The sequence below is a fragment of the Chitinophagales bacterium genome, assembly GCA_017303415.1.
GTDB lineage: Bacteria > Bacteroidota > Bacteroidia > Chitinophagales > Chitinophagaceae > SpSt-398.
Window position 1 is genome coordinate 980,414 of sequence record JAFLBJ010000001.1, and the last position, 57,671, is coordinate 1,038,084.

At 46.7% G+C, this 57,671-nt stretch carries 45 protein-coding genes (2 of these 45 running past the window's edge); 20 read left to right on the forward strand and 25 right to left on the reverse strand.

Annotated features, from left to right (window positions below; all coding sequences use genetic code 11):
* The 9 genes from J0M30_04360 to J0M30_04400 all read right to left on the reverse strand — a co-directional run.
* On the reverse strand, positions 1-25 hold the start of the coding sequence (locus J0M30_04360) for a hypothetical protein (protein ID MBN8666713.1). 269 nt of this gene lie to the left of the window's left edge; the window shows 25 of its 294 coding nt (coding positions 1-25); its start codon is at positions 23-25; its stop codon lies beyond the left edge, outside the window.
* Between the two features lie 98 nt (positions 26-123).
* A complete protein-coding gene (locus J0M30_04365) occupies positions 124-2,028 on the reverse strand; it encodes an acetate--CoA ligase (protein MBN8666714.1) in 1,905 nt (634 codons plus the stop codon).
* A 127-nt stretch (positions 2,029-2,155) separates the two neighbouring features.
* Positions 2,156-2,530: a response regulator gene (locus tag J0M30_04370; protein MBN8666715.1), complete on the reverse strand. Its 375-nt coding sequence runs from the start codon at positions 2,528-2,530 to the stop codon at positions 2,156-2,158.
* 13 nt (positions 2,531-2,543) lie between these two features.
* Positions 2,544-5,252, reverse strand: a complete 2,709-nt coding sequence (locus J0M30_04375) for a GHKL domain-containing protein (GenBank protein MBN8666716.1) — start codon at positions 5,250-5,252, stop codon at positions 2,544-2,546.
* The gene (locus J0M30_04380) at positions 5,249-5,464 is read right to left on the reverse strand and encodes a hypothetical protein (GenBank protein MBN8666717.1); all 216 of its coding nucleotides are present in this window, start codon (positions 5,462-5,464) and stop codon (positions 5,249-5,251) included. Before J0M30_04380 ends, J0M30_04375 begins: the two co-directional genes overlap by 4 nt.
* 79 nt (positions 5,465-5,543) lie before the next feature.
* On the reverse strand, positions 5,544-5,801 hold the full coding sequence (locus tag J0M30_04385) for a hypothetical protein (protein ID MBN8666718.1): 258 nt from the start codon (positions 5,799-5,801) through the stop codon (positions 5,544-5,546).
* Between the two features lie 24 nt (positions 5,802-5,825).
* A complete protein-coding gene (locus tag J0M30_04390; protein MBN8666719.1) occupies positions 5,826-7,400 on the reverse strand; it encodes an MHS family MFS transporter in 1,575 nt (524 codons plus the stop codon).
* A gap of 15 nt (positions 7,401-7,415) precedes the next feature.
* Complete coding sequence (locus J0M30_04395; protein MBN8666720.1) at positions 7,416-8,807, reverse strand: hypothetical protein; 1,392 nt, start codon at positions 8,805-8,807, stop codon at positions 7,416-7,418.
* An 88-nt stretch (positions 8,808-8,895) separates the two neighbouring features.
* The gene (locus tag J0M30_04400; protein ID MBN8666721.1) at positions 8,896-9,324 is read right to left on the reverse strand and encodes an IS1 family transposase; all 429 of its coding nucleotides are present in this window, start codon (positions 9,322-9,324) and stop codon (positions 8,896-8,898) included.
* Between the two features lie 127 nt (positions 9,325-9,451).
* Here J0M30_04400 and acs point away from each other — a divergent pair, with 127 nt between their 5' ends.
* Entirely contained in the window at positions 9,452-11,377 is a 1,926-nt protein-coding gene (gene acs / locus J0M30_04405) for an acetate--CoA ligase (GenBank protein ID MBN8666722.1), read from the forward strand.
* A gap of 107 nt (positions 11,378-11,484) precedes the next feature.
* Positions 11,485-12,456 carry an alpha/beta hydrolase gene (locus tag J0M30_04410; GenBank protein MBN8666723.1) on the forward strand — a complete coding sequence of 324 codons (972 nt, stop codon included), beginning with the start codon at positions 11,485-11,487 and terminating at the stop codon, positions 12,454-12,456.
* 134 nt (positions 12,457-12,590) lie between these two features.
* Here the strand turns inward: J0M30_04410 and J0M30_04415 are convergent, their stop codons facing one another.
* The 5 genes from J0M30_04415 to J0M30_04435 form a co-directional block, all read right to left on the reverse strand.
* Positions 12,591-13,160, reverse strand: coding sequence for a L,D-transpeptidase (locus tag J0M30_04415; protein MBN8666724.1), 570 nt, complete (start codon positions 13,158-13,160; stop codon positions 12,591-12,593).
* Positions 13,161-13,327: 167 nt separating this feature from the next.
* Entirely contained in the window at positions 13,328-14,155 is an 828-nt protein-coding gene (locus tag J0M30_04420) for an outer membrane beta-barrel protein (GenBank protein MBN8666725.1), read from the reverse strand.
* A gap of 34 nt (positions 14,156-14,189) precedes the next feature.
* Complete coding sequence (locus J0M30_04425) at positions 14,190-15,299, reverse strand: hypothetical protein (protein MBN8666726.1); 1,110 nt, start codon at positions 15,297-15,299, stop codon at positions 14,190-14,192.
* Positions 15,300-15,316: 17 nt separating this feature from the next.
* Positions 15,317-15,802, reverse strand: a complete 486-nt coding sequence (locus tag J0M30_04430) for an RNA polymerase sigma factor (GenBank protein MBN8666727.1) — start codon at positions 15,800-15,802, stop codon at positions 15,317-15,319.
* A 112-nt stretch (positions 15,803-15,914) separates the two neighbouring features.
* Positions 15,915-16,133 (reverse strand): hypothetical protein, encoded by a 219-nt coding sequence (locus J0M30_04435; protein MBN8666728.1) that lies wholly within the window; start codon positions 16,131-16,133, stop codon positions 15,915-15,917.
* 297 nt (positions 16,134-16,430) lie between these two features.
* On the opposite strand from J0M30_04435, the gene kbl reads away from it, so the two are divergent.
* The 7 genes from kbl to J0M30_04470 all read left to right on the forward strand — a co-directional run bounded on the left by kbl (position 16,431) and on the right by J0M30_04470 (position 25,858).
* Positions 16,431-17,618, forward strand: a complete 1,188-nt coding sequence (gene kbl, locus J0M30_04440) for a glycine C-acetyltransferase (GenBank protein MBN8666729.1) — start codon at positions 16,431-16,433, stop codon at positions 17,616-17,618.
* A gap of 300 nt (positions 17,619-17,918) precedes the next feature.
* Positions 17,919-18,746: a class D beta-lactamase gene (locus tag J0M30_04445; protein MBN8666730.1), complete on the forward strand. Its 828-nt coding sequence runs from the start codon at positions 17,919-17,921 to the stop codon at positions 18,744-18,746.
* A 183-nt stretch (positions 18,747-18,929) separates the two neighbouring features.
* The gene (locus J0M30_04450) at positions 18,930-20,528 is read left to right on the forward strand and encodes a VWA domain-containing protein (protein ID MBN8666731.1); all 1,599 of its coding nucleotides are present in this window, start codon (positions 18,930-18,932) and stop codon (positions 20,526-20,528) included.
* Positions 20,529-20,585: 57 nt separating this feature from the next.
* Positions 20,586-22,589, forward strand: a complete 2,004-nt coding sequence (gene ispG / locus J0M30_04455; GenBank protein ID MBN8666732.1) for a (E)-4-hydroxy-3-methylbut-2-enyl-diphosphate synthase — start codon at positions 20,586-20,588, stop codon at positions 22,587-22,589.
* A 1-nt stretch (position 22,590) separates the two neighbouring features.
* The gene (locus J0M30_04460) at positions 22,591-23,268 is read left to right on the forward strand and encodes a lysoplasmalogenase (protein ID MBN8666733.1); all 678 of its coding nucleotides are present in this window, start codon (positions 22,591-22,593) and stop codon (positions 23,266-23,268) included.
* A 6-nt stretch (positions 23,269-23,274) separates the two neighbouring features.
* On the forward strand, positions 23,275-24,876 hold the full coding sequence (nadB, locus tag J0M30_04465; GenBank protein ID MBN8666734.1) for an L-aspartate oxidase: 1,602 nt from the start codon (positions 23,275-23,277) through the stop codon (positions 24,874-24,876).
* 139 nt (positions 24,877-25,015) lie between these two features.
* Positions 25,016-25,858 (forward strand): lysophospholipid acyltransferase family protein, encoded by an 843-nt coding sequence (locus J0M30_04470; GenBank protein ID MBN8666735.1) that lies wholly within the window; start codon positions 25,016-25,018, stop codon positions 25,856-25,858.
* 168 nt (positions 25,859-26,026) lie between these two features.
* Here the strand turns inward: J0M30_04470 and J0M30_04475 are convergent, their stop codons facing one another.
* The 4 genes from J0M30_04475 to J0M30_04490 form a co-directional block, all read right to left on the reverse strand.
* The gene (locus J0M30_04475; protein MBN8666736.1) at positions 26,027-28,552 is read right to left on the reverse strand and encodes a carbohydrate binding family 9 domain-containing protein; all 2,526 of its coding nucleotides are present in this window, start codon (positions 28,550-28,552) and stop codon (positions 26,027-26,029) included.
* Between the two features lie 186 nt (positions 28,553-28,738).
* Positions 28,739-29,077: a helix-turn-helix transcriptional regulator gene (locus tag J0M30_04480; protein MBN8666737.1), complete on the reverse strand. Its 339-nt coding sequence runs from the start codon at positions 29,075-29,077 to the stop codon at positions 28,739-28,741.
* 94 nt (positions 29,078-29,171) lie between these two features.
* Entirely contained in the window at positions 29,172-29,858 is a 687-nt protein-coding gene (tsaB, locus tag J0M30_04485; protein ID MBN8666738.1) for a tRNA (adenosine(37)-N6)-threonylcarbamoyltransferase complex dimerization subunit type 1 TsaB, read from the reverse strand.
* Entirely contained in the window at positions 29,851-30,480 is a 630-nt protein-coding gene (locus tag J0M30_04490; GenBank protein ID MBN8666739.1) for a hypothetical protein, read from the reverse strand. Before J0M30_04490 ends, tsaB begins: the two co-directional genes overlap by 8 nt.
* 56 nt (positions 30,481-30,536) lie before the next feature.
* Between J0M30_04490 and J0M30_04495 the strand changes: the two genes are divergently transcribed.
* The 4 genes from J0M30_04495 to J0M30_04510 all read left to right on the forward strand — a co-directional run bounded on the left by J0M30_04495 (position 30,537) and on the right by J0M30_04510 (position 33,147).
* Entirely contained in the window at positions 30,537-30,917 is a 381-nt protein-coding gene (locus J0M30_04495) for a RidA family protein (GenBank protein MBN8666740.1), read from the forward strand.
* Position 30,918: 1 nt separating this feature from the next.
* The gene (locus J0M30_04500; protein MBN8666741.1) at positions 30,919-31,992 is read left to right on the forward strand and encodes a metallophosphoesterase; all 1,074 of its coding nucleotides are present in this window, start codon (positions 30,919-30,921) and stop codon (positions 31,990-31,992) included.
* Positions 31,993-32,203: 211 nt separating this feature from the next.
* On the forward strand, positions 32,204-32,797 hold the full coding sequence (locus J0M30_04505) for a sigma-70 family RNA polymerase sigma factor (GenBank protein MBN8666742.1): 594 nt from the start codon (positions 32,204-32,206) through the stop codon (positions 32,795-32,797).
* A gap of 11 nt (positions 32,798-32,808) precedes the next feature.
* Positions 32,809-33,147, forward strand: coding sequence for a hypothetical protein (locus J0M30_04510; protein MBN8666743.1), 339 nt, complete (start codon positions 32,809-32,811; stop codon positions 33,145-33,147).
* Positions 33,148-33,275: 128 nt separating this feature from the next.
* Here the strand turns inward: J0M30_04510 and J0M30_04515 are convergent, their stop codons facing one another.
* The 3 genes from J0M30_04515 to J0M30_04525 form a co-directional block, all read right to left on the reverse strand.
* Positions 33,276-35,219, reverse strand: coding sequence for a M1 family metallopeptidase (locus J0M30_04515; protein MBN8666744.1), 1,944 nt, complete (start codon positions 35,217-35,219; stop codon positions 33,276-33,278).
* A 95-nt stretch (positions 35,220-35,314) separates the two neighbouring features.
* On the reverse strand, positions 35,315-36,049 hold the full coding sequence (locus J0M30_04520; GenBank protein MBN8666745.1) for an NTP transferase domain-containing protein: 735 nt from the start codon (positions 36,047-36,049) through the stop codon (positions 35,315-35,317).
* A 165-nt stretch (positions 36,050-36,214) separates the two neighbouring features.
* Positions 36,215-37,660 (reverse strand): phosphotransferase, encoded by a 1,446-nt coding sequence (locus J0M30_04525; protein MBN8666746.1) that lies wholly within the window; start codon positions 37,658-37,660, stop codon positions 36,215-36,217.
* Positions 37,661-37,807: 147 nt separating this feature from the next.
* Between J0M30_04525 and J0M30_04530 the strand changes: the two genes are divergently transcribed.
* Both J0M30_04530 and J0M30_04535 read left to right on the forward strand, forming a co-directional pair.
* Complete coding sequence (locus tag J0M30_04530; protein MBN8666747.1) at positions 37,808-41,245, forward strand: methylmalonyl-CoA mutase family protein; 3,438 nt, start codon at positions 37,808-37,810, stop codon at positions 41,243-41,245.
* Between the two features lie 331 nt (positions 41,246-41,576).
* A complete protein-coding gene (locus J0M30_04535) occupies positions 41,577-41,819 on the forward strand; it encodes a hypothetical protein (protein ID MBN8666748.1) in 243 nt (80 codons plus the stop codon).
* Positions 41,820-41,834: 15 nt separating this feature from the next.
* On the opposite strand, the gene J0M30_04540 is transcribed toward J0M30_04535, so the two are convergent.
* The 3 genes from J0M30_04540 to J0M30_04550 all read right to left on the reverse strand — a co-directional run bounded on the left by J0M30_04540 (position 41,835) and on the right by J0M30_04550 (position 46,744).
* Complete coding sequence (locus tag J0M30_04540) at positions 41,835-42,419, reverse strand: WG repeat-containing protein (GenBank protein MBN8666749.1); 585 nt, start codon at positions 42,417-42,419, stop codon at positions 41,835-41,837.
* 173 nt (positions 42,420-42,592) lie between these two features.
* On the reverse strand, positions 42,593-44,137 hold the full coding sequence (locus J0M30_04545) for a hypothetical protein (protein ID MBN8666750.1): 1,545 nt from the start codon (positions 44,135-44,137) through the stop codon (positions 42,593-42,595).
* A 354-nt stretch (positions 44,138-44,491) separates the two neighbouring features.
* Complete coding sequence (locus J0M30_04550) at positions 44,492-46,744, reverse strand: glycoside hydrolase family 3 C-terminal domain-containing protein (protein MBN8666751.1); 2,253 nt, start codon at positions 46,742-46,744, stop codon at positions 44,492-44,494.
* 125 nt (positions 46,745-46,869) lie between these two features.
* Here J0M30_04550 and J0M30_04555 point away from each other — a divergent pair, with 125 nt between their 5' ends.
* On the forward strand, positions 46,870-49,461 hold the full coding sequence (locus J0M30_04555) for a glucosidase (protein MBN8666752.1): 2,592 nt from the start codon (positions 46,870-46,872) through the stop codon (positions 49,459-49,461).
* Between the two features lie 70 nt (positions 49,462-49,531).
* Positions 49,532-50,323 carry an N-acetylmuramoyl-L-alanine amidase gene (locus J0M30_04560; protein ID MBN8666753.1) on the forward strand — a complete coding sequence of 264 codons (792 nt, stop codon included), beginning with the start codon at positions 49,532-49,534 and terminating at the stop codon, positions 50,321-50,323.
* Between the two features lie 10 nt (positions 50,324-50,333).
* Here J0M30_04560 and J0M30_04565 read toward each other — a convergent pair whose 3' ends face one another.
* Positions 50,334-51,875: a sulfatase gene (locus J0M30_04565; protein MBN8666754.1), complete on the reverse strand. Its 1,542-nt coding sequence runs from the start codon at positions 51,873-51,875 to the stop codon at positions 50,334-50,336.
* Between the two features lie 204 nt (positions 51,876-52,079).
* On the opposite strand from J0M30_04565, the gene J0M30_04570 reads away from it, so the two are divergent.
* From J0M30_04570 to J0M30_04580, 3 genes are all read left to right on the forward strand, one after another.
* Entirely contained in the window at positions 52,080-52,637 is a 558-nt protein-coding gene (locus J0M30_04570) for an RNA polymerase sigma-70 factor (GenBank protein MBN8666755.1), read from the forward strand.
* 113 nt (positions 52,638-52,750) lie between these two features.
* On the forward strand, positions 52,751-53,944 hold the full coding sequence (locus J0M30_04575; protein ID MBN8666756.1) for a FecR domain-containing protein: 1,194 nt from the start codon (positions 52,751-52,753) through the stop codon (positions 53,942-53,944).
* A gap of 167 nt (positions 53,945-54,111) precedes the next feature.
* On the forward strand, positions 54,112-57,671 hold the 5' portion of the coding sequence (locus J0M30_04580; protein MBN8666757.1) for a SusC/RagA family TonB-linked outer membrane protein. 73 nt of this gene lie beyond the right edge of the window; the window shows 3,560 of its 3,633 coding nt (coding positions 1-3,560); the start codon lies at positions 54,112-54,114; its stop codon lies beyond the right edge, outside the window.

Here is a 57,671-nt window from a genome sequence, read left to right on the forward strand (position 1 = left end):
GCAGGAAAATGGCGATTTTTTTCATGGTTACGGAGTATAACGCCGGGCATGTAAAAAAGTTTAAGAAAAAGGTGAATTTAACCTCCGGTTTGGAGGCAGTTTTTACCAGAAAAAGACCGGATATTATCCAATTTGAAATGCCATGCCGATCCCTCTTTCCTCCAGTCTCGCAGCAATTTCCGGAAGGATGGCGGGGTCATCAATGGTGGAGGGCACCGAGTAGGCTTGCCCATCGGCAATATGACGTATGGTTTTGCGCAATATCTTCCCGCTTCGTGTTTTGGGCAGGCGTTTTACAATGGCCGCATTACGGAAGTAAGCCACTGCACCAATTTTTTCACGGATCAAGGCGACCAGCTCCTCTTCCAGTTCTGGCTCAGCGATTGTTTTGCCATCTTTTAGTACCACCAGGGCAACTGGTCTTTGCCCGCGGAGTTCATCGGCAATACCCATAACGGCACATTCGGCAATGGCAGGGTGGGTAGCCACCAATTCTTCCATTTCACCGGTACTCAACCGGTGGCCGCTTACATTGATCACATCATCCACCCTTCCCATAATATAACAATAGCCATCTTCATCCATATAACCTCCATCACCGGTTTGATAATAGCCGGGGAAGTGCTGGAGATAACCGGCAATGAATCGGTCATCGTTGTTCCATAGCGTGGGCAGGCAACCGGGTGGCAAAGGGAGTTTGACCGCAATGAAACCTTCTTTCCCTTTTTCGAGTTCCTCCCCATCATCGGAAATAATATGCACCTCATATCCGCAAACGGGTAGTCCGGCAGAACCTGCTTTTGCCGGTATAGATTCCACACCCATCATGATCCCTACCATGGGCCAGCCTGTTTCGGTTTGCCACCAATGGTCAATAACCGGTTTCTGCAACAGGTCCTTTATCCAATGGTAGGTGGCGGGATCGCAGCGCTCGCCAGCCAGAAACAAATGGCGCAGTGACGAGATATCATACTTTTTTAGTTCATCTCCTTCATGGTCTTCTTTCCGTATGGCCCGTATCGCGGTAGGTGCTGTAAAAAGTACATTTACTCCATGTTGCTCTATAACGCGCCAAAATGCACCGGCATCCGGAGTACGAATGGGTTTGCCTTCGTACAATACACTGGTGCATCCCTGTAATAGCGGGCCATATACTATATAACTATGCCCGACCACCCAGCCAACATCACTCGCGGCCCAGTACACATCACCCGGTTTTGTATTGTAAAAATGATCCATGCTGAATTTTAACGCGGTGGCATAACCGCCATGGTCCCGAATAATGCCCTTTGGTTTACCGGTGGTGCCTGAAGTATAGAGAATATAGAGAGGGTCAGTAGACAAAACGGGAACCGGATCGGCTTCCTTATCCCCGATCAGTGTATTAAAATCGATCTCAAAGGGCGCTTCCAATACGTCCTCACTGCCCGGTCGCTCATAAACAATTTTATATAAAGGTTTATGATTGGCTTCAACAATGGCCCTATCCACCAGGGGCTTATAGTGTATGTATTTATCAAATTCGATCCCATAACTGGCCGTGATAATGGCTTTAGGATGTGCATCATCGATACGCATGGCGAGTTCATGGGGTGCAAATCCGCCAAATACCACCGAGTGGATCGCGCCGATTCGGGCGCAGGCCAACATCGCGACTACTGCTTCGGGTATCATCGGCATATAGATAATGACCGTATCTCCCCTTCCAATACCCAGGGACTGTAACCCTGCGGCAAATTTTGCCACATAGGTTTTTAATGCGGTGTAGGTATACGTTTGAATGGTATGGGCTACCGGGGAATCATATACAAGAGCCAACTGATCTCCCCGGCCCTGATGGATCTGATCGTCGAGACAAAGCTGCGCCATGTTGATCTCTCCATCGCAGAACCAACGATAAAACCCTTTTTCATTTTGAGAAAGAATTTTTTCGGGATGTTTATACCAATGCAATTGAGCGGCCTGGCGTTGCCAGAATTCCTCTTTGTGCTCAATGCTGTCTTTATAAAGGGAGCGGTATTTTTCCATGGTGCAAATCGTTACCTACAAGGTACAGCAGGCAGCTTGCAGATGGAGGGGAAGTATACCAAATAACCAGAAAATTGGCCTCGAGAGGGTAGAATAGCAGACCCTGGATTATGCTTTCCGGTGGTGATTATTCATTCACCAGGTCCTGCATTTGTTTCAGCAACTGTCTTGTGCTAAATGGCTTGGTTATGTAGAGGGAGGCGCCGAGGTCGTATCCCTTTTGGATATCTGATTCTTTAGATTTGGCGCTCATGAAAACCACTTTGGCATCTTTGAGTTTTTTGTGGCTCTTGATATGTTTACAGATCGCATATCCATCCACATCGGGCATCATGATATCAAGCAGGACGATCTGTGGAACTTGTTTTTCAACCAAATCGAGGGCTTCGGTGCCATTGCGGGCAACCATGACGTCAAAGCCATTTTTTTTCAATAAAAATTCAAGCGACATCAGGATGTAGGGATCATCATCTACGACCAGTATTTTTTTTGAATCACTCACGGTTCAAACAATATTATTGATGGATCGGGAGTGTAAAGATAAAGCGGGAACCCTTTCCTTCTTCACTTTCCACACCAATTTTGCCATTATGCATCTCCACGATCTTCTTACAGATGGCCAGTCCAAGTCCCGAGCCCTGTGGTTTTTTCAGGGTCTGGTTTCGGGCCTGGAAGAACTTGTCAAAAATGAGTTCGTGTAGTTCCGGGGGTATGCCTTTCCCGTTATCTTCCACCCATACCTGCCATTCGTCGTGGTTGCTATGAACGGATATTTTGATCTCTCCCTTACCTTCCTCTACAAATTTGATGGCATTGGAAAGCAGGTTATACATCACTTGTTGGATCAGGTCGGCATCACACCGCAGGAGGATCATGGAATCGGGGATCTGTTTACGTATGACCACTCCTTTTTCTGAAGCAAGGGGGCTGATGGCACGGATACTGTCTTCGATCAAAACATTCAACATGACATTTGACAGATCGAGTTTTTGGCGTCCACTTTCATAACGCTCCAGGTTGAGCACCTGGGTGATCAGGTGGCTGAGTCGTTCTGTTTCGCGGATGATGCCGGAAAGAAAATGCTGTCTTTCCCCGTCCTCCATGTCCGAGTGATCATGCAGTATCTCGGCCATGGCCCTGATAGAGGTGAGGGGTGTACGGAGTTCATGGGTGACGGTATAAAGGAATTCATCCTTCATCATGTCCATATCCTTCAATTGCTCATTTACCTGTGTGAGCTGGTCTGTTGCTTTTTGAAGCTCCGAGGATTTACGACGCAATTCCTTGTTCAGTTCCATCATCTGTTGTGACTCACGCAGGATATGCAACACTTCGCTGATCTTGAGTTCTTCTTCCTTGGTAACACTGCTTACCATGATACGGGCGGACGCAGAGCCGATCACTCCACTGAGTACCTTTTCGGCAAATGCGACCAGTCTTGGATCTGCCTTTTTTGACTCCATCGATATTTTATGCCTTTGGGCATAGTTGACCAGTATCTTGTCGGCCCGTTCTTCGCCCAAAAAATTTCGCAACAGTGAATTCAGGTCCGGCAGATAGGCTGTTCCCTTCCAGATCACACTATTGTCTGATTCGGCTGAATGGCGAAATATATCGACAAAAATTTCTCCCTGATAGATCTCCCGTGCAGATTTTTCGCTGTTGAGCGATACGGAAACAAAGACAACCAAATTGAACAACATACTCCAGAAAAAGCAATGCGTAACAATGTCCATTCCTTCCATACCAAAAAGGGAATGGGGTTTGAGCCAGGAGAGTCCGAATAATCCATTTTCAAGAATATCCTTGCTGATGATCCCCGCGTTGGCCATGGAAGGTATGACGGCGGTAAAGAACCAAATGGCAAATCCGGTAAGGATACCTGCCATGGCTCCTTTTTGGGACGCATGCTTCCAGTAGATTCCTCCAATGATGCTTGGTGCCAGTTGTGCTACCGCAGCAAAAGAAATCATACCGATGGAGACCAGGGTGAAATGTTGCGCCACCAACTTGTCGTACAAATAGGCAAGGGCGATGATCAGCAGAATACTAAATCGGCGGATGTTCAGGATGGTCCCTGTCATTTGCCGGTCACCCCTAGTTTTAAAATTTTTGGTACTCAACAGCAAGGGCGTGGCAATATTATTACTCACCATGGTACTAATAGCGATCGTTTCAACGATGATCATGCTGGTGGCTGCTGAAAAACCTCCAATGAAAATGAGAATACTTAACAGACCCGCGCCTTGCTGAAGAGGTAAGGCTAAAACATAGGTATCTGCATTTACCCCGGCGCCAAGCAACAACTTTCCACCGAAGGCGATGGGAAGAACAAAGATATTTATGAGTAATAGGTACAAGGGGAAAAGCCAGATAGCTTTCCGGACATGGCTCTCCTGCACATTTTCCACTACACCCAATTGAAACTGCCGTGGAAGAAGCAGGATGGCGAGCATGGACAGCAATATATACCCCGACCATTGGGTATAGGAAGTATTTCCTTCCATTTTAAAAAGATGGGATAGGGAAAGGTCATTCCCGGCCTTGGAAAAGATATCGCCAAAACCATTGAATACGCCATAGGTTACAAAAATTCCTGCGGCCAGGAAGGCCACCAGCTTGATGACCGATTCAAAGGCGATAGCGGCTACCAATCCTTCGTGTTTCTCGGAAGCATCTATGGAACGGGTGCCAAATAAAATGATGAAAAAACTCAAAGCCAGCGAGAGGTAAAGGGCTTTATCCTGCAGGATATTTCCAAGTCCCTGTGAATCGGTGGTAGTGCCTGAAAGCACATCCATACTGAGCGAGATCGCTTTTAGTTGCAGGGCGATATAAGGAATAATACCGGCCACACAGAGCAATGTAACCGCTACCGCAAGGGAGAAATTCTTTCCGTACCGGGTAGAGATCAGGTCAGCAATGCTGTTGATGCGCTGGGTTTTGCAAATTCGGATGACCTTACGCAGAACAGGCCAGAAGAGGGCCGCCATAATGGTAGGGCCAATATACACTGAGAGAAAGATCAATCCCTGTTTGGAGGCCTGTCCCACACTTCCATAATAGGTCCAGGCAGTACAGTACACTGCCAGGGAAAGTGCGTATACATAGGGATTGTTTATCAGACTTTTTCCACCACGTTGCCGCCGCTCGGCATAATACGCGATCCCAAATAGCAGGCAAAGATAGCCAAGGGCGCTAATGATGACGATCCAGTTGTTCATGCTTCTTTGCGGGGTTTATTACCTCTGCGCTCCGCATTTCGGTAGAGCAGGATGATGCCAAAGATCCAGGCTCCAAAAATATAAATAAAGGATGCCGGTATACCGCGAAAAGTGATGGGTTTATCGGCGAGGCTGATGAGGGGATAGGAAAAGAGTGCCGTCAATAAAATGGCAAGAAAGACAAACCGCTGTCGTTTGAGACGGTCGGGCATAGCGCGATTTTAACCAAAAGATAAGTATAAAAATGAAATAACCGCCATGATCTCATGGCGGTTATTTCAAAGCCCGGTATTAGTCTTCTTTTATATGCAGGTGATGTTCTTTGTCTTCATAAATGTCATACTCTCCTTTGATGGCATAGTAGCCAAACACGAGCAGACCTCCCACAATGATGGGGGTGAGGATAAAGGCATAAATGATGGCCGGGATCCTGTCCTCGGGTTTGGGGCTTTCAAATTTGGGAATGGCCTGCGATACGATCAGGTAATAACCTGCGATCAATGCCAGGGCGATCCAAATAAGTCCCATATATTTTCTGATCTGATTCATAAATTTCGTTTGTAAGGTGAAAAATTAGTCTTCGATGCGGTTATCTTCTCCGTTAATATACAACACACCGATGACCAAACAGACGGCAGCAATGATGATCGGATACCAGAGCCCTTCCAGGAAGGGTTTATCATACGGTAGTTTTTCCCCCAGTTTCGCTGCAGTTTCATTGGCCTGTGTAGCCTTGGTGGCCAGGAAAGTAGCCACGGCAGGCAGCAGGCCTCCAAAGATACCATTGCCGATATGATACGGCAACGACATGGACGTATAGCGGATACGCGTGGGGAACATTTCCACCAGGAAGGCGGCAATGGGACCATAGACCATGGTTACAAAAAGCACCTGTACAAAAACCCAGAACACGAGTTTCCAGAAGGAGCTTTTATCCAGGATTGCTGTTTTGGTGACTTTGACATCCTTGGCCGGATCGGCCTTGCTGATATCAGCATGCAGGGTTTCTTTTTTTACTTCAGTCAATACAGTTCCATCGGTATACACCCTGGATATCGTGGTGGTTCGCACGGAGTCGCCCGGATGTTTGGCATCAGCATCAGTTTTTATCACTGTTTTTGCCTGATCTGCGATCTCTGTTTTGACCTTTACACTTCCGGCATCATACATTGATGAATATATATAGCGATAACTTACGATCGCGATAAACATACCGATCATCATGATCCATTTTCGCCCGATACGGTCGGACAAGGCGCCAAATACCACAAAGAAAGGAGTACCAAAAAGCAGGGCCCACATGATCAGTTTACTGGCCTGGGATACATCCACACTCAAGGTGTTCTGAATAAAGCTGAGTGCATAGAACTGTCCGGTATACCATACAACACCCTGGCCCATGGTAGCGCCAAAGAGGGCGAGCAATACAAATTTGAAATTCAGGCGGTGTCCAAAGCTTTCTTTGAGCGGGTTTACCGAAACTTTTCCTTCTGCTTTTACTTTGGCAAAGAGAGGTGATTCTTTCATCCGCATCCGGATAATGATGGAAATGGCCACCATGATGATGGAGATCCAGAATGGAACACGCCAGCCCCAGTCATTGAATTTGGATTCATTCATGGATCCTTTGACCGTAATGATCACCAGGAGGGAAACAAAGAGACCAACGGTAGCGGTGGTTTGAATCCACGAGGTCCAAAAACCTCTTCGTTCAGCCGGCGAATGTTCGGCTACATAAGTAGCAGCCCCACCATACTCACCACCCAGGGCAAGACCTTGGAGAAGGCGAAGGACCAACACCAGGATGGGGGCAAGATAGCCTATGGATTCATAGCTGGGGATACAACCAATAAGAAATGTAGAAAGCCCCATGATGACAAGCGTCAGGAGAAAGGTGTATTTGCGACCAATAAGGTCACCCAGCCGGCCAAAGAACAAAGCGCCAAATGGACGAACCACAAACCCCGCAGCAAAAGTGGCCAGGGTGGACAAAAGCGCCAGGGTTGGATTGCCCGAAGGAAAGAACTTGGTGGCGATGATGGTGGCCAAGCTTCCGAAAATATAGAAGTCGTACCACTCGATCAAAGTCCCCACCGAAGAAGCGGCAATGATACCGGCCAGCCCCTTTTTTTCTGTTTGGAAACTCATAATAGTTGATTTTGTTTAGAGGAAAATATGTGTTTGAAGGGTGAGTTGTCCTTTGGTGCCACTACGCATCGGATTTCCGCTTGATGTTTCATACACCGGTCTTGTACTGTACTGCAAAGTGACCTTGGCATTATGCCCACTGACCAGGTAATTCAGGCCCAGGTCCATTTGCCCGGAAGCCTTCCCGATACGTTCAAAATTTTTATAGGTAAATGTAGCATATGGCATGAAAGCTGTCCCGTTTTTTAATTTAGGAAGCAGGTAACCTACCTGAGTGTACCAGATATTTCCGGTTCCTAAAGTGGGTTGCATATTGCCCCCGCCCGACCAGCTTGATTTTGGGTTACTGCTCACCGTTTGGGTGTTTGCATGGAGGTTCAGGATGCCGATATTACGCAGGTAGTTAGGGCCATAGTCGGAGTGATAGAATACACTATACACATTTAGCGCAGTACCCTTATTCTTATTCAGGGGCATATCCAGAAAAACATCCAGACCCAGGTTGGTTTGGGCATGCTCTTTAACCGGAGCCGTAGAAGAAGGCTTGGTAGCCGTAACGCCTTTTTGATGATACCATCCGGCGCCGATATTAAATACCTTTTTACTTCCCAGGTATGAGCCTACAAAGAAGGGGAGTACATTGCTCTCTTTATCACGCAACATAATGTTGAAATAACCTCCCGTGCTCCAGTGTTCATTGAGAATATGTGTAGCATTGGTGCTGGTAACCGTATTGGGTGCCACACCAAAGGCAAAAGGCTTATTCAGATGAACCCGGTAATCAAACCTGCCGAGCTGCCCTTTGGCATACATACCAAGCTGACGAGCAAACTGATCGGTGGTTTCTATATTGTACCAATTGAAAATTGGCGCATCCATGGTCATGAAGTTGAGCGTGCTTTGGCTGCTCAACCGCGATACCCCATTCCAATAATGGAGTCCGGCGCCTACATGCAATTTCACCGGTTTAAGGGCAAACTCGGTCCACGCATCATGGATATACAATTGAGGACGCTTTCCACCCTGTCCTGAGGCGCTGGCCCCGGTACCAAGGGCACCCGAACCACCCCCATTCAAGAAACTCTGGTTGTTCATGCCCCAATGACTGATGATCATAAAACGGGGAGAAACCTGCGCCTGAATAAGAAAACGTGAACGGCGAATGGCCATGTCATTCGAATTCTTCTGGAAATTTCCATTTACATCCAGGGTGCCTGGATTGTTTTCGACGTGGGTGATCCACATCTGGTGCCAGGTAATGAAGCGGATGAATTTCTGACCCTTTTCATCCAATTTAATGACCATGGGTTTATAGCTGTGGTCAACTCCGGGGGTGGCATTACCCTGGGCGCCCGCTTTTATTAAAGCGCAGACAGCTACGGCAAGTGCAATCGTTTTTTTTGGCATAGCAAGTAAGTTTAAATGCATGCCGAATATCAAACATTGCTCAGGCAGTTGCCAAACGCCGGGTATATTCGTGCTAATTGTTATAGTTTTATCCTCCATTTTTTCGGAAGCGCTCCCATTTTATCACCATGAATTTGTCGCCCAGTTCGGTGATCATACACCCTGCACTCTTCATCGACTCCTTATCCCTGAAAAAATCAAGCAGCTCCCCGTGTGTCAATACTTTGTAAGTAGGCCGGTATTCATAATTTGCCGGGGCTTTCACATTGTATTTTTTCACCCAGTTCATTACCGATACGTGGCTGATGCCCAGAATACGCTCGATCTCCCGAAACGTGACCCCCTCAATGTATAGTTGAAGTGCTTTGATAACATAGTAGGGGTCTATATTCTTCCCCTCCTTCAAAACAGTAAAGGAATAGGCGCAATGCTTGCAACGATAACGTTGCCTTCCTTTGACGATACCGCTTTTAATGAGTTCCTCCCCGCGGCATTTTGGGCAAGCAATCTCTTTCATGCAATCGTGTTTGAAAGCAATATAATTCTTTAGCTATATCATTTTAGCATAAATATACCATTTTAGCAAAATAAGGTTTCCCCCCGGTTGGTTTCTTCTTTACTTTTATTGCCTCAAACCGATTGTCATGTCATACCCCTTTCAGATCAAGTCAGCCGAAGAGTATCATGCCGCCTACAAAAAGAGTGTAGAAGACCCCGAAGGCTTTTGGGCCGGGGTAGCGGATAGTTTTTATTGGAGAAAAAAATGGGATAAAGTACTCAACTGGAATTTCGCCGAACCAAATATTGAATGGTTCAAGGGCGGGAAATTAAATATCACCGAGAATTGTATCGATCGCCATCTGGAGAAGATGGGCGACAAGCCGGCCATCATCTGGGAGCCCAATAACCCGGAGGAAAGAACCCGTGTGGTAACCTATAACCGGTTGCACAAGCGTGTTTGTCAATTTGCCCAGGTGCTGCGCAACAATGGTGTAAAGAAAGGTGACCGGGTATGTATCTATATGGGGATGGTGCCTGAGCTGGCTTATGCGGTACTTGGATGCGCCCGTGTAGGGGCCATTCATAGTGTGATCTTTGGCGGATTTTCCGCGCAAAGCATTGCCGATCGTTTGTATGATGCCAATGCAGAATTCATTGTGACCTGCGATGGAGCTTATCGGGGAAACAAGGATATTCCTTTAAAAAGTGTGATCGATGATGCGTTGATCGGGAACCGGACAATCAAAAAAGTAATTGTCTATACACGGACACGTACCCCGGTCTCCATGCTCAAAGGCCGCGATGTATGGTGGGAGGATGAAATGGAACATGCCGAACACCAGGTGGAACAGGAAGGCAAGGTTCATTTTCCGGCGGAGGAAATGGATGCGGAAGACCCCTTGTTTATTTTATATACCTCGGGCTCTACCGGCAAACCCAAAGGCGTGGTGCACTCCTGTGGCGGGTATATGGTGTACACGGGCTACACATTTGTAAATGTTTTTCAATACCAACCCGAGGATATTCATTTCTGTACAGCCGATATTGGCTGGATCACCGGGCACAGTTATATATTATATGGTCCGTTAAGTGCGGGCGCTACCACCCTGATGTTTGAGGGGGTACCCACCTGGCCGGATGCAGGCCGTTTCTGGGATATCGTGGATAAGTACAAGGTCAATGTGCTGTATACGGCGCCCACGGCTATTCGTTCATTGATGGGATTTGGGTTAGGCCATGTACATGGCCACAAACTCGATTCGCTAAAAGTACTCGGCACGGTGGGCGAACCCATCAACCAGGAAGCCTGGCATTGGTATGATGAAAATATTGGAAAAGGCCGATGCCCGATCGTTGATACATGGTGGCAAACGGAAACAGGCGGCATACTCATTTCCAATATGGCCGGTATAACACCTGCCAAGCCTACCTATGCAACCCTGCCCTTGCCCGGTGTGCAACCCATCCTTGTGGATGAGAACGGGAATGAAGTGCTGGGTAACAACGTCAGTGGCAACCTTTGTATAAAATTCCCCTGGCCTTCGATCATTCGCACCACCTATGGTGATCATGAGAGATGCCGCACCAATTATTTCTCGGCCTACCCCAATTTATATTTTACCGGTGATGGAGCCTTGCGTGATGAAAACGGAAACTACCGTATTACCGGCCGAGTGGATGATGTATTGAATGTAAGCGGTCACCGGTTGGGTACTGCTGAAGTTGAGAACGCGATCAATATGCACGCGGGAGTGGTGGAAAGCGCGGTAGTGGGTTATCCGCACGATATCAAAGGACAAGGTATCTATGCATATGTTATCTATGAGCATGTACATGGTGATGAAAACCTCACCCGGCAGGATATTTTACAAACCGTAACCCGTGTGATCGGGCCTATTGCCAAGCCGGATAAGATCCAGTTTGTTCCCGGTTTACCCAAAACCCGAAGCGGAAAGATCATGCGGCGTATCCTGCGCAAGATTGCCGAGGGAGATATGGATAACCTGGGCGATACCACCACTTTGCTCGACCCGGGCGTGGTGGAGGAGATCAAGCGGGGGCGGGTATAACCTCTTTAAAATGAGGCTAATAGACCAAAATACACGGGATATTTAGAAACTTCCCGTTTAAAAATTATTTTTGAAGGCTGTCCTCGTGCAGGACAGCCTTTTTTATCATGCAACCTGCCCGGAAAAACACCACCTGGAGAACCATCCTGCGATGGGTCTTTCGTGTATTGATCTTTCAGTTCGTACTGATCAATATTGCTGCCGCTTTTCATGCACACCGGCTCACTCATTTTTATACTGACAAGGCTGTGTATGAACAACAAGGATCTTCCGGCTCCATCTTTCTGCGTACCTGGCGATTGATGACGGGGAAAAGGTTGGCCCGCAGCCCCATTCAATACACACCACCTACTGCCTATGAAACCCTGGCCTTTCAGCTAAAGAATGGAAAGAAGATCAGTGCCTGGTACATACCGACGGATAGCGCTGTAGGTACTGTTATCCTGGTACACGGACTTGGATCCAACAAAGGACATCCATTAAATGAAGCGTCTGAGTTTCGGGTGATGGGGTACAATACCCTGTTGATTGACCTGCGGGCGCATGGGGAAAGTGAAGGCAAAGCCTTTTCCATTGGGTATAAGGAAACCGAAGAGATCAAACTGGCCTACGATCATTTACGCGCCAAAGGCGAAAAGAATATTGTATTCTGGGGAATGTCTGTTGGAGCGGTGGTGATGACAAAGGCCATTGCCGATTATGAATTAAAACCCGAGAAACTCATTCTGGAAATGCCTTTTGGCTCTTTGCAGGATCATTTGCGCAGCCGCGCCCGCAACCTGGGTTTTCCCGATGAACCCTTTGCGTTCTTTGTCACTTTTTGGGTGGGATTGGAACAAGGGTATTGGGGATATGGTTTCAAAACGGCGAAATATGCAAAGAAGATACAATGTCCGGTCTTGATACAATGGGGCAATCAGGATGATTATGTAAAAGAAGGGGAAGTGCGGTCGGTGTTTGACGCGGTTCCGGGAACGGATAAGAAATTAGTGATCTATGAAAAGTCGGGGCATGTGCCGTTGTGCTGGTCGGAGAATGAGAAATGGGTGGAGGAGGTAGAAAGATTTATAAATAGATGATTCACCGCAGAGAACAAGAGGACGCGGAGTTACGCAGAGAAAGTTGCTTGATATTAGCCTTGAGCAAGGCTCTGCGCCTTGGTAGTAAAATTCCTCTGCGTAACTCCGCGTCCTCTTGTTCTCTGCGGTAAATACTACTTTTGAATTTTAACCTTTGTTCCAACCGGCAAATACGCATATACTTCTTCCACGTCTTTATTCTTCATTGAAATACATCCCAGTGTCCAGTTATTATACCGGTCGATCTGGTAGTCTTCATTTGGCCAGGTGCCATGAATACCGATGCCTCCACCGATGGTGGCCCTTTTGGGGATCTCTCCTTTTTCTTTTCTCTTTTTGAATTTTTCCCAGCTTTCTTTGGTAGGATAATCGATGGACAGAAATCGATACCATTTATCATGAACCCGTTTAGCGGTAATGGTGAAACTTCCCTCCGGGGTATTCCGGTCGCCTTCCATTTTTTTATCCGCCAGGCTGCTGTTGCCAAATACAACGGGGTAGGTAGCATACCAGCCATCGTCGTCGTACACCGATAATTCATAGTCCGATTTATCGATCACCAGGTGCACAGTGCCACGGGGAAGGTTGTCCTTCTTCAGGCTCACCTTGGTGGCGCTTCGCTCTACCGATGTAGGGAGGGCAATTGTTGCCGGAATAAATGCGGTTGTGCCCGTCGTTGCCACCGCCAGTAACAGGGTCTTCATGTTAATACTCCTTTTGGTCCAGATATTCGACAAACGACGTGCCAGAGGGGATTATTTTTATCAATTTTGGCTTTAACTAAATTTTCAGAAGAGTTTGGTTCTTACAGAAAGCACGAAGGCACGGAAGTATATTTACCGTGCCTTCTGCGCTTTCTGTGCGAATATCCTTAGAAATGACTCAACCTGAACCCGACATTATACGGTGTCATATCCAACCCCTTGTCCCACATATTATCCATGGCGTAGCTGCCATAAAGTTTGATAGGTCCAAGAGAGAGTTCACCAATATAGGAGAGTTTCCAGCGTTTGAGGTCAAAATCATTGTTCACTTTGTCTTTGTCTCCATCATCTTTTATTTTGAAGCGGGCTGAGTAGAGATAGCCTGCGCTAACCCCGGCGCTGATACCAAATCCTTTTTTACGCTTGGGGGTGAAATTGAAGTTCACCATCATGGGTACGGTCAGGTAGTCGGCAGCCAGTTTAGCCTTTTTGGCTTCGCTGGTGGATAGCGCGAAGAGGGTTGGGTTTTTGGTCATGCGCATACGGGTATCATCAAAATGGTAATTGTTTAATTCCAATCCCATTCCATACTTCAGGTTTACCACGTGTTTGATCACATTCAGTCGTTGCATAAAGAACCAAACATTCACACTCCGCGATTTACCCGCGCTGAGTTTGAAGTTATCTTCATTCAATCCGGGAGCTACGGTTTGTGCCGCGGCCGAACCATAATTGGTATTGTCGGTATAGTTGGAGAAACCGATATCAAAGATCCACCAGTTGGTAGCGATATTGGCCGGTTTTTCCCGGTTACGACGAGGGATGCGGTAAGTGCGGGAGCTGTCACCTATTTCGGTGGGGCCACCTTTTTTGCGAATGATGATCATGCCACCGATCCGGATGGTATCGGATTCATCTTTTTTGGTCGAATCGGTCTGCGCAGATCCGAGCAGGGTCATACATACAGCCAGGCAAAGTAAAATTGTCCGTTTCATGGTATTCAGTTTGAAAAATTAGTTGGGTCATTTTTTATTTCAGGCTCACCGCGAAACTGCCTATCAGCAATTTGTTATCATCGGTTGTCGCCTTGATGTTGGTTGTTTTTTCAAAGAGCCGGGTGACTTTCCGGAGTAGCCCGCGGGATCTTTTATTACCATCATCTGTTATGTTATACGAAGTAAAGGAAGGATTTGTTACAATGCCGTTGTTAACGGTAAGTGAAGGGTCGAGTGAATTATTTGTGCTCTCGATAAGATCGGCTTTGTCGATCTGGCGGTCGGGCGTCAGACTAGTTTTCACCGGATCAACGGAGGCATAAAGGGTTTGGTTAGCCGGTTCATTTCCTGCCACAGACTGGTTACGTGGCGTAGGCAGGTTGTTGCGATTACCATTATTCACCAGATAAACCGGGGCCTGTGTATCTGCTTTTCCATTATTGATCTCTGTCTTCTTGTCTTTATTGACAGTGGCAGGTGTTTTTACCAATGTCTCACCAGTTGAAGCCGTATTGTCTTTATCTTCTTTGGCCAATATCGGGTTCACAACAGGTTGTTCAACATTATTGGAAGGAGTGGATGCCGGTGTTTTGATCTCTGTGCCTGCCATTGGATTTTCTACTTCACCGCCGGTGTTGCGCATAAGGAGTAAGGCACTGGTGCTAACAGCCAGTAACAGTACTGCGGCCACGGCCATTCTTTTCCAGGTAAACCAGATCACGCGGGCCGGTTCTTTTTCTTCTTTATATAAAGAGGCTTTATCGGGGAACTGAATAGAATTATCGATTGTCAGGATGGTTTGCCGATAGGCCGCCAGTTCATTTTGCAATACCGTGTCAGTGGCCAGCTTATTCTCAAAGGCTATTTTTTCTGCGGGACTTAATTCCTGATCAATATAGCGCAGTAATTTTTCTTCCCATTCAGCGGAGAGAACGGGATTAGATTGGCGATAGAGTAATTCCTTGTGTTCAAATTGAATGGATTCATCGGGGATAAGACGGGCACTGTTCAACAGCTGTAATTCTTCCTCCAGATCGGGATGGGCTTGTACAAAAGCTTCTACCGCTCTTTGTTCTTCGGCACTCAGTTCCTTATCCACATACATCAGGAAGAACGATTCGTAATTATTTCGGTTGATGTTCATGATACGCCACTTTTCAGTTAAATAACATTTTCAGGACTCCCCAGATAAGATCTTAGTTGCGTGCGGGCCCGGTGAAGATAGACTTTAACCTGGCTTTCACTCAATCCCGTGATCTGACCGATCTCTTCATAACTGTATCCTTCGTAATCTTTTAGCAAGACCAGTGACCGTTGTGTTTCACTCAGGCGGTTCAGGGCTTCGTGAAGTACTTTGCTCACCTGGATTCCCGGGGCCTGGGCCACGCGGGTGTTTTCGCCAAACTCTTCTTTTAACTGAACCCGCTTTCCTTTGCGGATATGATCGATCATCTGGCGGTATGCCACGGTAAAAAGATAAGACTTGCTTTTTACCGGATCGATCTCCTCGCGGTGGATCCACATCTTTTCAAAAGTGGATTGCACCACATCACGTGCGTCCTCTTCATGCCGAAGGTTCTTCAGGATGAAGCGGTACACGTTATCCGCATAGCTGGTTACACATTCATTGTATTCCCGTTCCGTCATAAACAGTGGTCGATGCTAAATTACGTTAGGACTTATGACTTTTCAGCCATTAGTAATACGTTCCGCAAACAAAAAAAGTTACAATATTAGGTAAAAAATAACGCCTTGATTTTTAAGGCATTACATTGATCGAAGACATGAATTGGCGGGGCAGGCTTTCCCAGATCATTTCGCCGGTACCACGGCTCCCTTCCTCTTCCAGACAGCAATCGGCGGGCTGCGAGGCCGGAGAGGCGTTGTCAATTCCGGTAGCGACATAAGACAGGAATACCAGCGCGGTTACCACCACAAAACCGATCAGGCTGATTTTCAAGTAATTCTTACGACTCATATCCGGTTGATTTCTATATTGGACGTGGGTAGTGGGGGATTTGTTACAGGGAGAGGGGGATTTTTGGAGGACGGATGACAGATGACGGAGGACGGATGACGGATGTTGGATGTTGGATGTTGGTGGGTAGATGACGGATGACAGATGACAGATGACAGAGTTCTCGCACAGCAAGCCTCCGCTCTTCGACTACCATCCAACATCCAACATCCAACATCCAACATCCAACATCCGTCATCTGTCATCCGTCATCTACCCAACTACATCCCTTAACTTCGCCCAAACAAACGCCAGTTTATGAACGAAAATTTTGCCCAACGCATTGCAAAAGAAGTGAATGAGATACGTGAAGCAGGATTGTTTAAAACAGAAAGGATCATTACCAGTCCCCAGGATGCTGAGATCGAAGTAGGGGGCAAAAAAGTATTGAATTTTTGCGCCAATAATTACCTGGGATTATCCTCCCACCCCAAAGTAATTGAAGCAGCCCACAAAGCCATTGACCAGCGGGGCTATGGCATGAGCAGTGTGCGCTTTATCTGTGGCACGCAGGATATACATAAAGAACTGGAAAGAAAGATCTCTGCATTCCTCGGTACAGAAGATACCATCCTTTATGCAGCGGCCTTTGACGCGAATGGGGGTGTTTTTGAACCTTTGTTCAATGAAGAGGACGCGATCATTTCCGATGCCCTTAATCATGCCTCTATCATTGACGGTGTGCGGCTTTGCAAAGCCCAGCGTTATCGGTATGAGCATAACAATATGGATGACCTCGAAGCCAAGTTGAAAGAAGCAAAGGGCTGTCGCAGCCGGATCATTGTTACCGATGGTTCTTTTAGTATGGATGGCACCATAGCCCAATTGGACAAGATCGTGGAACTGGCGGAGAAATATGATGCGGTGATCATGATCGACGAGTGCCACTCCAGCGGGTTTTTGGGTAAGAATGGCCGGGGTACGCATGAATACCGGGGTGTGATGGGCAAGATCGATATCATCACCGGCACACTGGGCAAAGCCCTGGGTGGAGCATCGGGAGGTTTTACCTCCGGTCGCAAAGAGATCATTGAAATGTTGCGCCAAAAATCAAGACCTTACCTGTTTAGCAATACCCTGGCCCCCTCCATTGTAGGTGGGTCGATCGCGGTATTGGATATGCTTACAGAAACCACCGAATTGCGCGATAAACTGGAATCAAATACCCGGTATTTCCGGGAGAAAATGACTGCCGCGGGATTTGACATCAAACCCGGTGATCACCCGATCGTCCCTATCATGTTATACGATGCCGTACTGGCGCAGACCTTTGCCGCCCGCCTGCTGGAAGAAGGGATCTATGTGATCGGGTTCTTTTTCCCGGTGGTGGCCAAAGGCCACGCCCGGATACGGGTACAGCTTAGTGCGGCCCATAAACCAGAACACCTGGATAAAGCGATTGCGGCCTTTACCAAGATCGGGAAGGAGTTGAAAGTAATTGATTAATAGGAGGTTAAAATTTGCCTCCAATTTATTATGAGATACAACATTCCGATATTATTTTCGTTTTCCTACTGATGACCCAACTCTACAGATCCTTCCTTTGAATTTACCGGATTAGTTCACCCAGAAAATTAGTTGATGAAAAAAGTTATTCTTGCCCTGGCAACAGGTGCTGTACTGTTGGTTATGTTCTCATCCTGCACTTCCATGCGGAAGGATTGCAACGGAGTTAAGCATTACAAGACCAAGAACGGAATCTATATTTAAGCGACTGATTTGTTGCTAAATTTGCTGAAAAAGTTCATGGGACGTTTCAGCCTGTTTGTATTTTCCATCCTTGTGCTCTATTCCTGCCGACCTAACAACGTAAAAGTTGATAGCTCTCTCCAACAATATTTTACCGACAACAATGTAAAAGGGTGTTTTGCCCTGTTTGACAATGGAACGGGAAAGATCACCATGTCTGACCGTGGCCGGTATTTTGACAGTGCCTATACCCCCGCCTCCACCTTCAAGATCGTGAATTCATTGATCGGTTTGCAGGAAGGCAAGATCAGCAGCGATACCATGACCATTCCCTGGGATGGAGTGGTACGTAACCGTCCTGAAATAAATAAGGACCTCACCATGATTGAGGCCTTCCGGGTTTCCTCCCTTCCCTATTATCAGGAAGTAGCCCGGAGGATCGGGGTAAAAAGGATGCAATTCTGGTTGGATAGTATCGGTTATGGCCAACGTTATGGCAAACCCGTTCTCACAGGACCCATTGATTCTTTCTGGTTGAATGGGGTAGTGAAAATGACCCCCGATGAACAATTGGGCATGGTGAAAAAACTGTATTTCGACGAACTTCCTTTCTTTCACCTGTATCAGGAGTCAGTAAAACGGGCAATGCTTTTTGAAGACAATACCAATTATCAGTTGAGTTATAAAACCGGCTGGAGTTTTTGGGATGAAAAAGAACAACGCCATATCGGCTGGATCATCGGCTGGATCGTAGAGAATAAACACCCGTATTTCTTTGTGCTAAATGTGGAGTCTTCCAATAAAGACCTGGATATGCCAACGGTGCGAATGAAGATATTGAAGGATGTGTTGAAGAAACTTGGATTTTTGGAAGGGAAAATGTAGTTCTTTCACCGCAGAGAACTGGAGAACGCAGAGGTACGCAGAGAAAGTTATTAGCATTTAGCTATTAGCTCTTGGCGAATCATTGTGTCATAGCGGTAAAATTCTCTGCGAAACTCTGCGTTCTCCTGTTCTCTGCGGTAAAGAAAGAAAAAACTTTAGCATAATCCTTGCTATATACCCCACGTGAAGCTTCATTTCCAATACTTTCAGGGTCTCTGGCTGCTTGCCGCCATTGGGATTTTTATCCTCCTTTACACCCTGTATATACAATGGAAAAAAAAGACAGCCCGCCAGATGGGCGACCCCGCCCTTATCCGGCAATTGACCGCCACTCATTCTCCATTTCGGCAACACCTTAAATTTATCCTGTTGGTTCTGGCCTTTGCCGGAGGTGTACTCGCCCTGATGAACCTGCGCAAACCCGGTGGGGATGCAGGTGGCGAAAGAAAAGGAATTGATGTGGTGATCGCCCTGGATGTAAGCAAGAGCATGTGGGCGCAAGACCTGGTCCCCAACCGGCTTGAAGCTGCCAAACAAATGGTGCATGGCCTGATCGACAAAATGCCGGAGAACAGGATCGGGCTGGTTCTATTTGCCGGCAAGGCTTATTTACAAATGCCGCTTACCTCCGATCATACCGCGGCAAAGATGTTTGTCACTACCGCCGATCCAAACAATATACCCCAACCGGGAACAGTGATCAGCGAAGCCATGCAAACCGCCGCCCTGGCCTTTAATAATAAAGAACGAAAATTCAAATCGGTGGTATTGGTATCCGATGGAGAGGATCATGATCCGGGTGCGGAACAAACCGCCCGTGAAATGGCCGAGCAAGGGATCATGATCAATACCGTGGGAATCGGAACTGAAACAGGTTCTGTGATCATTGAGCCGGCTACCGGCCAGCCCAAACCGGATGCCATGGGGCAAACCATCACCAGCAAGCTAAATGAAACAACATTGCGTACGATTGCCTCCACAACGCATGGGGCCTATGTAAAAATGGATGATCCTGCCAAAACAGTGGATGCCTTGGCAGATCAACTCAGTCGCGTAAAGAAAGAAGACCTCAGTGATATTTCTTTGATCAATTTCACGAGTTATTATCTCTGGTTTGGCATTCCTATGTTCCTGCTCCTGCTGATCGAATTATTGGTAGGAGAGAGAAGACGGGTACCAAAACTCGCTATCACCCTGTTTTTCCTGTTTCCTCAATCCCTGCTGGCGCAAACCGACCTGAATAAAGGAAACGAGTATTACCACCGGGCACAATACAAGGAAGCAGAAGCCATTTACCGAAATACCTGGATCGCCGCTCCGCAACATGAGAAAGCAAGATATAACCACGCCCTTGCACAGTACCGGTTGGAACAAAAGGATTCAGCCTTATCCTCGTTTGAAAAAACCATCGCTCTTTCCACTGACCCTACCATCCGGTCATATGCCTTTTATAATAGTGGCGTGATCCATACTGCTCAGTTTAAACTGGAAGCCAGCATCGAATCCTATAAAGCAGCGCTTCGCATCAATCCATCGGATACACTGGCCAGGGAAAACCTGCAAAAGGCCCTGTTGGAAAAAAAGCGTAGAGATGCCAGGAATAAGGAGGACAAAAAACCACCCCGTAAGGATCCTCCCCCAAAAACACCGCCACCCCCGAAAATGAACCCCAAGCAGGCGCAACAACAGTTAAAGAACCTGCAGCAAAAGGAGCAAAAGACCCAACAACGCCTCCAAAAGAAACCACAACAAGGGGGGGGGTATGAACGAAAAGATTGGTAAACTTCAACCCGCTTTCTTTGTTAGTTTTGTACCGATTAAACAAAGCGGTATTCCATCATGCAATTTTATGCTGAATCCCTAACGAAGTATGGGCGTTTGAAGACGAGGGAAGTACGAATCGGGAACCTGTTGCTGGGCAATGGGCATCCGATAAGGGTGCAGACCATGACCACCACCGATACGATGGATACCCTGGCCACTGTGGAGCAATCCATTCGCTGTATTGAAGCAGGTGCCGAACTGGTACGTATCACCGCTCCTTCCAAAAAAGAAGCCGAGAACCTTCAGATCATCAAGGATGAACTTCGAAAAAGAGGGTATAACACCCCGCTTGTAGCGGATATCCATTTTACCCCCAATGCCGCCGAGATCGCTGCGCGGATCGTAGAGAAAGTACGGGTGAACCCCGGAAACTATGTCGATAAAAAGAAATTTGAACAAATAGACTATACCGATGCGGAATATGCAGAAGAGATCGAGCGTATCCGCGAGCGGTTTACTCCGTTGGTCAGGATCTGTAAGGAACATGGCACGGCCATGCGTATCGGTACCAATCATGGATCCCTGAGTGACCGGATCATGAGCCGGTATGGAGATACCCCGATCGGAATGGTGGAAAGCGCGATGGAATTTCTGCGTATTGCCCGGGCGGAAGATTATCACCAGATCATTCTCAGCATGAAGTCGAGCAACCCACAGGTGATGGTACAAGCCTACCGTCTCCTGATCCGGACCATGTTTGATGAATTTGGAGAATGTTACCCCCTGCACCTGGGTGTAACCGAAGCGGGTGACGGAGAAGATGGTCGTATTAAATCGGCTATCGGAATCGGCACCCTGCTTGAAGAAGGGATCGGAGATACCATTCGGGTATCCCTGACCGAAGATCCCGAATTTGAAATTCCTGTTTGTAAGGACCTGGTCAGCCGCTACACCCAACAAGGACAGGATACTCCTGACCATGTACCTGCCATTGACAGGTTGCCCTATGACCCCTTTAGCTATAAACGCCGGGAGACATTTGCCATAAAGAATATTGGCGGAAATCAGGTGCCGGTGGTTGTGGGCGGACTGTTTCAGGCAGAGCAGATAAAACCATCTCATCTGGAAAGTATCGGATACAAGTATGATTCTGCTACCGACAAATGGAGCATCAGTGATGCGGCAGCCGATTTTATTTTTACCGGGAACCAACCACTTTCCTTCGAACTACCGGGCACCTTATCGGTGATCACGTATCCGGCTACCTGGGAAGATATGGCCGGGCATCCGGCATACTATCCCATCTTTGATGCAGCTGGCTATGTGCAAGCCGAAAAGAAACACCCGGTACTGAATTTCGTGATGCTGGATTGCTTTAATGATGATACCTCCGTGAACGATTTCACCTATCTCGATGAACTCGCAAATGATCCCACCGTGGTAATCTGTTTGAGCAGTACGAACCGGAATGCCATGCAATCCGTACGACGGATGTTCATGGAATTAATGAAACGAGGTATCTGCAACCCGGTTATTTTGATCACCGACAGCAATGGGCAATCGCCCGACGAGCATTTGATCCATTTTGCCACCGAAACAGGTGCGCTCTTCCTCGAAGGCATGGGTGATGGTATCTGTCTGGGCTATGGCAGCAAGGCCTCCCAACAAAGTGTACAGGCAAGCGGGCGAACTTATTTACCAGTAAAAGATATTTCTCAATTCACGAATAATACTGCGTTTAGCATTTTGCAGGCTACGCGAACAAGGATCTCCAAGACGGAATATATCAGTTGTCCCAGTTGTGGCCGTACCTTGTTTGACCTGCAGGAAACAACGGCCCGTATCCGTTCGGTAACCCATCACCTGAAGGGCGTGAAGATCGCCATCATGGGTTGTATCGTGAATGGCCCCGGTGAAATGGCGGATGCCGATTTTGGTTATGTAGGAAGCGGACCGGGAAAGATCACGCTCTACAAAGGGAAAGAGATCGTGAAGCGGAACGTAGACAGCGAGGTGGCGGTGGATGAACTGATCAATTTGCTAAAAGAAAACGAAGCCTGGACCGAACCAACCCAATAACATGAAACCTTCCTACTGGCTTTATCTTTTCCTGGGCATTTTTATAGCCGATCTGGTGGTTGTGGCTATGGAAAATGATACCCTGCGGTATGTAACCAAACCCCTTCTGATGGTAGGGCTGTTTGCCTATTTCATCAGTTCAGTAAGAGGAAAGAAATCGGGATTGATACGCTGGATGATCGGGGCGCTCTTCTTCTCCTGGCTCGGTGATATTTTCCTCATGTTTGATGGACAAAAGCCCTTCTTCTTTTTATTAGGCCTATCTTCTTTTTTGATCGCGCATATTTTTTATATCCTGTTGTTTGCCCAGATCAGGTATAAAGAAAATATCAGGAACAATTATCTCCTGCTTCTGCCTGTGGCGATCTACTATGGATTGCTGATGTGGTTGCTATCTCCATACCTCGGCGATTTTATCCTCCCTGTGCGTATCTACGGTGCTGTTATCTGTATCATGTTGTTGCTGGCATTGCATGTGGTTTTTATGAAAAAAAACCCGGCAACCTTTTATATCATAACAGGGGCCCTCTTCTTTGTCATTTCCGATTCTTTGCTGGCCATCAATAAATTCTATCAACCTTTCTCGATGGCAGGATTATCTGTCATGGGTACCTATGGACTGGCTCAGTTATTCCTGGTCATCGGGACCATTCGATATATCCTTTTTAAAAACGAATAAACCAGTATGCAGAAAACCGATTTTTTGGTCATAGGTTCAGGTATTGCGGGGTTGACCTATGCGTTGAAGATGGCGGGTCATTATCCGGATCGGCAGGTGTTGGTATTGACCAAAGCCGCCGCCGATGAAACAAATACAAAGTATGCCCAGGGAGGCATTGCCGTGGTCAACGATCCTGAACAGGACAGTTTTGATAAACATATTGAAGATACCCTGATTGCCGGTGACGGGTTGTGTAATGAAAAAGTGGTAGAGCTCGTGGTGAAGGAAGGCCCGAGCCGCGTGCAGGAATTGATTGACTGGGGCGCGCGTTTTGACCGCGAAGAGGATGGGGATTATAAATTGGGAAAAGAAGGCGGGCATTCCGAGCACCGCATCTTACACCATAAAGACATTACCGGATGGGAAATGGAACGGGCCTTGCTGGAGGCAGTAAGCCGTCAACCCAATATCAAGATCATCAAGCATTGTTTTGTCATTGACCTTATTACCCAGCACCACCTGGGTTATCTCGTTACCAAGTCCACCCCTGATATTGAATGTTATGGAGTCTATGTACTTAATCTGGAGACAAACAAGATCGAGAAGATATTAGCCCGGGTAACCTTATTGGCTACCGGGGGAAGTGGGCAGGTGTACAGAACCACCACCAATCCGGGTATAGCCACAGGGGATGGTGTTTCCATGGCCTACCGCGCAAAAGCACGGATCGAGAACATGGAGTTCATTCAGTTTCACCCAACGGCTTTATTTGAACCGGGTGTAAAAGGCCAGGCCTTTTTGATCACCGAAGCAGTGCGTGGCGATGGTGGCATACTCCGTAATAAAAAGGGCGAAGCCTTTATGGCGCAATATGATGAGCGAAAAGATCTCGCACCCCGGGATATCGTAGCCAGAGCGATAGATAATGAAATGAAAAAAGGCGGTACCGAACATGTGTATCTCGATTGCCGGCATATGGGGAAGGAAGAGTTTATTGAGCATTTCCCCAATATTTATGAAAAATGTTTGTCTATCGGCATTGATATTACCCGGGATATGATACCCGTAGCACCGGCCGCGCATTATATGTGTGGAGGCATTAAAACCGATGAATGGGGAAGGAGTTCGGTGCGTAACCTCTATGCCTGTGGCGAATGTTCAAGCACGGGTTTGCATGGGGCCAACCGTTTAGCAAGTAATTCCCTGTTGGAAGCCATGGTCTTTGCCCACCGTTGTTATTTGGATGCTTCGCAAAAAGTGGATAGCGTGGCCTTTCAGGACGATATACCCGATTGGAGTGCCCGGGGTACCTCCGAACCAAGGGAAATGATCCTGATCACCCAAAGCCTGAAAGAGCTTCAATTGCTCATGAGTGATTATGTGGGTATCGTTCGCAATGATGTGCGTTTGCAAAGAGCCAGCCGCCGCCTCGACCTGCTTTGGGAAGAGACCGAAGAACTTTACCGTACCTCCATTGTTTCACCCCAGTTGCTGGAGCTGCGGAATATGATCACAGTGGGCTATCTTATTGTAAAAGGCGCCGGTTTCAGAAAAGAAAGCCGCGGGCTGCATTACAATACGGATTATCCGGGCAAGAGCGGGTTGGTGCAGAATATTGTCTTGTAGAATCGTGAGGCGTCAGACGTGAGATGTGAAGCGTGAGGAATGGATAGATAGCTTCTAAAAAGTTTGCCAACTCACGTCTCACGCTTCACATCTCACGTCTGACGCCTCACGTCTCTCACTATTCAATATCTTTGCCCCAATGTATTACCTCGTTTACGGTCTTTTATACCCCTTCAGCTTATTGCCCTTTGCGGTGCTTCACCGTATTTCTGATCTGGCTTATTTGATTCTTTATTATGGTGTGGGTTACCGCAAAGAGGTGGTGATGAGGAACCTGGCCCAGGCCTTTCCCGAGAAAACAGAGGCCGAGCGGGTCGCCATTGCAAAGAAATTCTATCGCAATTTTACCGATAACTTTATTGAGACCATCAAGCTTTTGTCCTGTTCCAGGGCTTTTTTGGAAAAACATTTCAAGGCCGATTTTTCCCTGGTTCATCAGGTACATGCTACAGGACGTAAGGCCCAGTTATTGGTTGGACATAATTTCAACTGGGAAATGGCGCTGGTCCGCATCCCCATGGACGCCCGGTTTAAAGTGCTGATCGTTTATCTCAAGCTTAGCAGCGGGATCTTTGAGCGATTGATCCGTTTTGTGCGGTCACGTACAGGGGCTTTTTTATTACCCGCCACCGAAATGCGCCAGGCCATTGCACCGCATAAAAATTCGCAATACCTGATCATCCTCGGCGCCGATCAGCGACCGGCAGATACCACTAATGTATTCTGGATACCATTCCTTAATCGCAATACCGCTTTTGTCAAAGGACCGGAGAACGCGGCGCGAAAAGAAAATATCCCGATCATTTTTTGCAAATTTATCCAGGTAAAAAGAGGGTATTATGAGATGATATTTGAGCTGGGACCCGATAACCCCGCGCAATTACCCGAAGGGGAAATGACGAAACAGTATGCGGTATTCCTGGAGCAATTCATTCGCGAAAATCCGGAAATGTGGCTGTGGAGCCATCGGAGATGGAAATAAGCAAACCACATAGACACAAAGGCATAGAGTTTTTTGGTTTCTCGCAGCGGACGCAATGATTATTGCGAGCGCTACGGCTCTCCTAAATTCGAATAAAAGACTGCCGCAGCGTTCGTAAATATCTTTGCGTCCGCTGCGAGAAACCAAAAAATCACTATACCTCTATGATTATTTCTTCTTTTTCTTCAAACTCAAATAATCCAAAAAGTAAATCACTTTCAGCGAAATATTATTGTTCTGGTCGGTTTCAATTGTCCGGCCCAGGTTCTTGAAATAATTCCGCTCTACGAGATTGGTGTAATTAAACGCCGCATCCTTCCACACAATATTCAGGAATGAGCCGGGGGCAAATTGCCAGGTGTACACCATGTCAATATTAAAGAAATTGGCATTCTGGTTCCGGTCTTCGTTGAATGTGGTGTTCTTCACCAATTCCCCGGTCAGGTTTTGCAGGGTAAAATACTCCTGGTTCTCTACCGAGCTGAAATAATGCCTGGCGCGGAAGGTAAGTCCCATGCGGTTGGTGAAACTGTATTTAAAGCCCAAAACACTTTCGATCGTATTCACGCGGCGACGGGCAAAGATGATCTCATCGGTGGCATCATCGATGGCCGTGAATCCAACGCCGTTGTAGCGGGGTTCCAGGTTGATCTCATGAGCGATCGAGAATTTGCTGCTAAAGCGGTAATTCTGTTCAAAACCAAAGTCGATGGCAAAGAGTTTATAGAAATCAAAGTAAGTACGGGTAAAGGCTTCCAGTTCTACAAAGTATTTCTTAGCCGAGTTGGATTCCAGCCAGGTGCCGATACCGAGGCTCGACCCGCGACGGAAGACTGCACCGGCCACCCGGGGTTCATAGAAGTCATACTGTTTGGGGCTGTAACCAATATAGGTACCAAACCAATGGAGCGATTTGGTTTGGATATTGGTATTGAAATTCAGGTTCAACCGCTGGTATTTCTTATCTATCTGGCCAATTTGTTCAAACAAATGGCTCAGGTAGAAATTAAAATTGATGTTGATACGGTTATAAAAACCTTTGGGTTCTATCCAGCGATAGCTCACGTACCCATAATGGTCGAGAAAGTTATTGTTGGTAAAATAACCAAGATCGTTGCTGGTATATTTGGTGTCGGTAAAGCTCTGGTTGATCTGGAAATTGAAACGGCCACTGGTTTTACCAAAATAGAGATTCTGGCTATATCCGGCGTCTACCTTACCCGGGGCGCTGTAACCTGCCAACTGGCTTAAGGAAAGTTTACCTCCTACGTTCCAGGTATTCTTTTTGTCATTGAAATCAAAAAGGGCGGCGCTCACATTTGCGTCATAGTCCTTTCCACTCCGCATCACATTGGTATTGATAAAGGAAACGCTGGAGTTGTTCTTCATGGTTTGATCCAATACAAAGAGATTAAAGTTGGTCAGCGGATCGGTTTGGATCTCTCTTCTTTCTTTGGTATTCACATCCTCGATGGTAGCGTATTGGGCCTTGGTGATCGCGTTAAGAAAACCCACGCCCAATCCTTTTTGGGTACGACCGGATATCTTCGTCGCATTGATAAGTTTGGATTCAGACGGGTTATTGATCACTTGTTCGGTAGGGCTCAGGTGTCGCCAGAGGTCATCCGCATGAAGTGGCCGGCCACCGATACGCCGTGAATAGAACAGGTTTCCTTTGCCAAAAAGCTCGGTACCTTCTGTAAAAAATGGCCGGTATTCGTTGAATTGAACCTCAAAGGGTGTCAGGTTCAAGACCTGGTTATCACTTTGTACCTGTCCAAAATCGGGGATCAGGGTGGCATCGAGCGTAAAGGCCTGATTGATTCCGTATTTCAGGTCCATACCACCATTCACCTTACTGGTCCAGTTTTTTTGTCCCTGCTGATTGACGGGAAAATGATTGGCATATACAGAAAAATAGGGCGAGAACTGCAAACGCAGGGGCGGTTTGATATTGGTGATACCTGTCCAAAAACCTTCCTGGGTAAGAAAACCGTTTATGGTGGGATCGATCGGGTTCCAGGTCACTTGTTGTTCTGTTTTCCGCCGACGGCGGGTGATATTGATTCCCCAGTCCTGGACCTCTTTTTTACCAAACCGGATGGCGGCATAAGGGATAAAGACCTCAAAGCTCCAGCCATTGTCGTGTATTTTGGTGCCGCTTTCCCAAACCGCATTCCAGCTAAAATCTTCTCCCCCGTTATCGCTGTTACCGGGTGACATCTTAGCATCCCATTGTTCATTGAGGGGGGTTACAAAGTATTCAAAACCGTTGAGCCTGTCTTTATACGTATCGATGATAATGCCGATATAGTCATTGGTACCAAACCCATCCCGGCCGGTCAACTCACGGGCAATGCTGTCCTTGGTTCTCTCATAACAGAAGCCGCCAAAATAGAAGCCATCATCATCGTACATCAGAAAGGCTTCGGTGCGGGTCTCATAGTTTTCCTTGCCTCCGATCTTGGGGCGGAATTCGGTATAGTCAAATGCAGGTGAGGCTTGTTTCCAGGCTGGTTCGTTCAAAACCCCATCAATTTTGACGGGTAATGAGATACGTATTGCCGGTAATTCACGCGCGATCGCTGTCCCGGAGGAAGGCGCAGGTGGGTTGCTTGTGGCTGGACCCGTTTGTGCGGAGCTTCCGAGAGAAAGCATAAGCCCGATCAGCGGTAAAAAATGTTGTTTCTTCATGTGTTGGGTTGGTTTACGCCGAAACGTACAAGTAAGACCATTCTGGACGGCCAAATGTTACATGTACTAAAAGTTTCGTAATAAAGATAATTGCGAGAGGAAATGGGAGGGCAATGATTTATCCAAAGGGTCTAAATCCCTTGACAAGTGGTTAAAAAAAGAGGTCGTTAACTTTTCTTTGGGAAATTATCCCAGGAGTTGGTTGACGAACTGGTTCAGTTCCTGAATTCGGTTGGCGTTGATGGAATAGAAGATATATTTCCCATTGCGTGTTGTATCCACGATCCCTGCCTTTCGCAGAATAGCCAGGTGTTGGGAAGCGACCGACTGTTCGATGCGTAAATGCGTGTAGATCTCGGTAACCGTAATCCGCTCACTCTCATCGATCAACTTTACAATCTGTTGCCTAAGCTTGTGGTTCAATGCCCGGAGAATTAAAGCCACCTTCTTCAGGTTCAGCAAATCAATGGTGACTGCTTCGCCCTGGGGTGTCTTTTGATTCAATGTTAATGCGTACGTACTCATACTAAATTGGATATCTTGGTTCCTTTCAAGAAACAGGCAAATTTAGATTGCACTTTATTAACCTTATATAGCAAAATGTTAAAACGTATGAATATTATATAAGCGGTCTCTTCGAAGTCGAAAAAAATTCTTTGACATACAACGGTTCAACATAAGCCAGATCTGCAAATTGCCGTTTTATATATTTGTCAAGCGAAGGTAAAATGAGTAAGGAAGAATCAAACATTAAATTGACAAATGTGGCATTTTCGTGACTCGAGATAAGTTCTTTCAGTTTAAAACTCCCTGATCCGGCAAAAACAATTTGACGATCATATATATAATTGTCGAAACTTTTTTGCTGCAAAATTTTTGCGGAAGGTTCTTCAACTGGTAACAGCGCTTTATCGTACACCGCGTAATACACTTCCATTCGCCTTGCGTCGATAAGCGGACATATCAGATCTGTCGCCAATTCTTTCATTCCCCAGGCCATCATTTCAAGGGTGCCGATTGTGATAAGCGGTTTGTCGAGTGTATAACACAAACCCTTAGCTGTAGAAAGTCCTACCCTGAGTCCGGTATATGAGCCAGGACCATTACTAATTGCCACTGCATCCAACTCTTTCCAGGTTATTCCCGCCTCTTTTCTTATTTCTTCAAGGGCATTATGTATCCATACGGCATGATCCTTCTGATTGTTATTGGTCCGGATGGCCACTAAGTGTTTTTCCTTAGCAATACAAACCGAAGCTGTTTCCTGTGCCGTATCGATTGCGAGTATAAAGGGTTGGTTATTCATGATTCGCCTCCTTGATCAACAGGGGTGCAATGATGTATCGGTCATTAGTTTTGTATAATCGTTCCAGTAAACCAGTCAATTTTTTCTTTCCGATGCTTTCTGCCCAGGCAAAGGGACCTTGCGGATAATTGGTGCCAGTTTGCATGGCGATATCTATTTCATTCCGGGTTGATACGCCTTCTTCAAGGGCCAGATAAGCTTCGTTGATGATCTGGCTGATAACACGCGCGGAAACTAAACCAGGTTCATCGGGACACCAGACCAGTTGATGTTGAATATGGGCAGCCAATTCTTCCGCTGCTTTCCGGTATTTTTCTTCCCCCGCTGCTTCCCAGATGGGTTTATCCAAAAAGCCAGGCCATCCATTAATGCGTACCACAGTTTCTCCGATCTCACTTGCCTTGGTACTCACGGCACTAACTATAATCGGGGTTGGTCCACTCAATAAAGATCGAATGCCCATTGGATCCGTTTCAAAAAGCAGGTCAATATATCCATCGGCCTCGGGCCATTCAATGGTCGCTAAATCCTCGGCGATCCAGGTAATGGAACAATCCGGGGCCACTCCCATTGCTTCGATCGAAGCCCGCTGTTTCTTATCGGCTCTGATGGCCAGGTGCATGGCGTTTTTTTTGCAAAGAAAAGGCATAAACCTAAATTCGTGGGATATTCAACAACATGGCAACCATTATTAAAACAGACAACGCACCTGCTCCGATAGGTCCTTATAACCAAGCCATTCTGGCGGGCGATACCTTATATATATCTGGTCAGGTCTGTATCGATCCTGCTACAGGCGAACTCAGGAACAAGGATATTCAGGAAGAAACACAACAAGTGATGAAAAACCTGGAAGCCGTACTTAAGGCAGCGGGTTTTGGGTTTGATCAGGTGGTGAAGACAACCATCTTTATTACTGATATGCACCGTTTTGCCGAGATCAATGCTGTGTACGGGCAGTATTTCACCGATTATTTCCCGGCGCGTGAAACCGTTCAGGTATCCGCCCTTCCCAAATTTGTCAATGTCGAAATCAGCATGATCGCGGTCCGTTCCTGACATGCGCCGTCTGCTGCAAATAATCCTGCTAAAACCTGTCCTCTGGGCAGCATCGCGTTTTGCCTCTAAACCCGATCAGCCCCGTATCTTTTCGGCCTTGACCTCCTTAAAGGAAGCGATCCTTTCGGGCAAAGACCGGAAAAAGGGCATTTTATTGAATATCGACCCAACGCTTGACCGGTTTATCATTTTCTCCGATCATCATCGGGGGGCTAAGAACTGGGCCGACGATTTTCGAGAAGCAGAACCCAATTATCTCACCGCCCTTGATCATTACAACCGCGAAGGCTATACCTATATATCCCTGGGTGATGCGGAAGAGCTTTGGGAAAATACCCTGCTCCAGGTTAAAAAACACAACACAGTCAGCTTTGAGGCGGAGAAACTGTTTATTCAACGCCAGGCCTTTTTCAAGGTTTTTGGAAACCACGACCTGTATTGGGCCAATGATCCGTTTGCCAGTTGGCAGTTGAAACGGATCTATGGACAGGATGTTGCCGTTTATGAGGGCGTGATCCTGCGTATACAAAAACCACAAGGCCATTTTGATCTTTTCCTCACCCATGGCCATCAGGGAGATCGTTCGAGTGACGGTAACTGGTTCAGCAAATTCTTTGTGGCAAATATCTGGGCCCCTTTACAAGCTTATTTAAGGATCAATCCCAATACACCCGCTTACGATATACAGATCAAGACCACCCATAACCGGATCATGTATGAATGGAGTGCCGCGCAGCAGGATCTTTGGTTGATCACCGGGCATACCCATCAACCTGTTTTTGCCTCGCTTACCCATCTGGAAAGGTTACACCGGGATTTGATCTTCGCCGAAAGGGATAATCTCGTAGACAAGGCAAAGGCAATAAAAGAAGAGATCATTCGCAGGCAACGCGAGTACAAATCGCTTTCGGTAGATTTTATGCAAATGACCCCCAATTACTTTAATAGTGGGTGCTGTTGTTTTGTGGATGGGGATATTACGGGTATCGAAATCGCCGGAGGCGAAATCCGGTTGATCAAGTGGGAGAAGGGGGAGAGGAAGGTGCTGGAGGTGATGGGGTTGGATGTTGGATGACGGATGACAGAGGACAGAGGACGGATGTTGGATGTTGGATGACGGATGACTGATGACGGATGACCGAGGTCCTGAGTCGAAAATCCGGCAGTTTAACAACACTATATCAACATCCAACATCTGTCCTCTGTCATCTGTCCTCTGTCATCCGTCATCCAACATCCCTCCTCCCTCCGTAAAATATCTTCCCATTTCAAGCGTCTATCCATCTATGACGCAGTCTTTGGAAATACAAAGGGCTATGAATGAACAGCGAAGGCAAAGTCTGGGCGATATCGTCAACCGGTTTGGGAAAGGGCTCCGTTCCTTTATCCGGAAGCGTGTTCGTACCGAAGAAGATGCGGAGGACATCCTGCAGGATGTGTGGTATCAACTGACCAGCGTGGTGGATCTCGCCACCATCGAGAACGCGGGCAGTTGGCTGTTCACCGTTGCCCGGAACCGGATCACGGATACATACCGAAAAAAGAAACCCGTATTACTGGATGACCTTTCGCCAGTGGATGAGGATGGTGATTTCATCAATGATGAGTTCAGGACATTACTGGCCGATGAATCGGGTGACCCCGAAATGGAAATTCTCAAGGGTGTCTTCTGGCAAACCCTGGAGGAGGCCCTGGCTGAACTACCCGCCGAACAGCGCAGTGTATTCTGGATGCATGAGATCGATGACCTGTCTTTTCAGGAAATAGCCGAACAAACCGGAGAAAAGATCAACACCCTTTTATCCCGAAAAAGATATGCCGTATTGCATTTGCGCAAGCGTTTGCAACAAGTGTATGATGATATTATTACAAAAAATTAAAAACAGTGAACATGAAAAAATATTGGATGCGTAAGATCCCTTTCTTTATCCTGCTGGCCGCAGCAGGGATAATGCTCTTTAGCTGGATCGTGATGTTGTTGTGGAATGCCACCTTGCCTGCCTTGGTGGGTGTAAAATTGATCAGTTTCTGGCAGGCAGCAGGATTATTGGTGCTGTCTAAAATACTCTTTGGCGGTTTTCGGGGCGGCCCCGGCTGGGGCGACAAACACCAGATGAGAAAACACTGGCGCGAAAAAATGGCAAACATGAGTGAAGAAGAACGCGCGAAATTCAGGGATAAGTGCAAGTGGTACTTTCGTGGGAAGCAGGAAGAGGGACGTGAAGCGTGAGGCGTAAGACGTGAGACGTCAGTCGTGAATCGTGAGACGTGAATCGTGAGAATGAATTACAGGGCTAAATAACTCATGGCTGACTTCTCACGATTCACGTCTCACGTCCCACGATTCACGTCTCTCGCTTAAAACCCTTTCTCCGCTATCACATTATTCTTCCTATTCACATCCGGCAATAAATTCTTTGGATCAATGATCACTTCGGCGATGCGCGAAGTGGATTTTACAGTAAATGAATATTTATTTCCCCGCTGCCAGATCTCTACCGGCAGGTTCAGGGTATGTTCTTTTCCATTTTCTTCTTTTACCAATACCGTTACCGGCATGGCCATCTGGTCCAAATTTTCGATGGTGATAGTGGCGCCTTTGGCTGTATCATTCCGGGAATATTTGATATCCTTTAAGCCGATATCGAGTTTCCAGTTGTTTAGTACCCAGGCTCTCCAGAACCATCCGAGGTCTTCACCGGAAACATTCTCCATGGTATGAAAGAAATCATACGGGGTGGGATGTTTAAAAGCCCAGCGACGTATGTATTCTTTAAATGCCATGTCAAACCGCTCGGGACCTAATACAGCATCCCGCAGGGCATTGAGCATGATGGAGGGTTTGTAGTAGGCAGCGATGCCAAGATTGCTTTGAGTAATTACATCGGGTGTGGTATAGAGTGGATCCATCTTATCATTAAAGATGAACTTGATCATATCATCGGGTAAACTACCACCTTCCGCATATTCACCATTATTAAAGGCTTCGCCGGAAAATCCATTAATAAACGTATTAAAGCCTTCATCCATCCAGGCGTATTTCCTTTCATTGCTACCAACGATCATGGGGAACCAGGTATGTCCGAATTCATGATCGGTCACACCCCATAACCCACCGGCTACAGCCCGATACGAACAGAATACGATACCGGGGTATTCCATTCCGCCCACGATACCGGCCACATTCACCGCCATGGGATAAGGATATTCAAACCATTTATTGGAATAGTGTTCAATGCTTCCTTTGACAAATTCAGTGGAGCGCTGCCAGCCATCTTTCTTGATGCTCTCGACCGGATATACGCTCATGGCCAGACAGGGTTTTCCGCTGGGGAGGTTGATTTTTGCCGCATCCCAAACAAAGGCCTTGGAAGCAGCCCAGGCCACATCGCGGGTATTTTGAATCTTGTATTTCCAGGTGCAGGTGGGTTGCGCCGGGCGGGATTTCTTATCCTTTACCTCTTTTTCGCTACGCAGGGTAACTGTTTTATCCGATTTTGATGCTTCCTGCCAGCGTGACCATTGTTCGGAGGTCAGACATTCCTGCGGGTTGGTCAATTCACCTGATCCCACAACGATCAGATCGGAAGGCGCGGTGATGCTAAAATCAATATTGCCGTATTCGAGATAAAACTCTCCCTGTCCGATATAGGGCAGGGTATTCCATCCCTGGATATCGTCATATACACAAAGACGGGGAAACCATTGGGCCACCTCATATACCCATCCATTTTTGGTGTTGACACGTCCCATACGATCGGTGCCATATTCAGGAATGGTGAATTGGTATTGGATATGAAGGGTAACCTGCTGTCCGGTCGCCAATTTGTTTTTTAACCATACCTGCATCCGCGTATCCGCCACCACTTTCTCCGGCACATAGGATTCAGCCGCTCCTTTGACTTTAATGTCTTTGATCTGGTATCCTTCGGTGAATTCCGCATTGGCCCAACGTCCACCCGATTGTGTAGTGGTCGCAGTTCCGCGTGAATCGGAACGATAGATATTCTGGTCCATCTGCAACCAGAGAAAAGAAAGGTTGTCGGGACTGTTATTGGTATAGGTGATACTAATTTCACCGGAAACAGAATGTGTTTCGGGGCTCAGCGTACATTGAATGGAGTAGTCCGCTTTGTTTTGCCAGTATTTAGGTCCGGGTTCGCCCGATGCCGAGCGGTAATCGTTACCAGGGTAGGGGTAGAACTGCGGATCAAAAGCGGCGCGATTGTCGAATTTCGATTCCTGGGCAAACAAGCACATCGACAAAGCGATGGAGAATAGTGCAAGACTAATTTTTTTCATTTTCTGGTTTGAAGTTGAGTTACCACTGGAGTGGTTGAGACAAAGGTGACTAAGTTAAAATAATTCACCGTCACTCACTATCCCGTTTATCAATTTTAAGGAAACATTGCTTCTGCCACGGCTACGCTCTCGGGTTTGCCCACATCCACCAGCCGGTCGCCGGTATGGTCATATCCCATGATCACCTGCTCTTCCGCCAGGGCCAGGTACACATCAATCAGGGAGAATTTTCCTTCAAACCCCTTATCTTTCATCAGTCTGAACACTTCATATTCAAACACCACCACGCAGCTATAGGCAAGCCCTTTTAACTCATTACGGGGTATGGGCAATTTTGCCGGACGTGTTTCGCCGGTCTGGGTATTTTCCCAACCCCGCAGCCGGCCCGTTTCATCAAATAACAAATTGCGGGAACTTTTCCGGGAAGTGACCCCAAAACTGATCTGGGCCTTTTTTTCCTGATGAAAACGGATCAGCTGGTGAATATCAAGATCAGTGAGAAAGTCGGCATTGCAGGTAAGGAAAGGCTGTCCTTCGGGAAAAAGGGGTTGCGCCCTTTGCAGGCCTCCACCTGTTTCCAGTAATTTATCTGATTCATCGCTGATGAATACCTCGCTGCCCCATCCTTTCTGTTCGTTAACGGCCTCAATGATCTGTTGTGAAAAATGATGGACATTGACGATCACCTGTTGAATACCATATTGCCGGAGATAAGCGATATTTCTTTGCAGCAGGGATTGACCATTCACCAGGGCCAGCGCCTTGGGGTGGTAATCGGTCCAGGGCTTGAAACGTGTGCCGAGCCCGGCGGCAAAGATCATGGCGTGCATGGGTTTTGTTTAGTTGTTTAGCGAGTGGATGACGGAGGTTGGAGGTTGGATGATGGATGTTGGATGTTGGATGATGGATGATGGATCTTGGAATATTGTTGTTAAACTGCATGATTTTCGACTCAGGACCCCGGTCATCTGTCATCCGTCATCTGTCATCCAACCTCACCTCCTCTCCCTAATCCCCTGTTCCCGATGGTTTAATTCTATCCGCACTTTAAATTTATTACGTAGGTGCCTGGCCAGTGCATCCGCTGCATACACACTCCGGTGTTGACCACCAGTGCATCCAAAGCTGATCTGCAAATCGGCAAAGCCCCGCTGGATATAATCTTCCACCGTAATATCCACGATATCAAAAACACTATTCAAAAACTCCGGCATACGGGTTTGCTGTTCCAGATAGTCTTTTACTGCTTTATCTCTGCCGGTCTGTACCTTGAATTCTTCTTTTCTTCCCGGGTTCAAAATCCCCCGGCAATCAAATACATACCCCCCTCCGTTTCCGGAATCGTCGCCGGGAAGTCCTTTTTTATAGGAAAAACTATTTATACGGACGATCAGCGGGGTGTTTTCGGTTGCTTGCAGGGGGGTAAACCGGGCAATGATCTCATTCTCCACACAGATGTTCAGCACTTTACTGAACTCCGGAACACCGATGCCGATGGGTTGGTTGTGAATGAACCAGGACAAGTTTTGCAGCGCCAGTGGTATACTGGTCAGGAAGTGGGCCTTGCGTTCAAACAAGCCTCTGAATCCATAAGCTCCCAACACTTGCAGGAGCCGGATCAATACATACCCATTATATTGGCTGCGGAAGATGGTACGGTCAAGGGTGGAAGGGATCAGTTTTTCAAAAGCATCCATATAATCTTCCAGCAATTGGCTTTTCCATTCATCAGGCAGGTTAGCCCGCGCCTGCCAAAGCATACTGGCCACATCATACTGCGGGGCACCCTTCATGCCTCCCTGAAAATCGATGAATCCGATCTTATCGCCATCCAGCATGATATTCCGGCTTTGGAAATCGCGGAACATAAAAAACTTGTACTCGGTATGGGTCAGATAATTGGCCAGCGCCTCAAAATCATCGATCAGTTTTTGTTTATCGTACGGCTTCCGTAAAGCATCCAGAAAATAATACTTGAAATATAGCAGGTCGGCCATGATGGCCTGTTTGCCAAATTCCTTGTTTGTCAGACATTGTTCATAGTCGAGTCCTTTATCCCCGGTTACCTGAAGCCGGGCCAGTTCTTCCAGGCTTTTCCGAAACCAGTCGTAGACCTCTTTTTCATATCCTTTTGATTCCAGCAGGTTCAGCAGGGAGAGGTCGCCAAAATCCTGCTGCAGGTAACACTTTTTATCATCCGAAACGACATGGATCGCCGGTACAGAAAGCCCTTTTTCATAAAAATGCCGCGAAAAGTAAAGAAAGGTCTCATTTTCCCGGATATTATCTCCATAGGTACCAATATACCGATCACCCCGGCTGCCTTCTACCCGGAAATACCGCCGGTCACTTCCCGATTGCGGCAAAAGGTCAATGGAGGCCGGTTCTTCCCCCTTCCAGTTTTTGTAGAGGGTGTGGATGGAGGTGATAAGGGTTTGCATTTGGCAAAAATAGGGAATCGAAGGCCGCGAGTTGTGGGTCGTGAGACGTGAATCGTCAGACGTGAGGGGGGACAACTCCCGATTCACGCCTCACGTCTCACGTTTCAAAGCTAACACCCATTCGTATTTTCCTCTAATTTTGCCCCTATGAACTATACGCCTGTCAATAAAGTGAGGATCATTACGGCCGCCAGTCTTTTCGACGGTCATGACGCGGCCATCAACATCATGCGACGGATCATGCAAAGTATGGGAGCGGAGATCATTCACCTGGGGCATAACCGGAGTGTAAAGGAGATCGTAGAGGCGGCGATAGAGGAGGATGTACAAGGTATCGCTATCACATCGTACCAGGGTGGACATGTGGAGTTTTTCAAATACATGAAGGACCTGCTGGAAGAAAATGGCTGTGGCCATATCAAAATATTTGGTGGTGGTGGTGGTACCATTCTTCCGCAGGAAGTTGATGAACTGCACCGATATGGCATTACACGTATCTATTCGCCGGATGATGGACGGAAAATGGGATTGGAAGGCATGATCGAGGATGTGATTCGGCAATGCGATGCAAGGTTGAATGGACAGATCAATCTGCATAAGGCCGGAACACTGGGAGAAGTAAAAGATATCAGGAAGATAGCGAGGGAGATAACATTGGCTGAGAATGAAAACGTGAGTCGTGAGTCGTCAGACGTGAGTGGGGACAACTCACGTCTCACATCTCACGACTCACGAGACACGTCTCACGACTCACATCTCACATCTCACGCCTCACCTCCCTCCATCCCCGTCCTCGGCATCACCGGCACCGGGGGCGCAGGTAAATCCTCTGTCACCGATGAGATCGTACGGCGGTTTTTAACCAGTTTCTCTGATAAGACCATTGCCGTTATCTCGGTGGACCCCACCAAAAAGAAAACCGGTGGAGCTTTATTGGGTGACCGGATCCGGATGAACGCGATCTCACATCCCCGCGCCTATATGCGCAGTCTGGCCACGCGTGAAAGCGACAAAGCCCTGAGCGGACATGTACGAGAAGCCATTGATATTTGCCGTCAGGCAGGGTATGATCTCATTATACTTGAAAGTGCCGGTGTAGGACAAAGCGACGCCAGTATACTCGACTATTGCGATGTTTCCCTCTATGTAATGACACCGGAGTATGGGGCGGCGACGCAATTGGAGAAGATCAATATGCTGGATTATGCCGACCTGGTGGCCATTAATAAATTTGACAAAGCAGGTGCACATGATGCCCTGGCCGATGTTCGTAAACAATACAAGCGCAACCACAAACTCTTTTATGCCAGTGATGACCAGTTGCCCGTTATCGGGACAATGGCCAGTAAATTCAATGATGAAGGAGTAAATAAGCTTTTTGCCATGCTCCTGGAAGCCATTGAAAAGAAAACAGGGGCAAGCTATGGCAGTTTTTCTATTCCCTCTACGGCACAGGTATCCCAATCTATTATACCTTCTTCGCGGGTAAGATATCTTAGCGAGATCACAGGTTCCATCCGGGATTATAACCAGGAAGTAATGGAGCAATGCGCCATCGCTACCAAACTGTATCAACTTGAAGGCGCTCTATCCATTTTAAAACAAAATGAAAAAACAGCGGGTACTGAAGTGATGGCTGCCCTGGAGACACAAATCAACCATTTCCGGGAGCAACTAAGTGCCGTAAGCCGTTCCCTGTTGAATCATTGGCCGGATAAATTAAAGGAATATGAGAAAGACGTGTATGAATACCCGGTACGCGATAAGGTGATCCGCCAACCCATGACTGTAAAGACCTTAAGCGGTACTACGGTTCGAAAAGTGATCCTTCCCAAGTTTAAGGACTGGGGCGATATCCTTCGCTGGCAAGCGCAGGAGAATGCGCCTGGCCATTTCCCTTTTACTGCCGGTGTATTTCCGCTTAAGCGGGAAGGCGAAGACCCTACGCGTATGTTTGCCGGGGAAGGTGGGCCGGAAAGAACGAATAAACGCTTTCATTATGTATCTCTTGGTCAGCCTGCCAAAAGGCTTTCGACTGCGTTTGATAGTGTGACCCTTTATGGAGAAGACCCCGATCATCGTCCGGATATTTATGGAAAAGTAGGAAACAGCGGAGTGAGTGTGGCCACGGTGGATGATGCCAAAAAACTATATAGCGGATTTGATCTTTGTGATCCGCGTACCTCAGTGTCCATGACCATCAACGGTCCGGCCCCGGTTATACTGGCATTTTTTATGAACGCGGCGATTGACCAGCAATGTGAAAAATGGATCACGGAAAATGACCAGTGGGATGAGGTCAAACGAATCAGTGAAACAAAATATAAAAAACTACCGCGTCCTGTCTATTATAACCCTGCTTCGCCGGGCCGATTGCCGGAAGGACATGACGGACTAGGGATAAAGTTATTGGGATTAAGTGGCGATGAGGTTTTACCTGCCGATGTGTATGCGGAATGTAAAAAAAGAGCTCTTCAGCAAGTGCGGGGAACAGTGCAGGCGGATATCCTGAAAGAAGATCAGGCACAAAATACCTGTATCTTCTCGACTGAATTTGCCCTGAAACTAATGGGGGATGTGCAGGAGTATTTCATACAGCAACAGGTAAGGAATTTTTATAGCGTCAGCATCAGCGGGTATCATATTGCCGAAGCGGGTGCTAATCCGGTGACTCAATTGGCCTTTACGCTGGCCAATGGGTTTACCTATGTGGAGTATTATCTCAGCCGCGGCATGAGCATTGATGATTTTGCGCCCAATCTCTCTTTCTTCTTTAGCAATGGCATGGATCCGGAGTATAGTGTCATCGGACGGGTGGCCCGACGTATATGGGCCAAAGCGATGCGGTACAAGTACAAGGCGAATAAGCGCAGCCAGATGTTGAAATACCATATTCAAACATCGGGACGCAGTCTCCACGCGCAAGAGATCGACTTCAATGATATCCGCACAACGCTTCAGGCCTTGTATGCGATCTATGATAATTGCAATTCCCTTCATACCAATGCCTACGACGAAGCGATCACTACACCTACGGAGGAAAGTGTACGCCGGGCCATGGCGATACAACTGATCATCAACCGCGAATTAGGTACGGCCAAAAATGAGAACCCCAACCAGGGATCTTTTCTCATTGAAGAATTGACCGACCTGGTTGAAGAAGCTGTGATGGCGGAGTTTGACCGGTTGACAGAAAGAGGGGGTGTGCTGGGTGCGATGGAACGAATGTATCAGCGTAATAAGATACAGGAAGAAAGTCTGCATTACGAACACCTGAAACATACCGGCGAATTGCCGATCATTGGTGTCAATACCTTTTTAAATAAACAAGGCAGCCCGACCACCTTACCGGGTGAGGTCATACGCAGCACCACCGAAGAAAAAGAACAGCAGATCGAAAACCTGAAAGCCTTTCAGAAGCGGAATGAAGCCCATGCCGCGGCCATGCTTGACCGGTTGCGGATGGTGGCCATCAACAATGGCAACCTGTTTGAAGAATTGATGGAAACCGTAAAGTTCTGTTCCCTTGGCCAGATCACCCATGCGTTGTATGAAGTGGGAGGGCAGTATAGGAGGAATATGTAGGGGGGGGATGACAGATGACGAATGACGGATGACGGAGGCTTGCTGTGCGAGACCTCTGGTCTCGCACTTATCTCCCGTCGCCTCTGGCGACATTTAAAATATATTAACTTAAGATAGAATGATTTAAAAATCGAGTCGCCAGAGGCGACAAGACAATCGTGCGAGACCAGAGGTCTCGCACAGCAAGCCTCCGCTCTTCGACTACCATCCAACATCCAACATCTGTCATCCGTCATCTGTCCTCCGTCATCAGTCCTCCATCCTCCCTCCCCCGACCCCCATCATCCCGCAACAAAAACCAATTCCTTACATTTGAATAAATCCTATTAACATGCCCAATTCCAAAAAGCGTAAAGGTCATCACCCGCACCATCCGCAGAATGCGCTCAGTACATCCCCTAAACAAAAAGCAAGCGGTCATCTCATCTGGTCAGTTATGATCGGGCTATTTGCCGTGCTGATCGGATGGATGGCCGCCGGTTCAAATTGGATTGTACTTGTCCTTTGCGCCATAGCTGGCGCCATTGTTGGTTATTTTGTGGGCAAAAGCATGGAGCGAACCATGAAAGAGTAATGGAGTGATATCCGGCTACTCTTCGCGGAGCACTTTGTTATGTTTGTCAATAAATACCCATTTGCCTCCTTTCATCACTTTGGCTTCTCCTCCTGAGAAGGATTTGGCGTAGTTATACTGAAAGGGGATCACTACTTTACCATCACAGTTGATAAAGCCCCATACTCCTTTTTCATTACTTACAGCGGCCAGGTCTTCGCTGAAATTTTCCGCATAACTGAATGAGGGGGGAACGATCTGTTTCCCCGAGCGGTCAATAAAACCAAACTTGTCATTTTTGGCTACTACAGCACGTCCTTCCTTAAAGGAGAATACTTCCTGGTAGGTGTATGGAACGATCTCTGTGCCCAGTGTATCAATATACCCCCAGCGGTTGTTCTTACGTACGGCGGCCAATCCTTCTGAAAAGCCCAGGCTTTCCTCAAACTGAATGGGAATGGTCAGTTTGCCGCTTTCGTTGACAAACCCGTGTTTACCGTCTTTTTCTACCAGGGCCAGTCCGTTGTGAAAGTCGTCTACATGATCAAATTGCTTTGTCCAGCTTTGACCCGATACAGCTACTGCCCAGAACGGCAGGAGCAGGCAGATTAATTTTTTCATCAGGCCTGTTTTTAGGTGAAAGAATATTTTTCATCCAGTAAGTTAGTCTTCTGAAAGGCTGATGAATATGACTTTAGGCAATCCTGGAGTTGATTGTGGGCTAATGGTTCGTTTCTCGCAGCGCCCGCGGCGGTTACCGCCGAAAACGCTGCGAGAAACTAATAATCAGTAAGTTATCTCTTGCTTTTTTGGAATTTCTCGTAGATCACCGTTGCCATCGGTTTACCATACACTTTGCTTTCCACCCAGCTAATGATATCCAGGTAGGCAAAGGCCCGGGTTTCAAAGCGGTTACGCTCCAGGTGTTTGATCTTTTCGAGGAAGGTCTCGAGTTCAGGACGGAGTTTTTGCGGTGTAACATTGAATGAATGACGCATAAAGCGGAACATCTCTTCTTCAACCACGGTCAGGTTTTTCATTTTGGCCATGAACCGGAATACCGACTTAATCAGTGATTCGATGATATCATAGTTGCCCATTTCGTAGTGTGAGAGCATGTGCATCAATCGCGCATAACACTGCAAATCATACCGCAGATCGGCATTGCTGTTGATGATCTCCTGGAGGTAGTCAATACAACGGGCATAATCACCACTGCCAAAATAAAGGGTAGCGATCTTATAATTGAACACCATGATCCGGTGCTGGTCCACGTACAAAGAGTATTCCTGCAATTTGGCTTCGATCTCGGGTATCAGAGATAATGCTTCTTTAAACGTACCCTTCATCAGGTGCAGATTGAGCTTTGCACTGTTGATATAAATAGAGGTATGCGTGCGGAAATTATCATGCTCCATCACCTCAGGGGTACGTGCGTATTGTTCAAACTCCTTGAGGGTGGATTCAAATTTTTTGAAATTACGCAAGTCAAAATGCGCATTCAGCAGGTTATGCATCCCTTTGATAAAGTGGCCTGTTTCCACTTTTACCATGAGCGGATCTTCCTTGAAAAGATCCACCCATTTTTGACTATACCTATAGTACATCAAAAAATCCTGTCGGATAAATGCGTACCAGCAATAAGATTGGTAGAGATATAGTTTTTCATAAAAACCCTGGATGGCATCCTTGTCTTTGGGGAGGTTTTCCTTGAAATAGGCGCGTATATCTTTTTCATCTTCCACATTCCGCGCATGACCATTGATCACATACCAGCGATAGAGCAGCAAGGCCAGGTTGGATAATCGGGTCACCCTGTCAACGTGTTCGCTGATGGTGATCGCCTCCTGAGCCAGCTTCTCGGTCTTGTCGGTTGTGCTTCGTGTGATATGAAGCGTTTCGATCTTTTTCTCTAAGGAGATAAGCTGAACCAGGGTATTGAATTTCTGATTCACGCGTGCAAGCTCCTTCGCTTTCTCCAGGATACGTAGCGCCTGGATCTTTAATCCTTTATTGTAGAGTAACCGCGCGTTGTCCAGGTGTTCGGATAACTGCAGATCGATATTCTCATTGGTTTTTAATAAGCGGAGACTTGCTAACAACTGTTTGTAAAGATGGGTCTTTAAGTTGTTGAGCTGTGGCTTTGTAATGGGAGCGAGTTTCTTAAGGATCACATCTTCATCATATTCAGGCAGTTTGTCGAGTGTGTCAAACAGCTTGACGATTTTAAGGTCCTGGTTGGATGAACTTCGCTTGATGTATAATTTGAAATGCCTCTTTTCAGCCTTCTCCAGAGAGAGAATTAGCTGAAATAATGCATCGGAAAAACGGTTGGGCATAATGAAAAAAATTGTCTGAAACGCAGGCCTGGCAAGGGTTTTAACATTCTGTTACTTCCTTTGACATAATAAAATTAACCTGAAATTGATTCGTGTGTAATCTTTACACATGCTAATTTCGTACCAGCGAATGAGATAAAAGAGGCAAGCAATCGTAAAGCAGCAAGATCGAAAGAGGCTCATTCAAGGAAAACGCACAAAGACCGACTCTACATTTTTTTCATATGGCAAGCAATCGTTAGAGGCCGCCTTGTTCTCAAGGGGGCTTTTTTTTGTCCGGTGCAATTTAGGGAAAAGTTTTTAAAGTGCACAGGCTTAACCGCAAAGGCGCCATGATTCTCTGCGGTAAATCAATTATCTATAACTCACCACTGCCTTGCTGGTACCCACCCACACATCAAATTCTCCCACTTCCGCAATCGTTTGCAGTTTACTGTTCACAAAGGCCAGATCGTTCTTGTCCAGGGTAAAACTGAGTTCCTTGCTTTCCCCGGCTTTGAGGAAGATCTTTTGAAATCCTCTCAGTCTTTGCATGCTGGGCGTAATGCTGGCATAATGGTCGCGGCTGTATAATTCTACTGCATGATGTCCGTCGCGCTTTCCGGTATTGGTAACAGTAACCTGAATGGTCAATTTTTCGGTGCCGGTAAAGCTATTGGCGCTCAGTTTCAAGGGAGAATAGGAAAATTGGGTATAGCTGAGGCCATGGCCAAAGGGATAGAGCGGGTCATATCCGGAGAAATCCATGTTCTCATTGAATACTTCGCGTACATCTTCAGTTCTTTTACGGTCGTACATCACTATTTCACCCATTGATTTGGGATAGCTGAAAGGCAGTATACCAGAGGGGTTATAGTCACCAAACAGTACATCACTGATGGCTTCGGCACTTTTTCGTCCGCTCCAGTAGGTGAGCAGGATCCCTTGCATGCCTGGTTCGATTTCGGTAATAAACCGGGGGCGGCCTTCGGCCAGTATCAGGATCACGGGTTTGCCGGTCAACAAGGCAGCTTGCGCCAAAGCGGTTTGGTTGGCGGGAAGGGCAAGGTCGCGGGTATTGCCCGGACTTTCCGCGTAGGCATTCTCGCCCAGACAAAGCAGGATCACATCGGCGTTTTTCGCCTGTGATTTTAATAACTCGATATCATAATTCGAAGGGTGGTCAAATCCGGGTCCACCAGCCAGGATCACATTTTTTGCTCCGATCTTATCACTCACTGCCTGGGCAATGGTTTTGCTATTGGCTGGGTAGTATTGTTCCTGATTTCCCTGCCATACATACGACCAGCATCCATTCAAAGCCGCAATGCTTTGCGAGGCAGGTCCGGCAACCAATACTTTGGTTTGTTTGGAAAGAGGAAGGATATCTTTTTTGTTTTTTAATAATGTCATTGCCTCTCTTGCTGCCTGCAGTGCGAGGTCCTGGTATTCAGGCAGGCCAAATAAACCAGCAGCAGCAGGTTCAGGATAAGGTTGGGCAAACAATCCCAATTGCATTTTCAGGATGAGAATGCGACGTACGGCATCATCAATACGTGCCATTTTCACTTCGCCTTTTTCAACGGCTTCTTTCAGCAGATCGGGGAAGGAATAATCACCAGGTACCATGCTCATATCAATACCTGCATTAATGGCCATGGCCACGGCTTCGCGGGGTGTGGAAGCCACGAGGTGACGGGTATGTAGGCGGATGATATCTTCCCAATCGGTGACAATCACGCCTTCAAAACCCAACTCTTTACGGAGTACATCGGTCAACAGGTATTTGCTGGCATGTACAGGTTCGCCATTTATTTCACCGGAATTGACCATTACACTTACCGCTCCGGCTTTTACCGCATCACGGAAGGGAGGGAGATAGTATTCGCGCAATTCGATCTCGGGTACATAAGATGGCGTGCGGTCTTTTCCCGTACGTGGTGCGGAATAAGCCAGATAGTGTTTTAAACAAGCTGCCACCCCATTGGGGTTGTTCAATCCCGCTTCCTGTAAACCGGTAACTGCGGCCACGCCCATTTGCCGTGCGATCCATACATCCTCTCCATAGGTCTCAGGGAAACGCGACCAGAGTGGTTGACGACCCAGATCAAGTACAGGGGCAAAATTCCACCGAACACCCGAAGCGCGTAATTCTTTGGCAGTTACTTCCGCGGCTTTTTTTACCAGGTCGGTATTTCTGGTAGCGGCCATACCAATATTCTGCGGAAAAAGAGTGGACTCGAGCGTATAGGTTTGACCATGAATCGCATCCAATCCATAGATAACGGGGATCTTCAACCGTGTTTTCATGGCTTCGTCCTGAATTTGACGTTGTACTTTTTCCCAGGTATCCCGGCTCAGTGCATGCGCCGTTGTATTCAACAGTGAACCCACCTTATAGTCCACCACCGCTTTTTTAAGTGCGGCAGGATCAATGGCGCCATCCTGGTTGGCCCAGCCATTTTGGGCAAATACGGCCATGGTGAGTTGGGTCATCTGGCCTACTTTTTCTTCGAGGGTCATTTTCTTTACTAAAGCATCGGCTTGCTTACGAAGGTCCGTTTGTGCATGAATGGTTGGCGCTGCTAAAAAGAGTAAGAAGGATAGCAGAATGAGTTTTAGGTTCATATGGAAAGTTTGTTGATTGAAGAGAGGGGTAAATCTAATACAATCTTGATTCTCAAATTATGACCTGAAAAAGAATCATAGAATAAGATAAAAAAGCATCAATTGAACTAATTTTACCCCACCACATGACAGCCGAACAGCAGCGCCTGGCTTCAAACAGGACCAAACCCATCCCCCTCGAACAATGGGGCCCCTATATCAGTGAAAGACAATGGGGAACAGTACGCGAAGATTATAGTTCCAATGGCGATGCCTGGGGCTACCTGCCTTTTGAACAATCCCATTTCAGGGCCTATCGCTGGGGTGAGGACGGGATCGCCGGTATATCTGATTATTTTCAAAACCTCTGTTTGGGTATCGCCCTCTGGAATGGCAAAGACCATATCCTGAAGGAAAGACTCTTTGGCCTCGGGAACTATGAGGGTAACCATGGAGAGGACGTGAAAGAGCTCTATTACTACCTGGATAATATTCCCTCCCATTATTACATGGAATACCTGTACAAATATCCGCAGCAGGAATTTCCCTATGATGATATAGTCGAAGAGAACCGTTTGCGGGGAAAGAACGAACCTGAGTATGAGATACTGGACACCGGTGTTTTTGATAATGATGCCTATTTTGATGTGCGAACCACCTACGCCAAACAAGGCCCCCAGGATATTTTTATTCGCATTGAGATCACCAATCGCTATTCCAAACCCGCACCGGTAACGCTATTGCCAACCTTATGGTTCTATAACCGCTGGTCGGATGGGGAAGGTGATGCCAAACCTTCCATGGTTTACAAGAATAAAAATACCGTGCGGGCTGATCACCCAAGGTTAGGTACTTATTATTTTTATTTTTTGCGGAGCGATGACCTGTTGTTTACGGAGAATGAAACCAATTGGCATAAAGTAAAAGGAGAAGCAGCGACACCGTTTACCAAGGATGCCTTTCACGAGGCCATTATTCACGGTACTCATATTGATGAATTGCGCAAGAAAAAACAAGGCACCAAGTGCAGTCCCGTTTATCAACTTAAACTCAAAGCCGGCGAAACCAAGACCATCTATTGTCGCCTGACCAATAAAGAAACTGATAAACCCTTTGCGGCAGGTTGTGAAAAGATATTTGCGCAGCGGAAAGAAGAAGCCGATGATTTTTACAATGCGATCATACCTGCACATCTGCCCGAGGAACTGCGAAAGATAAAGCGACAAGCCCTGGCTGGTTTGCTCTGGAGTAAACAGTATTATCATTTTGATGTAGAGCAGTGGCTCAACTCCAGTGATGGTATCACTCCCGTAAATCCCGGGAAGAAACATGGGAGAAACCACGATTGGACCCATTTAAAAAATCAGGATATCATTGCCATGCCGGATAAATGGGAATATCCCTGGTATGCGGCCTGGGACCTTGCCTTTCATTGTATATCACTGGCCCTGGTGGATCCGGTTTTTGCCAAGAACCAACTACAATTGGTCATGCGTGAGTGGTACATGAAACCCGATGGACAATTGCCCGCGTATGAGTGGAATTTCAGTGATGTAAACCCGCCCGTGCAAGCCTTTGCCGCGATGCAGATCTATGAAATCGAAAAAAAGGCCACCGGAGAAGGTGATATTGTATTCCTGAAAAGGGTCTTTCAAAAACTGCTGATCAATTTCACCTGGTGGATCAACCGTAAAGACCGGAACGGGAATAACATCTTTGAGGGGGGATTTTTAGGGTTGGATAATATTGGTGTCTTCAACCGTAGCCATCACCTGCCTGGTGAAATGCAGTTGGAGCAGGCGGATGGTACCAGCTGGATGGGGATGTATGCGTTGAATATGATGGATATGGCGTTGGAGATCGCGCGCCAGGATATTGCTTTTGAAGATACGGCCACCAAATTCTTTGAACATTTTGTACTGATCGCTGAAGCGCTCAACAGCCATGCGATGTGGAATGAGGAGGACAAATTCTTTTATGATACCCTTTGTATCGCCGGCTCAGATCCCCTGCCATTGCGTATTCAATCCATTGTGGGGTTGACGAGTCTGTTTGCCGTGTCCACCATTGACCACGAATTGCTTGAAAAATTACCGGATTTCACTAAACGGATCTCCTGGTTTGAAAAATACCGGCTCAGTAATAATAAGTATTGGCCCAATGAGGAGCGAAAAGAGGGAGACGATATTCTGCTTTCTCTCGTCAAGAGAGAGAGGCTTGTGCATTTACTGCAGCGCTTATTGAACGAAGAGGAATTCCTTTCCGACGGGGGTATACGGGCATTATCAAAATATCACGAGAAAAACCCCTATTCCGTAACCATTGACGGCATACAATACACCATTCAGTACGATCCCGGAGATTCTACTTCGAGTTTGTTTGGGGGTAATTCCAACTGGCGTGGCCCCGTGTGGATGCCGATCAATTACCTCATCATTCGTTCAATCCGGCATTATGGTGAATACTATGGTGATTCCCTGCTGGTTGAATATCCGGTGGGTTCGGGTCAGCAGTTGAACCTATCACAGATAGCCGATGAGTTGACGAGGCGGGTGGTTTCCTTGTTTATGCGGGATGAAGAGGGTAAGCGAAAATCCTATGCGGAGTATAATTGGTTTTACCAGCGCCCGGGAAATGAGGAGTTGTTGTTATTTTATGAGTATTTTCATGGGGACAGTGGGAAAGGACTGGGCGCTTCGCACCAAACCGGCTGGACCGCCCTGGTGGCAGCGCTTTAATTCTAATTTCGGTTTCCCGCAGCGTTCGCAGCGCTTCTTAGCGATCGCTGCGAGAAACTAAATATCGAAAATGAATCGACTACTTTTCTTTTTGCTTTTCATTTATGCCTGTACAAACCCATACCGGGTTACGAATAAAGTTTACAAAAAGCAGGCAAAGGAGTATGCCAAAATACTCCGGGCTTATCCTCTTGAGGATTCCGCGCAGGGGTCTCCCTATTTTGCGGGTACCACTAATTTTTCTTTACGCAAACCACAGTTTGTCGTCATTCATCACACGGCTCAAAACTCCTGCGACCAAACGTTGAAAACCTTTACCCTTACCCGCACCAAGGTAAGCGCGCATTATGTGGTCTGCCGGGATGGAACGGTCTTTCACATGCTCAACGATTATTTCCGGGCACACCACGCCGGCGTAAGCAAATGGGGCAATGCCCTTGACCTCAATTCAGCAAGTATTGGTATTGAGTTGGACAATAATGGCAGTGAGGTTTTTTCGGAAGAGCAGATGAACAGTCTGCTGGTATTATTGGGTCGTTTAAAAAAGACCTATGATATTCCCCAGGCCAATTTCGTTGGACATGCCGATGTAGCCCCCGGACGAAAAGTGGACCCGAGCCGGTATTTTTCCTGGCAACGTTTAGCGGAAAATGGGTTTGGGTATTGGTATGATACAGCGGGGGTGGTGGTTCCGCCTGATTTCAATGCGCTGCAGGCCTTGCGTATCATTGGGTATAATATTAAAGATACCGGCACAGCGATACAATCGTATAAGATTCACTTTGTGCCTGCAGATACTACCCGCCTGTTGAATGAAAGCGATAGAAAGATTTTGACTGATCTGCAAAGAAAGTATCAATAGAAATAGAGACTTAGTTGAGTTCTCCAGCGGTTTCGTGGTCATCATACCGGTTCCGTTCCTCCAATAAGGCCGCTTTCATATTGGCCAATATTTTTCTGTATTTTTTTAATGCGACCAGGTTCTGATGTTCTGTCGGGTCTTTTTGCAGGTCATACAACTCCCATTCGTTAACGGTATAAAAGTAGATCAGTTTGTACCGATCACCCCGAATACCGAGGTGGGGTAATACATAATGATCGATCGGGTATTCGTAGTAATGATAATAGAGGTTCTTGCGGGGTAGAGTAGAATTTTCTCCGGTCAAGACTGGTTTTATACTCAATCCCTGCATCCAATCCGGTCGGGGTACACCTGCCAGATCGAGTATGCTGGGGGCGTAGTCAATGTTTTGTACCAGGGTGGTGGAGGTAGAGCCCGGGGTGATATGTCCCGGCCAACGTATGATCAGGGGTGTTTGCATCGAGACATCATACATCCATCGTTTATCAAACCAGCCATTTTCTCCAAGATAAAAACCCTGATCACTGGTGTAGATCACTACAGTATTGTTGGCGATACCTTCCTGATCCAGATAGTCCAATACTTTGCCGGTGCTTTCATCTACCGAGGCGATACAGGCGAGGTAGTCCTGCATGTACCATTGGTATTTTAATTTTAAAATGGCCACGTCATTCCCCCAGGCGGCATTTAACTGTTCGGCCCGATGCGCGTATATTTTTTGCATCTCCAATCGGTCTGCTTCCGGAATACGGTTCATAAAGAAGCGATAGCTCCGGGCTTCATTCGAATCCAGTTGAATACCCGGAAGCATTCGAATCTTTTCCGGATCCAGTTTCAGATCGGTGCACCAGGTCATGTCCTTCATGATGCTCATCCGTTGTGTTTGCCAGGCTTTACCATGTTCTTCCATTTTGGCAAAGAGTGTGGGTGGTTCCGGAAAGTTTTTCTGGCTAAAGATCCGCAGGTTACTTAGTGTAGGCACCCAGTTGCGGTGAGGTGCTTTGTGATGGAGCAGGAGCATAAAGGGTTTTGACCGGTCACGGGACTGCAAAAATTGAAGCGCCTGCTCGGTGATCACTTCGGTGGTATATCCTTCGTAATGAACGGTATCATTGTTCATGTGTATAAGGGCCGGACGGTAGTAAGCCCCTTGCCCGGGTAATACTTTCCAATAATCAAAACCTGTGGGTAATGAATGCAGGTGCCATTTGCCTACCAGTGCTGTTTGATAGCCTGCCGCGCTCATCAGTTTGGGCAGGGTGGTCCTGGTTCCATCAAAAGGAGTACGGTTATCGCGGATACCATTCTTGTGCGAGTGTTGACCAGTAAGCAGGGTAGCCCGCGCAGGGCTACAGATCGAGTTGCCCACAAAAGCCTTTTTAAATAACATGCCTTCTTTGGCCAGACGATCGAAGGCCGGGGTTTGTATAAATGTATTATTATAGGCACTTATTGCATCGGCATCATGGTCATCGCTCATAATGTAGATGATGTTGGGGCGGTTTTGAGCGTGGAGGGAGGTGGCAAGCAGTAGCAGAATTATTAACTTCATATAGTGAATTTATTCATTTTTCAGTTTCTCCCCACGAACGCCAGGAAGCACATGGGTAGCTGCGGGAAACGACCATGCAGCGAAAGAAATTTTTTTGTAGTCATGATTAGGAGATTCTACTTACTTTTAGTCTAACGAAAATCAACACTCAGGAGGTTAAGGACTTTGAATCAATCATCTACATATGATGATAAGACATTGCTATTGCAAGTGTCACAAGGTAATGAACTAGCATTTCAGGAGCTTTTCAATGCCTGGTCCTCCCGCCTCTATCATTTTACCCTTGGATTAACCAAAACCCACGAACTCGCCGAAGATATTGTCCAGGATACATTTCTAAAGATATGGCTGCGTCGCGACCGGCTCAACGACGTAGAGCATTTCTCCGCTTACTTATTTCGTATGGCCCAGAATGCTGTTGTAGATAGTTTGAAGCGCCAGGCCAACGAGGTATTGATATTAGAAAGGAATATCTCCGTATCCACAGAAGATCCTGAACCGGACAGCCGGTTACATATCAAGCTCGTCAAGAATGTGTTGGAAGAGGCCGTGCGCAAATTGCCCGCCCAGCAACAGAAAGTATGGCGGCTACGGCGGGAGTACGGCAAGCGGATCAAAGAGATAGCGGCCGAAATGGGCATTTCTGAGATGACCGTCAAGGGCCATCTCAACCGGGCCCAGGCCAGTTTACGCAGTGATCTGGAGCGCGAATTCCCGCTGGAAGGGGGCATCCTCATGCTCATTTTAGGTCTGTTACCCTGATTTTTTTTATCCGCACTGATACCTTTTTTTCCTTTTACAGTCTTTCTTTTTGCAGGTTAACTTTTTATTACGGGAGCATCAATTTTTTATCAACCCTGCTGTAAAATGGTCATATGGAGCGTGAACGGATTGAATACCTGTCCCATCAATATATACGCGGTACGGCAGATACTGGCGAAAAAGCAGCCTTTTTGGCCTGGGTCAGAGAGGAAAAGGATGAGGACCTGATCCGGGAGATACTGGCGAAGCAATGGGAGGGCTATGAGAGCAAGGCTGAGTTACCATTTGATCAGCGAAGCCGTTTATTTCAGTCTGTACTCCAGGCGGCCCGGCTGTTGCAGGAAGAAGACCTTTCTCCGGTCCGTTCTCTTTTATTCTGGAAACGTATGGTGGCCGCCGCTTCGGTGGCGGTATTGCTATTGGCCGGTTATTTTCTTTTTCAGCGTCAGTCTTCAAGGTCAAATACGTCATCCGGGGTTGTACAAACCCAGGCGCAACGGTTTAAAAACGACGTTGACCCTGGCCAATATAAGGCCAAATTGACACTGGCCGATGGTAAGGTTGTTATACTGGATAGTGTATTGGCCGGGCAACTTGCCACTCAGGGTGGAACGGTCATTGTCAATAAGAACGGGCAGTTGGTGTATCAATCCGAAGGAAAAACAACTGAGGTTCTGTACAACACACTTACCACCGCCAAAGGAGAGACCTATACCACTGTGCTGGCCGATGGGAGTAAAGTATGGCTGAACTCCGCTTCCAGCATACGATTTCCCGTGGCTTTTACCGGGAATGAGAGACGCGTGGAAATTACCGGCGAAGCATACTTTGAAGTGGCTCAGGATCACCGAAAGAAATTTATTGTCAGTAGCCATGGGGTGAATACCGAGGTGCTTGGTACTCACTTCAATATCAATGCATACGCCAATGAAGAAGCTGTAAAGGTTACTTTATTGGAAGGATCTGTACTGGTCAGCAATCAAACCGACAGTAAAACCATAAAACCCGGGCAGCAGGCATTCGCTGTTGCCAATTCACCATTTACAGTAAATCATTCACCTGACCTGGAAGAGGTAATGGCCTGGAAGGATGGCCGGTTTTATTTTGAGAACAGCTCGGTAGAGTCTATTATGAAGCAGGTGGAGAGATGGTATGATGTGGAAGTAGTATACAAGGATCAGATACCGCATTTGTTTGTAGCAAAAATTCCCAGAGAAGTCCCCATCTCAGAATTGTTGAAATTATTGGAGCTGACCGATCTAGTTCACTTTAAAATTGAGGGAAAGAAAATTACGGTGATGAAATAGGTACCTGTTGAAAAAAAAAGTTCTTACTGGTTGATCCAAATGAAAACAGGGAAGTGTTCGTACCACTCCCCTGCGAGTAGCCTGGGCTAACCCAATATCAAGCGTTGACTGCTTTCCCGGCCGAGGCTGGGAGATAAACATTGTATAACCCAAACTAATGCAAAGTTATGTTTTTAAAGGCTATTTGTAAGACGGATGCCTTGTGCAACCTGTTCAACAACCAAACCTGCCTGCCGGCCAGGCAGGCGCTGTTGATTATGAAATTTACAGCCATTTTTCTATTTGCGGCGGCCCTCAATGTCAGTGCCAAGGGATATGCCCAGCAGGTAACCCTGTCCTTAAAGGAGGTGTCCATTGAGGAAGCCTTCAAAGAAATTGAACGGCAGACAGGGTACAGTTTTGTGTATTCGAAAACCCAGATATCCCAAGCCCGCAAACTTACCTTGAAAGTAAAGAACATGAACCTGGAGGATGTGTTGGAATTGTGTTTTAAGGACCAGCCATTGACCTATACGGTACGGAATAAGTTTATTGTGGTGAAGCAAAAAACCCTGCAGGCACCTACTATTTCCCTGATCACGGACGACACACAATTACCACCGCCGATAGATGTACGAGGAAGGGTAGTTGACAGTTTGGGAAACGGACTCAGTGGAGCCACGGTTCAGGTAAAGGGAAGTAGTATAAAAACACAAACAGACGGAGATGGGTTTTTCGAGTTGAAAGGGATACCTGACAATTCAGTTTTGCAGATAAGCTATGTAGGGTTCAATTCAGTTGAACTTAAGGCTACTAATGCTGACGCATTGAGCAGGGTGATAATGAAACTAAGCAATAAATCGTTGACGGCCGTTGTTGTGAGGGGGAATACAGGCTACGGTGTTATTGACCGCGACCACCCCGGCTCTTTTGATGTAATTGATAATAAATTACTGAACCGCCGGGTGAGCACAAGTATAATGGAACGGATTGAAAACCTCACACCGGGATTATCTTTTGAAACACCCAGTGAACCTAGAGGCGATAACCCTTATGGTATATTGATAAGAGGACGAAACAGCATATTTTCCAGCGTTGCACCTTTGATCGTGGTTGATAATTTTCCTTTCGATGGTAATATCAATACTATTAATCCCAACGACATTGAAGCCATAACAATACTTAAAGATGCTGCCTCCGCAGCCCGTTGGGGAGCCCGTGCAGGTAATGGGGTAATTGTTATAACAACCAAGCGGGGAGCCTCTTCACAACCACGCATAAATATTAATTCCAATTTCACTTTCCAGGGCAGACCTGATTTAAGTAAGAAGCCGAGGATCGGAACTGACGATTATATTGAACTGGAAAAATGGCTTTTTGACCAAGGCTTTTATGATGGGGATATCAATAATACGTTTCAACGCCCACCCCTTACGCCGGTGGTAGAGTTGTTGCTCCAAAAACGAAACGGCAGCATTACGGCTGCCGAAGCAGAAGCAGGCATCAATTCATTTAAAGGAACCAATGTAACAGATGACCTGGAGAAATATTTTTACCAACCCAGTTTTTCCCAACGGCACTCGGTGAATGTAAGTGGTAATACTTCCAATATTAATTACTACCTGTCGGCTGGTTTTGATAAGGCTGTTCCTAATATTGTTGGTCGTAATTTCTCAGACAGAGTATCATTAAGAAGTCAGAATACATTCAGGGTGTCAAGGAAATTTGAAGTGGAGACAGGGTTAAGTTATGTTCAAAATAATTCTGTGCGGGCTAATAATCCAGGTATCGATGGTATAAATAGCGGTGGTGGTAAAGGGCTTTACCCCTATGCGGACCTTGTAGATAATAATGGGCAGGGATTGGTGCTGGTAAAAGATATGCGAGGTATTTACAAAGACACAATGGGAGGTGGAAAAATATTAGACTGGAGATACAATCCCTATAATGAAATTAATGAAGTAGAAAGCAACACCAGAATCAGAGAATTTTTGATGAATGCGGGCTTACGGTATAAGTTTAATAATAACTTCAATATAGAGTTACGCTATCAATACCACAATGGACTATCAACAACAAGCGGGTATCAAAAGGAAGGGGCATACAGTACAAGAGATCTCATAAATAAATTCTATCAACCCAATGCAGCCAATAAATTTCCTGTGCCCATCGGAGGGATCATGGATGTAAATAACTCAGAATTTGTTTCCCATCAGGGCAGAATGCAGTTAAACTATAATAAGGTTTGGAGGGATAAGCATGATATTGGGTTCCTGGCTGGCTGGGAAATTAAAGACCTGACTACAAAAGGAAACAGTTACCGGCTTTACGGATATTCGGAGGAAGGCAGCCGGGTGTATTCAGGGATGGATTTTGTAAGTTTCTTTCCCCAGTTTAACTATGGCCAGTTTGCCCAGTTTAGAACTAGCCAAATCCCCAACGCCCAGTCAGTTTTTAAAAAGGCAGACCGGTTTGTATCCTATTTTGCCAATGCCAACTATACATTTGATAAACGTTATACTATTTCTGCTAGTGCAAGGGAAGATGCGGCCAACCTGTTTGGCGTAAAGACAAATCAAAAAGGCGTACCTCTATGGTCTGTAGGGGCAGCCTGGCAAATTAATAATGAGAAATTTTACAATATTGAATGGATGTCTGATCTGCGGCTCCGGGCATCCTTTGGGCATACTGGTAATTTCTCAAGAGCAACATCTGCTATTTCTACCATAGCATACAACGATTTTCCTAATTTTTTGGGTAATGCTTTTGCTAGGATTCTAAATCCCCCCAATGCGGAATTGCGTTGGGAACGTAATAAGACACTCAACCTCGGGATTGATTTCAGTATATTGAATAAGAGGATTTCAGGTACCATTGAATATTACAGGAAGAAGAATATTGACCTGATGGCACAGGCTCCTATTGACCCTACCGTTGGATTTACCCCGGTGAATGGTGGCACTTCTTATGTATATAGGAATACGGCGAGTATGAAAGGACATGGACTGGAATTGAGTTTATTTACGAAAAACTTAGAGGGAAGAAAATTCCAATGGAGCACCGCTTTCTTGTATAGCTCCAGCCTTTCAAAAGTGTATGAATATTTTGTTCCGCCGCCAACCCGGTCTTCTGCGTATCTCGGTAATAATAGTACACCCCTAATCGGAAAGCCATTGTACAAATTGTACAGCTACCAATGGGCAGGTCTTGATCCTGCCAACGGTGATCCACAGGGGTATTTAGGCAAGGATAAAAGCAAAGATTACAGTGCCATCTTCAATAAAACAAGTATAGATAGCCTGGTTTATCATGGTGCTGCCCAGCCTACGCATTTTGGGGCCATACGAAATGAGTTTGCTTTTGGAAACTTTGCGTTATCAATAAACATAAGTTATAAGTTGGGCTATTATTTTAAACGGAATTCAATAAGCTATCCCGGGTTATTTAGTTCATGGTCAGGCCATTCCGAATATACAAATCGATGGCAAAAACCAGGAGATGAATTAAACACGAATGTTCCTTCAATGGTCTATACATCCAATCCCCAGTTCGACAATAGGAGTTTTTTTTATTCAAGGTCATCAGCATTGATTGAAAAAGGAGACCATATCAGGCTGGAGGATATAAGTTTTAATTATACAATAAGCAAATCTGCATTACATATGTTGCCGTTCTCTGAAATAAGGCTGTATGGCTATATAGGAAATATTAACTGGCTTATCTGGAAAGCAAATAAGGCTAATGTTGA

Excerpts from the sequence above, each read along its gene's own strand:
- J0M30_04460 (MBN8666733.1), top strand. The coding sequence starts at position 22,591 with ATGAAACCTTCCTACTGGCTTTATCTTTTCCTGGGCATTTTTATAGCC.
- J0M30_04555 (MBN8666752.1), top strand. The coding sequence starts at position 46,870 with ATGACAGCCGAACAGCAGCGCCTGGCTTCAAACAGGACCAAACCCATC.
- J0M30_04395 (MBN8666720.1), bottom strand. The coding sequence starts at position 8,807 with ATGCCAAAAAAAACGATTGCACTTGCCGTAGCTGTCTGCGCTTTAATA.
- J0M30_04400 (MBN8666721.1), bottom strand. The coding sequence starts at position 9,324 with ATGAAAGAGATTGCTTGCCCAAAATGCCGCGGGGAGGAACTCATTAAA.
- J0M30_04565 (MBN8666754.1), bottom strand. The coding sequence starts at position 51,875 with ATGAAGTTAATAATTCTGCTACTGCTTGCCACCTCCCTCCACGCTCAA.
- tsaB (MBN8666738.1), bottom strand. The coding sequence starts at position 29,858 with ATGAATAACCAACCCTTTATACTCGCAATCGATACGGCACAGGAAACA.
- J0M30_04535 (MBN8666748.1), top strand. The coding sequence starts at position 41,577 with ATGCCCAATTCCAAAAAGCGTAAAGGTCATCACCCGCACCATCCGCAG.
- J0M30_04375 (MBN8666716.1), bottom strand. The coding sequence starts at position 5,252 with ATGAACAACTGGATCGTCATCATTAGCGCCCTTGGCTATCTTTGCCTG.
- J0M30_04500 (MBN8666741.1), top strand. The coding sequence starts at position 30,919 with ATGCGCCGTCTGCTGCAAATAATCCTGCTAAAACCTGTCCTCTGGGCA.
- J0M30_04515 (MBN8666744.1), bottom strand. The coding sequence starts at position 35,219 with ATGAAAAAAATTAGTCTTGCACTATTCTCCATCGCTTTGTCGATGTGC.
- J0M30_04575 (MBN8666756.1), top strand. The coding sequence starts at position 52,751 with ATGGAGCGTGAACGGATTGAATACCTGTCCCATCAATATATACGCGGT.
- J0M30_04470 (MBN8666735.1), top strand. The coding sequence starts at position 25,016 with ATGTATTACCTCGTTTACGGTCTTTTATACCCCTTCAGCTTATTGCCC.
- J0M30_04505 (MBN8666742.1), top strand. The coding sequence starts at position 32,204 with ATGACGCAGTCTTTGGAAATACAAAGGGCTATGAATGAACAGCGAAGG.
- J0M30_04380 (MBN8666717.1), bottom strand. The coding sequence starts at position 5,464 with ATGCCCGACCGTCTCAAACGACAGCGGTTTGTCTTTCTTGCCATTTTA.
- J0M30_04525 (MBN8666746.1), bottom strand. The coding sequence starts at position 37,660 with ATGCAAACCCTTATCACCTCCATCCACACCCTCTACAAAAACTGGAAG.
- J0M30_04410 (MBN8666723.1), top strand. The coding sequence starts at position 11,485 with ATGCAACCTGCCCGGAAAAACACCACCTGGAGAACCATCCTGCGATGG.
- J0M30_04550 (MBN8666751.1), bottom strand. The coding sequence starts at position 46,744 with ATGAACCTAAAACTCATTCTGCTATCCTTCTTACTCTTTTTAGCAGCG.
- J0M30_04430 (MBN8666727.1), bottom strand. The coding sequence starts at position 15,802 with ATGACGGAACGGGAATACAATGAATGTGTAACCAGCTATGCGGATAAC.
- J0M30_04415 (MBN8666724.1), bottom strand. The coding sequence starts at position 13,160 with ATGAAGACCCTGTTACTGGCGGTGGCAACGACGGGCACAACCGCATTT.
- J0M30_04475 (MBN8666736.1), bottom strand. The coding sequence starts at position 28,552 with ATGAAGAAACAACATTTTTTACCGCTGATCGGGCTTATGCTTTCTCTC.
- J0M30_04425 (MBN8666726.1), bottom strand. The coding sequence starts at position 15,299 with ATGAACATCAACCGAAATAATTACGAATCGTTCTTCCTGATGTATGTG.
- kbl (MBN8666729.1), top strand. The coding sequence starts at position 16,431 with ATGAACGAAAATTTTGCCCAACGCATTGCAAAAGAAGTGAATGAGATA.
- acs (MBN8666722.1), top strand. The coding sequence starts at position 9,452 with ATGTCATACCCCTTTCAGATCAAGTCAGCCGAAGAGTATCATGCCGCC.
- J0M30_04495 (MBN8666740.1), top strand. The coding sequence starts at position 30,537 with ATGGCAACCATTATTAAAACAGACAACGCACCTGCTCCGATAGGTCCT.
- J0M30_04365 (MBN8666714.1), bottom strand. The coding sequence starts at position 2,028 with ATGGAAAAATACCGCTCCCTTTATAAAGACAGCATTGAGCACAAAGAG.
- J0M30_04545 (MBN8666750.1), bottom strand. The coding sequence starts at position 44,137 with ATGCCCAACCGTTTTTCCGATGCATTATTTCAGCTAATTCTCTCTCTG.
- J0M30_04390 (MBN8666719.1), bottom strand. The coding sequence starts at position 7,400 with ATGAGTTTCCAAACAGAAAAAAAGGGGCTGGCCGGTATCATTGCCGCT.
- J0M30_04480 (MBN8666737.1), bottom strand. The coding sequence starts at position 29,077 with ATGAGTACGTACGCATTAACATTGAATCAAAAGACACCCCAGGGCGAA.
- J0M30_04490 (MBN8666739.1), bottom strand. The coding sequence starts at position 30,480 with ATGCACCTGGCCATCAGAGCCGATAAGAAACAGCGGGCTTCGATCGAA.
- J0M30_04420 (MBN8666725.1), bottom strand. The coding sequence starts at position 14,155 with ATGAAACGGACAATTTTACTTTGCCTGGCTGTATGTATGACCCTGCTC.
- J0M30_04510 (MBN8666743.1), top strand. The coding sequence starts at position 32,809 with ATGAAAAAATATTGGATGCGTAAGATCCCTTTCTTTATCCTGCTGGCC.
- J0M30_04530 (MBN8666747.1), top strand. The coding sequence starts at position 37,808 with ATGAACTATACGCCTGTCAATAAAGTGAGGATCATTACGGCCGCCAGT.
- J0M30_04540 (MBN8666749.1), bottom strand. The coding sequence starts at position 42,419 with ATGAAAAAATTAATCTGCCTGCTCCTGCCGTTCTGGGCAGTAGCTGTA.
- J0M30_04435 (MBN8666728.1), bottom strand. The coding sequence starts at position 16,133 with ATGAGTCGTAAGAATTACTTGAAAATCAGCCTGATCGGTTTTGTGGTG.
- ispG (MBN8666732.1), top strand. The coding sequence starts at position 20,586 with ATGCAATTTTATGCTGAATCCCTAACGAAGTATGGGCGTTTGAAGACG.
- nadB (MBN8666734.1), top strand. The coding sequence starts at position 23,275 with ATGCAGAAAACCGATTTTTTGGTCATAGGTTCAGGTATTGCGGGGTTG.
- J0M30_04560 (MBN8666753.1), top strand. The coding sequence starts at position 49,532 with ATGAATCGACTACTTTTCTTTTTGCTTTTCATTTATGCCTGTACAAAC.
- J0M30_04520 (MBN8666745.1), bottom strand. The coding sequence starts at position 36,049 with ATGCACGCCATGATCTTTGCCGCCGGGCTCGGCACACGTTTCAAGCCC.
- J0M30_04445 (MBN8666730.1), top strand. The coding sequence starts at position 17,919 with ATGGGACGTTTCAGCCTGTTTGTATTTTCCATCCTTGTGCTCTATTCC.
- J0M30_04385 (MBN8666718.1), bottom strand. The coding sequence starts at position 5,801 with ATGAATCAGATCAGAAAATATATGGGACTTATTTGGATCGCCCTGGCA.